General features: G+C 69.5%; 28 protein-coding genes and 2 pseudogenes. 14 read left to right on the top strand and 16 right to left on the bottom strand.

The window, feature by feature from the left end:
* Positions 1–474: 474 nt before the first annotated feature.
* Both ACZ4VL_RS32385 and ACZ4VL_RS32380 read right to left on the bottom strand, forming a co-directional pair.
* On the bottom strand, positions 475–2,616 hold the full coding sequence (locus tag ACZ4VL_RS32385) for a M48 family metallopeptidase (RefSeq protein ID WP_468207166.1): 2,142 nt from the start codon (positions 2,614–2,616) through the stop codon (positions 475–477).
* Positions 2,617–2,640: 24 nt separating this feature from the next.
* Positions 2,641–3,138: a hypothetical protein gene (locus ACZ4VL_RS32380; RefSeq protein ID WP_468207164.1), complete on the bottom strand. Its 498-nt coding sequence runs from the start codon at positions 3,136–3,138 to the stop codon at positions 2,641–2,643.
* 445 nt (positions 3,139–3,583) lie between these two features.
* Between ACZ4VL_RS32380 and ACZ4VL_RS32375 the strand changes: the two genes are divergently transcribed.
* On the top strand, positions 3,584–4,012 hold the full coding sequence (locus tag ACZ4VL_RS32375; protein ID WP_468207161.1) for a hypothetical protein: 429 nt from the start codon (positions 3,584–3,586) through the stop codon (positions 4,010–4,012).
* 396 nt (positions 4,013–4,408) lie between these two features.
* Here the strand turns inward: ACZ4VL_RS32375 and ACZ4VL_RS32370 are convergent.
* A protein-coding gene (locus ACZ4VL_RS32370) for an IS5 family transposase (RefSeq protein WP_468207158.1) occupies positions 4,409–5,226 on the bottom strand; the annotation gives its coding sequence in 2 pieces (ribosomal slippage) (positions 4,409–4,869 and positions 4,869–5,226; 819 coding nt in all).
* A gap of 86 nt (positions 5,227–5,312) precedes the next feature.
* On the opposite strand from ACZ4VL_RS32370, the gene ACZ4VL_RS32365 reads away from it, so the two are divergent.
* Positions 5,313–5,693 carry a hypothetical protein gene (locus ACZ4VL_RS32365; RefSeq protein WP_468207156.1) on the top strand — a complete coding sequence of 127 codons (381 nt, stop codon included), beginning with the start codon at positions 5,313–5,315 and terminating at the stop codon, positions 5,691–5,693.
* Positions 5,694–5,782: 89 nt separating this feature from the next.
* Here the strand turns inward: ACZ4VL_RS32365 and ACZ4VL_RS32360 are convergent, their stop codons facing one another.
* Positions 5,783–6,847 (bottom strand): ATP-dependent DNA ligase, encoded by a 1,065-nt coding sequence (locus ACZ4VL_RS32360; RefSeq protein ID WP_468207153.1) that lies wholly within the window; start codon positions 6,845–6,847, stop codon positions 5,783–5,785.
* A gap of 276 nt (positions 6,848–7,123) precedes the next feature.
* On the opposite strand from ACZ4VL_RS32360, the gene ACZ4VL_RS32355 reads away from it, so the two are divergent.
* Entirely contained in the window at positions 7,124–7,456 is a 333-nt protein-coding gene (locus tag ACZ4VL_RS32355; RefSeq protein WP_468207150.1) for a DUF6233 domain-containing protein, read from the top strand.
* Entirely contained in the window at positions 7,453–7,710 is a 258-nt protein-coding gene (locus tag ACZ4VL_RS32350; RefSeq protein ID WP_468207148.1) for a hypothetical protein, read from the top strand. Before ACZ4VL_RS32355 ends, ACZ4VL_RS32350 begins: the two co-directional genes overlap by 4 nt.
* 95 nt (positions 7,711–7,805) lie before the next feature.
* Here the strand turns inward: ACZ4VL_RS32350 and ACZ4VL_RS32345 are convergent, their stop codons facing one another.
* The 3 genes from ACZ4VL_RS32345 to ACZ4VL_RS32335 form a co-directional block, all read right to left on the bottom strand.
* Entirely contained in the window at positions 7,806–8,603 is a 798-nt protein-coding gene (locus ACZ4VL_RS32345) for a phosphotransferase (RefSeq protein ID WP_468207145.1), read from the bottom strand.
* 42 nt (positions 8,604–8,645) lie between these two features.
* Positions 8,646–9,812 (bottom strand): cupin domain-containing protein, encoded by a 1,167-nt coding sequence (locus ACZ4VL_RS32340; protein WP_468207142.1) that lies wholly within the window; start codon positions 9,810–9,812, stop codon positions 8,646–8,648.
* A 280-nt stretch (positions 9,813–10,092) separates the two neighbouring features.
* Positions 10,093–10,467, bottom strand: coding sequence for a DUF6415 family natural product biosynthesis protein (locus ACZ4VL_RS32335; RefSeq protein WP_468207139.1), 375 nt, complete (start codon positions 10,465–10,467; stop codon positions 10,093–10,095).
* A gap of 159 nt (positions 10,468–10,626) precedes the next feature.
* Between ACZ4VL_RS32335 and ACZ4VL_RS32330 the strand changes: the two genes are divergently transcribed.
* From ACZ4VL_RS32330 to ACZ4VL_RS32320, 3 genes and pseudogenes are all read left to right on the top strand, one after another.
* Positions 10,627–12,060: a helix-turn-helix domain-containing protein gene (locus ACZ4VL_RS32330; protein ID WP_468207137.1), complete on the top strand. Its 1,434-nt coding sequence runs from the start codon at positions 10,627–10,629 to the stop codon at positions 12,058–12,060.
* An 836-nt stretch (positions 12,061–12,896) separates the two neighbouring features.
* Entirely contained in the window at positions 12,897–15,419 is a 2,523-nt protein-coding gene (locus tag ACZ4VL_RS32325) for a hypothetical protein (RefSeq protein WP_468207135.1), read from the top strand.
* A 497-nt stretch (positions 15,420–15,916) separates the two neighbouring features.
* Positions 15,917–17,127 (top strand): annotated as a pseudogene (locus ACZ4VL_RS32320) (IS3 family transposase).
* Here the strand turns inward: ACZ4VL_RS32320 and ACZ4VL_RS32315 are convergent.
* The 3 genes from ACZ4VL_RS32315 to ACZ4VL_RS32305 form a co-directional block, all read right to left on the bottom strand.
* The gene (locus tag ACZ4VL_RS32315) at positions 17,096–17,686 is read right to left on the bottom strand and encodes a hypothetical protein (protein ID WP_468207132.1); all 591 of its coding nucleotides are present in this window, start codon (positions 17,684–17,686) and stop codon (positions 17,096–17,098) included. The pseudogene ACZ4VL_RS32320 and the gene ACZ4VL_RS32315 overlap by 32 nt on opposite strands.
* Positions 17,687–17,998: 312 nt before the next feature.
* Positions 17,999–18,514 (bottom strand): hypothetical protein, encoded by a 516-nt coding sequence (locus tag ACZ4VL_RS32310; protein ID WP_468207129.1) that lies wholly within the window; start codon positions 18,512–18,514, stop codon positions 17,999–18,001.
* 437 nt (positions 18,515–18,951) lie between these two features.
* Entirely contained in the window at positions 18,952–19,194 is a 243-nt protein-coding gene (locus tag ACZ4VL_RS32305) for a hypothetical protein (RefSeq protein WP_468207126.1), read from the bottom strand.
* A 238-nt stretch (positions 19,195–19,432) separates the two neighbouring features.
* Between ACZ4VL_RS32305 and ACZ4VL_RS32300 the strand changes: the two are divergent.
* Positions 19,433–19,957, top strand: a pseudogene (locus ACZ4VL_RS32300) (transposase).
* A gap of 209 nt (positions 19,958–20,166) precedes the next feature.
* Here ACZ4VL_RS32300 and ACZ4VL_RS32295 read toward each other — a convergent pair.
* A complete protein-coding gene (locus tag ACZ4VL_RS32295; RefSeq protein WP_468207169.1) occupies positions 20,167–21,603 on the bottom strand; it encodes an IS1380 family transposase in 1,437 nt (478 codons plus the stop codon).
* Positions 21,604–21,819: 216 nt separating this feature from the next.
* Here ACZ4VL_RS32295 and ACZ4VL_RS32290 point away from each other — a divergent pair, with 216 nt between their 5' ends.
* The gene (locus ACZ4VL_RS32290; RefSeq protein ID WP_468207124.1) at positions 21,820–23,220 is read left to right on the top strand and encodes a transposase; all 1,401 of its coding nucleotides are present in this window, start codon (positions 21,820–21,822) and stop codon (positions 23,218–23,220) included.
* A 35-nt stretch (positions 23,221–23,255) separates the two neighbouring features.
* Here ACZ4VL_RS32290 and ACZ4VL_RS32285 read toward each other — a convergent pair whose 3' ends face one another.
* Positions 23,256–23,420 (bottom strand): hypothetical protein, encoded by a 165-nt coding sequence (locus ACZ4VL_RS32285; protein ID WP_468207121.1) that lies wholly within the window; start codon positions 23,418–23,420, stop codon positions 23,256–23,258.
* A gap of 221 nt (positions 23,421–23,641) precedes the next feature.
* On the opposite strand from ACZ4VL_RS32285, the gene ACZ4VL_RS32280 reads away from it, so the two are divergent.
* Entirely contained in the window at positions 23,642–23,980 is a 339-nt protein-coding gene (locus ACZ4VL_RS32280; RefSeq protein ID WP_468207118.1) for a hypothetical protein, read from the top strand.
* Between the two features lie 314 nt (positions 23,981–24,294).
* Here the strand turns inward: ACZ4VL_RS32280 and ACZ4VL_RS32275 are convergent, their stop codons facing one another.
* The 4 genes from ACZ4VL_RS32275 to ACZ4VL_RS32260 all read right to left on the bottom strand — a co-directional run bounded on the left by ACZ4VL_RS32275 (position 24,295) and on the right by ACZ4VL_RS32260 (position 35,636).
* Entirely contained in the window at positions 24,295–24,669 is a 375-nt protein-coding gene (locus tag ACZ4VL_RS32275; RefSeq protein WP_468207115.1) for a MarR family transcriptional regulator, read from the bottom strand.
* Entirely contained in the window at positions 24,666–25,565 is a 900-nt protein-coding gene (locus ACZ4VL_RS32270; RefSeq protein ID WP_468207112.1) for an SDR family NAD(P)-dependent oxidoreductase, read from the bottom strand. The genes ACZ4VL_RS32275 and ACZ4VL_RS32270 overlap by 4 nt, the downstream gene beginning before the upstream one ends.
* A gap of 197 nt (positions 25,566–25,762) precedes the next feature.
* Positions 25,763–28,111, bottom strand: a complete 2,349-nt coding sequence (locus ACZ4VL_RS32265) for an MMPL family transporter (RefSeq protein ID WP_468207110.1) — start codon at positions 28,109–28,111, stop codon at positions 25,763–25,765.
* 49 nt (positions 28,112–28,160) lie between these two features.
* A complete protein-coding gene (locus ACZ4VL_RS32260) occupies positions 28,161–35,636 on the bottom strand; it encodes an SDR family NAD(P)-dependent oxidoreductase (protein WP_468207107.1) in 7,476 nt (2,491 codons plus the stop codon).
* 522 nt (positions 35,637–36,158) lie between these two features.
* Here ACZ4VL_RS32260 and ACZ4VL_RS32255 point away from each other — a divergent pair.
* The 4 genes from ACZ4VL_RS32255 (at position 36,159) to ACZ4VL_RS32240 (ending at position 41,453) form a co-directional block, all read left to right on the top strand.
* On the top strand, positions 36,159–37,559 hold the full coding sequence (locus ACZ4VL_RS32255) for a hypothetical protein (RefSeq protein WP_468207104.1): 1,401 nt from the start codon (positions 36,159–36,161) through the stop codon (positions 37,557–37,559).
* A 37-nt stretch (positions 37,560–37,596) separates the two neighbouring features.
* Positions 37,597–38,415 (top strand): SDR family NAD(P)-dependent oxidoreductase, encoded by an 819-nt coding sequence (locus ACZ4VL_RS32250; protein ID WP_468207101.1) that lies wholly within the window; start codon positions 37,597–37,599, stop codon positions 38,413–38,415.
* Positions 38,412–40,205, top strand: a complete 1,794-nt coding sequence (locus ACZ4VL_RS32245) for an ABC transporter ATP-binding protein (protein ID WP_468207098.1) — start codon at positions 38,412–38,414, stop codon at positions 40,203–40,205. The genes ACZ4VL_RS32250 and ACZ4VL_RS32245 overlap by 4 nt, the downstream gene beginning before the upstream one ends.
* Positions 40,206–41,012: 807 nt before the next feature.
* Positions 41,013–41,453, top strand: a complete 441-nt coding sequence (locus tag ACZ4VL_RS32240; RefSeq protein WP_468207095.1) for a hypothetical protein — start codon at positions 41,013–41,015, stop codon at positions 41,451–41,453.
* Positions 41,454–41,744: the final 291 nt, after the last annotated feature.

The following is a 41,744-nucleotide window of genomic DNA, read 5'->3' as shown; positions in this document are numbered from 1 at the left end:
CGACACCCTCCCCATACGACAACGTCGGCCTTCAAGACCACAACCAGGTCTTGAAGGCCGACGTCACGCAGGCCCCGGATTAACCAACGGCATCCGCAGAGGGTGGGGGCCGCCGCCCTACTCGTCGAAGGCGCCCACAAGGCGGGAAGCACCCCCGGTTGCCCATGTCAGCACGGTGGCGTAGCGGTGCTGGTCGATCTGACGCAGAAGGACGGTTGAGCATGCCCCTCGCACCTCACCCGGTACAGCAGTGCTCACGGAGTGCCAGTGTCGGCGGTCATCCAATTCCCCACTTCTGGCAGCTTGGGCGTCACCCAATTCCCCACCCTCGTGGTCATGTTTCCCCATGGGGGTGGTGACCGTGGTCGGCCGGTGATGGTCCGCGGTACCGGGCCAGCACCCCGATGGTCGGCCAATGCGCCGTGTCACCGGGCAATCCCGAGCGAGGACTCGCCTGGCCACGACCGATGGTCGTCAGAGGGTCACTGTGACATCCGTTTCAGCGGACGGCGGGGCGGTGGCCTCCGCTGAGCGAGTCATTGCCGCGACGGTGAGCGCGGCGAGGAAGGCGCCTTGGACGCCGAAGACGAGGTAGGGGCGACTGGATGTCACAGGCGTGTCCAGGGCCACCGCGAACAGTGTGCCAAGCGCCATGCCGATGAGGGCTGACGCGACGGCTGCCCGCCGCAAGGGGTGAAGGGAGGAGATCGCTGCGACGGCGCCGACCACGGCTGGCACCCCGGCCAGCAGCATCCCGTCGGACAGGGGGCTGAGCGCTGCCTCCCACACCACGTCGAGGTATCCCCGTAATGCCCACCACGAGGCGGCATAGGTCAGACCGCCGACGAGGAAGGCGGCCCCGCAACTGGGCGGCCGGACGGGCAAGGCCTTGCCCGAGAAGACCACCGCCGGACGCCGTGGCCGCCAGAGTCGTCCTGCCATCGGGGCACCGAACAGTAGGGCCGCCATTCCCAAGAACCACGGCATGTGCTTGAAGCAGGCATCTAGGGCGATCGTTTCGGCCACGGCGAACACGAGCAAGGGGCCGGGCAGGTCGCTCAAAGCCGTGCCGTTGTATCGCGTGAGAATGAACTGCGAATGCATTTCGAACACCGGCCGGGCAGTGGTCAGGGCGAGGGCGACGATGGCGACGCAAGGCAGGAAGGCGATGAGCAGCGGCCGGCGGGCCGCCGCAACCGCAGGTGCCCATGCCGCGGCCAGATACTCGCACCAAAGGATCAGCAGTACCAGGAGGGCGCCGCGGAGCAGTAAGTTGCCCACCTCGATGCCGAGAGAGGACGGCATGGTCAGCCAGTTGAGGAGCAGCATGGGTGAGACAGCGGTGCCAGCCACCAGGCCGAGGGGAATGCCCCAGCGTAGTGCGTGCAACCGAGGCAGGCTCTGATGCAGAGCAGCGCGTAGGACCGACAAGCCGAGGAGCACCATCAGTAGTGCGGTTACGGGCTCGGGCCACCACAGCTTCCAGATCGCATCGCTACTCCATAGCGCTGCCGGAGCCGTGCTCGGGTCCCAGATGAGCACCAGGCATGCGCCTAGCACCAGCGCGAAACCGAAGCCGGGCGCCAACAGCGGAGCCGGGTTCTTCACTGCGCTTACCCGCGACGTCATAGTGGGGTGCGTGTCGCTCAGCCGCCGCACTAACGCCCACGCGCCAACAGCGGAGCCCTTCTTCCCATCGGAGCGGAGGAGCCGCGTCAAGGGCTCGGCTCGCTCCTGCCACTCCACGACGCGTGCATCAGCCAGGTACTCCCTGCTGCGTAGCACCTGGGCCCTCGCCACCACGAGCAGTAGCGCCAGTCCCGACATCTGAACAAAGCTCGCAGCGTAGAGGTGTTGATGCACGCCGAATGCCACGTACAGGAGCGACTGGAGGGCGACGGGCGCGAACACGAGTACCGCATAGACCCGGAAGAACCCAAGCGTGATCATCGTCAGGTCTACGTCGCGGTTGCGCAGGTGCGCCAGCTCATGCAAAACCAAGGCCTCGAATGCCTCTTGGTCTCGGTCGAGCAGCGACAACACACCTCGCCCGAGGATCACGTACCGCTGACCGATCCTGCCCAACGCCACGCCGTTCGCCGCTGGGTCGAGCAGGTCGATCAGAAAGTGCACCCGCCGACCGGGGATCACACGATCGGCCAAGCGCAACAGCTCGGCGTCAAGGCGCGGCAAGTTGTCTGCGGTGATGGGCCGCACGCCACGACGGCGGGCCTGCCTGGTCGCGCGAAGCCAGTAGTGCAGCCCTGTGGCGGCGACCAGCAGGCCCGCGTTGTACAAGAACGCCTCGGAGTGCAACGGCTTGGGGGCATCACGAGAGCACTCGGCCACGCCCGGCAGCCGTCGGCCGCTTGCCCACACGTCCATCGCCGCGGCCGGGCCGCCGACGCTCGCGATGCCCTGCCGCACGCACGAGTGGAGCGGATCGCTCGGGAGGTCCCTCCAGCCTCCGGTGAAGAGCAAGTAGTAGGCTGGCTGTCTGATCACGCTGAACGCCAGAACTGCGACGATCAACAAGACGAACGCGGTCAGCGTGGCGGACGGCAGCAGAAACGGCCGCCCCGGCGAGGGCTCCGGATCCGTCGCAGTGATCGGCATCGGGCACCGTTCCTCCACGGCGGTTCAGGCTTCGTCGCCGGTGGGCTGGCGTAGGTACGCCACCACGGCCTCTGCCAGAAGCTCTGCCCGGTCCTGCGGGAGGCCGAGGAGGACAGCACGACGATGCGCAAGTCCCCGGACGCCGGCCAGGGTGTCCTCCGACAGCGGTGCCAGGTCCTCGCCTGTGGCCTCGTCGGCCAGAGCTCCTTGCCGCTGGCCCAGCCTCAGGCGCCGCAGCCAGCCCCGCGTGCGGTCGGCGACCCGCCGCCCGGCGTCCTCGGCAAGGCTCTTGGCTACTTCGCTCGCCACACCGCATGCCACGGTGGTGAAGAGCACTGCGGCAGCATCAGCTACACCGAAGCCGAGCGGGTCGTCGCGACGGCGATGCATCCGCCTCCCCCGGCGCGGAACGGCGGCCGCCGTCTCGTCGAACAACGCCAGCTCGTCGGGTGCCAAGCGCGCAACCACGTAGCGAGCCATACCAAGCTCGTCGCGTTCTCCCCGCCAGCCGCTGTCGCCCATCGCCCTCTCCCCCATACCCCGGTAACAATAACTCCCAGACTAGTCAGTCCAGTTGGATGCTCACTCACCTTGGCCGGGAAGAACAGCAGCAGGCCCACCAGGTCTCCGAAGCACGTCTGGCCGACCTGGAAGGGCAGGCAGGGCCACCTCGCTCACACGCTCGAAGAGGCCCTGGGTCAGCCCGTACCACGGAGGGCGCCCGCGAGGTCCTCCAAGCATGCATCGAGCGGCTGCGCCAGGCCAGCACCTGGGGAATTGCGTAAAGTTGGCCCTGGGGAAATGAGTGACCGTCCACAGCAGCACTGCGGTACCGCACGAGCAGACCGTGAAGCACCAGGGAGCGACCATGTCCGATCCGCAGGCGGAGGGACCGTCCTCAGCCGGACGGCGAGCGGCGCCCCGGCATCACACGCTGCCTTCCGGCCGGCAGCAGGCCAGCGCGGGCATGAGCGCGCAGATCGCCGATCTCGTCACGGAAGCCGAAACACAGCTCCAAAGCGGGCTGTGGGAGCCGACCCCCGCAGATACGGCACTCGCCCGCAAGGCCGCCGCCGGCCTCGCAGAAGCCGTCCGCCCGGCCGCCGAGCAGGAGACACTGCCGACCATCAAACGCCTGGAACACCTGCGTGAAGCCCTCGCCGTCCTCGCCGTCACCCTCGCCCGCACCCACGGCCCACTCGCCTGGTTCCTCGCCCACGCCAGCACCACCCTCTCCCCCATCCTCACCTGGCGCGCCCTCCCCGCCACCAACGAACGGCTGACCTTCGGCGCCACCCTCCCCACCCCAGACGAACTCACCGACGCCGAAAACGCCGTCCGCCACCTCCACACCACCCTCACCCACACCGGCAACCATCCCACCGACCCCCCATAGCCCGAAGCAGCGGGCACCAGGCCGGGCAGCGAGTCTGGCCGACACCGACTACCCCGAGGCGCACCACACAACTCGCGTGTGCGTCGTGAGATTGACCCCTGCGAGGTACATAGGGAGGGGCCGCCACGGTCGTGACGGCCCCTCGAAGTACGCAGGGCCGAGAAGCGGCCCGGGGACGGTTACCGCCGCAGCCGGCTCCAGTCAATGACAGCGAGCGCGAACAACCACGGCCCGGGAGTGAGCCCGGTCTGCGCCGCATCGCCCCACTCCGGCGAGACGTACGCCAACACCACGGGCACCGGGCTGACCAGAGCGACAGCCACGAGTAACCGCGCGGGCCTGGCTCTGTTCACGAGAACGTTCTCGTGAACAGAATCAGACCCCTTAGACGGTGTCTCACGTGGTGATCTTGGTGAGCTTCTTGTAGCAGGTCATGACTGCGGCGAGCCCGAGGAAGGCGAGGAAGTGGCTGCCCTTTCGCTCGTAGCGGATGGTCAGGCGGCGGTACCCGAAGAGCCAGGAGATCGATCTCTCGATCTTCCACCGGTGCCTTCCGAGGCGTTCGGAAGACTCCACGCCCGGCCGGGCGATCCGTGGAGTGATGTTGCGTTCGCGCAGCCACGCCAGGTTGCCGGCCGAGTGGTACGCCTTGTCGGCGCGAACCTTGTCGGGACGTCGCCGCCGAGGGCCGCGGCGCGAGCGGACGGCCGGGATCCCGAGGATGAGCGGGCGAAGCGCTTGGACGTCGTTGACGTTCGCGGCGGACACCCCGACGACCATGGGCAGCCCCTGCGCGTCGGTCAGAACGTGCAGTTTGCTGCCCGCTTTGCCTCGGTCGACCGGATTCGGCCCCGTCAGCGAGCCCCCTTTTTCGCGCGCACCGAGGCCGCGTCGATGATCACAGAGCTCCAGTCGAGGCCGCTGCGGGCTCCGATCTCGTCCAGAATCACGCGGTGCAGGCGACGCCATACACCGGATGCGGTCCAGACGGAGAACCTCCGGTGAGCCGTCGCCGGCGACACTCCGAATGTCGGTGGCAGATACCGCCATGCGCACCCGCTGGTCAGCACGTACACGACGGCCGTGAACACGGCACGTTGGTCGATCGGCGCGGTGCCACCGCCCTGCGGGCGCGAGCGGAAGGACGGCAGCACCGGCTCGACCAATGCCCATAGATCATCCGGCACGAGCCGCTCCGACAGATCCCCACCCATGAACGATCATGATGCCGCTGCCAGTCACCCGGCGACGGCTGGTGGAGTTGTTGGGCTGGTTGCCCTCGCCACCTCAGAATGGGCGCATGGCTCCTCTCCCCATCGACCCGCGCTCGTTGAACGCCGCCGAGCGCACAGTGCTTGAACACATCCTGTCGGCGGAGTTCGATGGCGCGTCGCAACTGCGGAGTCAGCTGGACCGCACCGAGGTGACCGCTGTCTGGGGGCCCGACTCCGTGAGCGTCGATCTGCAGGTCCGGGAACCGTGCGAGCATGCAGCACTGCCGACCGAGCTCGTTCCCGTGGACGCGCACGTCCATGACCCGTCCGGCGCCTACGTCGGCGAGATCCTCGTATGGACGGACCGGGGAGCCACGCTCGCGGCCCTGGAGTTCGCCTGGGTCACCGACGAGATGCCCACGTCTCTCCCGACCGTCATGCACGGCCGGCTCAGCTGGCCGTCCTGACGGCTCCGCCCGCCCTCAGCCCCGCCAGGAACGAGATCGCCACGTGAGACACCGTCTTAGCCCCACAAGCCCATCGAATGCGGCCCTGCTCACCCCTTCGGCCGGGGCCCGCTCAGCCGGCGGCCGCGGCCGGTCTGACCGAACCGCGGCACGTCCGCAACGGTCACGTCCAGGCGCAGCCGCTTGAACCTGAGCGGGTGCCGGAACACCCCGCCGTGGTCTACCGCCCGGTCCGCGCTGATCTCCGCGACCAGTTCGGGGCGGACCAGCACCGCGTCGAGGACGTCGCGACTCCCCCACGCCGCGGCGAACCGCACCCCCGTCCAGGCGTGACCGGGGCCGGCGGCGGCGAGGTGCTCACCAACCTGCCGGGACGCATCCGGGCGCAGGGGGACGGTCCGGCCGACCGCGCGCAGCCGACCGCCGGTGTCGTGGCGGCCGAGGACGAGGAGGTGTGGGCGGGTCAGGGTGCCGGTGATGGCGCCGATGACGGCTTCGGTGGTGTCCCGTCGTCTGATCTTGGTCCAGCCGCGGTATCCGGGGAGGTAGCGGCTGGTGAGGGATTTGATCAGGATGCCTTCGACGCCGGAGATGTCGGTCCAGGCCTGAAGCCATTCCCGCGCTATGGCCAGGTCCGTCGTCATCGGGCACAGCGTCCAGGGGGCGGTCAGGGCGTGGGCGGTGAACAGGTTCTCCAGGCGGGCGCGGCGCTCGGCATACGGCAGGGTCAGGAGTTCCTGGCCGTCCTGCTGCAAGATGTCGAAGGCCACGAAGTAGGCCGGCCACCGCGCGGCCAAAGCCGGAGCCCCACGTGCGCGGGCGGCGGCTCGGCGCTGCAGCCCTTCGAAGGACAGCGCGCCGGCCTCCGGGTCCCAGACGAGCAGCTCGCCGTCCAGGACCAGGCCGCCGGGCAGCTGCTGCTCGGCGGCGGCCACCAGATCCGGGAAACGGTCGTGGATGAGAGAGCCACGGCGGGTCTGCACCAGCACCTGCCCGCCTGGGCCGGTCGGGGTGAACACCAGGGCTCGGTGCCCGTCGAATTTCTGCTCGTACGCGACACCCGCGCGCAACGCGGTCGGGCCCGGCACCGACTCCGCGGCCTGCGCCAGCATCGGCTCCACCGGCGGCCGCAACACCACGATGGCTCCCTTCACCGAGCCCCCTTCCAGAGTCGCCGACCGCCCACCACTGGCACACAAATTCGAACATGCGATCTAATGGAAGTTGATGTCTCCAGCACCACCCCAGGAGGACCCCGTGACCTCCCCCACCGCACCGACCGAACCCGCCAGACCGCAGCCGGTCACCTGGGCGCCCTCGCAGACCGGCAGATGCGCCCGCTGCCACGCCGAATGCTGCCGGTACGGGGTCGGTGGGAACCCCCTCTGCACAGCCTGTAAAGCCCTGCGGGACACACAGCGGAGCTGAGCGTGTCCGTACTGCCGCCCGATCTGCCGCGCCTGCGGACCCTGATCACCTACCTGCGCGGAGAACTCACCCGGGCAGAACAAGCCCTCGCCGCCGCCGAGGAGCGGGAGGCGCTTGCCGCCCGTCGTCGGCCGCTGCCGGAGCCGCCCGCGTGGCTGATCGAGCGCGGTATCGGCGTCGGCCGGCCACCGGTCCAGGTCCATACCGGCGATTGCTGGGCCACCGGCAAGCGCACCACCCCCGTCACCTCCGGCCAGGCACGGCAGGCACTCGCCGAAGGCGTGAGCGCCTGCCCACACTGCCGCCCCGACACAGCCCTGGGAGTCCTGGAATGAACCCCTGCCACCACGCCACAGACATAGCCGGCGACCGGCCGCGGGTAGCCGTCCACCCGCCCGACGCCGGCGGCGGCCGCCTGGTCCGGATCGGCAGTCAGAGCCTCGGCCGCGCCTGCAACCTCGGCGACCTCCTCGAATTCCTCCGCCGGGCCGGCCTCGCCCCCGACGACATCACCCCCACCGAAGCCGATCTGTTCGACTGGCGCGGCGGCGGACCCACGGTCTGGACTTCGGCCGCCGGGCAGGAATGAGTGCAGGTAGTGGGTGCCGCCCACCGGGCGACGGGGCGGCACCCAGTGCCGCGCTTGTCAGGGCACCCGTGGGGGATCGCCTTGTGCACACGGGCTCACGCCAAGGGGTCGTCTCCAAGAGTCTGGAGATGACGCCGGACCGGGTCGGCGAGGGCGGCGTAGAAGGGGGTCCGGTCGGCGGCCTGCAGGACTTCGGCGCATACAAGAAGCTCGGCGACGCGGGCGGCCGGGTCGTCAAGGATGTGTGCCAGGGCTTGGCGGGTGCGGGTGGCGGTGTCGGGGGCGCGGAGTGCGTAGATGTAGAGGGTGGCTGCGTCATACCCGGCAGGGGCGGTGCCCCAGCCCTCCCAGTCGAGGACGAGCGGGTGCGGGCCGGCGGTGAGGTTGGCCCAGTGGAAGTCTCCGTGCGCGGTGGACCAGTGGACCTCGCCGACGGTGTGGCCGGTGAACTGCGGGACGACCCGGCGGAGGAACTCTTCCCGTACGGCCTCCCGGAAGGTGGGCACTGGGGCCAGGGCATCGAGGGCGGGCGGGAGTTCCTGCCACCAGTTCTCGGGGAGGTCGGGCGTGGTCTGCAGTACGGGGCTGTGGGAGACGGCGGGTGCGGTGGCGTACGCGTAGAGCTCGGCGCGGTAGTCGAAGCCGTCGGCCGCCCAGTCGTGCACGGCGTGCAGTGCGGGCCGGGGGACGGCGGTCGGGATGGTGTCCCTGGCGGTGAGCGGGCCGTCCCACAGTTTGCCCTGGCCTTTCCCGGCCGGGGCCGAGATGAGGCGGAGCCAGCCGCGGCCGGCGGGGGCGGAGAGGGTGCGGCCCTGGTATCCCCACACCTGCCGTCCACCGTCGTGCTGCTTGAGGCCGAGGTGCGCGCAGGCGTGGGCGTGCGCGGCGGTCATGCGGTCTCGGGTGGGCGGTTCAGGTGTGGGGAACACCAGGTGTTACCTCCGGGTGAGGGCTGCGGCGTCGCAGGAGACGAGTTCCTGGGCGAGCCCGGCGGCCTGGTCGAGGGTGAGGCCGGAGCTGGTGGCCAGCTCGCCGAGGGTCACCCCTTGCCCCTCGATGAGCGGGGCGAGGAAGGCCGCGGTCTGTGCGTGCAGGGTCCACTCCTGGCCGGCGGCGCGGAAGACGATGCCGCCGTCGGCCACATGGTAGGAGGCCCGAGCCGTCGTCAGGCGCAGCTTCAGGGTTTCGTCGGCGGGCACGGTGTCGAGGTGAGGCAGGGAGGGCAGCGGGCGGCCGGGGTCGCAGGCGTCGAGGGATTCGACGTACTCGGCGAGCACGGCGGGGTGCAGGGCCTCGGTGATCTCCTTCCGCAGGGTCTCGGCGTAGGCGGCTTGGTCGGCCGGGGAGGCGTGGACGGGAAGGCAGGCCCGTACCGTCGGCGAGGCGGTGAGCTGGCGGGCCAGCCACTGCAGGAGTTGCTGGCCGGTGGCTGGGGTCAGGCCGCACGTCAGGTGCAGGGACCGGCCTTCGGTGGCGGCGACCGCGTGCCACCAGCCGCGGGGCACGTACAGCATGTCCCCGGCGCGCAGCATGATTTCGGCGACCGGCCCGCCGTCGGGCGGGGCGGGTGCTTCGACGTCCTCGCGCAGCGGGTCCGGGCGGGTGGGCCCGTACAGCCGCCACCGCTTGGACCCTTCGAGCTGGAAGACGACGGTGTCGTGGTCGTCCCAGTGGATGCCGAATCCCTCGGTCGGCGTCCACGACGCATACGCGTTGACCTGGACATCGGTGTGGAAATGCCGCTCCAACGCCTCGGCAAGTTCACCGACGGGCGCGTGCAGGTCATCGACGGCGTCCAGGACCAGGGAGGCGCCTGCCGCTATCTGCCGGTGCAGCGCGCCGGGCAGGATCCGCTGGCGGACCTCCATGCGCTTGGTGACCTTGCTGTGGGTGTACTCGAAGGGCGGGACCTGGACGCCGGCGCGGAACAGACGCAGCCTGGGCGCGTCCAGGCGGTGACGGCCGATGATGGCGTTGAGGTCGTCCCAGGTGAGCAGGCCGGCGAGGTCGGCGGCCTGTGACCAGTGCTGATAGGTGCGGCCGAAGGCCTCGGCGAGAAACGTCTCGCCGAGGCCCCCAACCGCCGCGTCAAGGGCGGTCATCAGCGACGGTCAGTCGTTTCCGTCGCCCTTGCCGGTGCCCCCGCCGTCGGCGGGGGTCTGCGGGCTGGCACCCTTCACGACGCGCTTGGAGATGATCAGGTCCATTACGGTCTCCTCTCTCAGGTGGTGCGGTTTCCCCCCGCCGGGGCTCCGGCGGGAAGCGTGGTGTGGTGCGGCCGGCGGAACCAGGGCCGGACGCAGCAGGTGATGAGAGGCTGCGCACCCGGGGCCCAGGTATCTCACCCGGGTACGCGGCAGTTCACAGGGCCCGGACCGGCGGCTAAGCCTCCGCGAGACGGTCGAGACGCTCGTACAGGGCGCGGACGAGCCGGGCCCGTCCCTGCATGCAGCGCACCGTGCCGTCCGGCGGGATAGACAACCGATAGTCGGCTTCGGCCAAGACACCGGTGACGAGGGTGCGGGCCGGGTGATCGGAGGGCAGCCGGTTGGCTGCGCGACGGACGTCGGCGGCGACTGCGCGGGCCGCACCGGTCAGCTGCAGCGCGATCTGGTGAAGGTCCCCGGCCGCCATCGCCCGCGATCCGGTGCAGGCCAGTGCGCCTTCGGCCAGCGCTTGGTGCGCGGCACGGTCCAAAGGCAGCGCGGATTCGATCCGTCCTTCGGGGTCGTGCAGGAGGGTGTGCTGGCTGCTCATCAGGTCCTCGCTGGCATGTGTGCGGTCGGGTGCGGTGACCAGTGAACCTGCCGCGACGTTTGACCGGATGAGCCAGGCGGCATGGCCATTTCGGGGACATGGCCGGGATTTATGGCCAGGCTGGCACCGAGGGTTTCGAGGACAGCCGAGGGACGGCAAATGATGACCGAACTGCACGACGCCCCAGAACCGATCGGGCCTCTCCTGAAGCGGTTACGGACGGCGAGCGGGCGCACCCAAGAGCAGCTGGCGGCGGATCTTACGGCGCGACGGGGCTATCCCTTGGAGCAGGCGGCGGTGTCGCGGTGGGAGACCCACGAGCGGCTACCGGACCCTTCCTCGCGCGCTTTGCTGGCGGCAGAGTTCGGAGTACCGGAGGAGGTGGTGCGGCACGCTGTCGCCCTCGCGCGACGGCTTCGCCGCTCGGAGCAGTACGCGAAGGATCAGGAGAGCGATGTGGACCGCCGCGGATTTCTCACGACCTCGGCAGGGGCCGGGATCGCCGTCATACAACCGTCCTTCCTTCTCACCGCCGGCCGGCGCATTGGGGCGGATGTGCCACGGCAGCTCAGGGAGCGGACGGCCCGGCTGCGCAGGCTCGATGACCTGCTGGGGGGCGGTGACACGTATCCGGTGTATGTCCGCGAACTGCAGGCCACGATCCGGATTGCCGACGAAGGCGCGTACAGCGAGGCGACCGGCCGCGCGCTGCGGGCCGTGATCGCCGAACAGGCGCAGATGGCCGGGTGGGCCGCCTTTGACGCCGGGCACCACGAGGACGCCCGCGGGCACTACATGACCGCTCTGGCCGCCGCCCGCGCCGCGCAGGACACCGCCCTGGAAGGGAACTCGCTCTGCTTCCTCGCCTACCTGGAATGGGCAACCGGCGGCAGCCTCGGAATCCAGCTCGCCACCGCCGCCGTCGAAGCGCCGGCCGCGGGGACGCCCGCGCGGGTGCGGGCGCTGCTGGCCGACCGGCTGGCCTGGCAGCACGCCACCGCCGGCCAGTCCCGCGAAACCGACTACGCCCTGGGCCTCGCCTCCGAGGCCATCCACGAACAAGACGACGAGCCGGCCCCGGACTGGGCGTACTGGGTCGATGCCGACGAGATCGCCATCATGACCGGCCGGTGCTGGGCCGAACTCCGCCGGCCCCTGCGGGCCATCCCCGCTCTGGAAGACGCTCTATCCCGGTATGACGACACCCACGCCCGGGACAAAGCCCTGTACCTGTCATGGCTGGCGTCGGCCTACCTCGATGCCGGCGAGGTGGAGCACGCTCGATCACCCGTACCTGGCCCAGCACCGCCAACGGGCCCGTTCCCGGCGCCGTCAGCCGGGCCACCGTCGCCCCGAACGCCCCCGCCGTCAGGGCAGCCAACTCGTCGGCGTCCGCATCGGTGGACCAGCCGGACAACCGGTCCTCGCCCTCGGCATCGTCGGCGAGGAGCAGGTGCGGGTCATCGAGCCGGAACCGGAACGCACGGCACTCGGCGCCGGCAACAACCAGCGAGGCCGCCGGCATGGCCACGGGCACCTTGTTCCAGGTCAAAGCAGTTGTCCGAGCACCACGGGTTGGGCCTGAGGGGCTGATAGATCCGTTTGCATCGTAGGCAGGCTGGCTGTGCCGGCTCTGGCCAGCACTCGCCGGAGTTGATCATTTGTGCTCGGGCCCGAAGTTCTGAGTTCCAGCGGGTGGCTCTCTGGCGACATGTGCTCGAGCACCAGATGCGGCCGGTGCCCGGCTTGCGGTGGGCCATCGAGAGGCCGCATGCCCCGCATTCCTGCAGTTCAGCACGTTTTACGAGCTCTTGTTGCAGGCATTGGCGAGAGCACCAGGGGTTGAGGCGGAGAGGCTGGAAGCGGCGCTCGCAGCCCCGACAGCTCTGACCGCCGGAGGTGGCAGCGGCCTCCGGCGTCTCCGAGGCCCACCGAGCCAGGGGGCCCGCGCAGGTCGGAGTTGCTTACCACCGACGGCTCGCCGGGAGGACCGCATAGTCCGGTTTGCCAGCTGTCAGCGCTCCCTTGCCATCGTGCATTACCTCAAATCAGCCTGTGGGTGGACCGGTTAATTGCTTGTTCACCTGATCTAATGAACTCCGCCGTCCTAGTTCGGCATTGCTCGGGAGCGTTTGACAGATTCCGTGGTGCACGTCGGTGGCTCATCACCGGCGTCCGCCTCATGCCGCCGCCGGCGGAGCAGGAGCAAGCGGCGAGACGTCCAGACGCCACCAAGGCGTTGTTGGGGCTGATCGTTCTTCGGGCGTTGCCAGGTGGGCCGTACGGGGCGAGGACCGCCGCACTCCCTTCGACAGAGTGTTGGCCCGTTCCTCGTCGGCACGAGGCTTCGGCGCTCGGGCGCGTGACACGCTCCCGAGAGACGGGAGCCTCTGTGTTCGCCCGGCACGGCCGGGTGGAAGGACGACACCATGGCCACGAAACGGCCTGACGGCGACTACCCCTACATCGGCAGCACCATCTGGGGTGAGCGCCTCGCGGACGCCATCGAGAACACCTGCGCGGACCTGGAGGTAGTACCGCCTCCCCGGCAGGCGATCACCGAGGGTCTCGCCACCGCTCTCCCGGACACCGAGATCAAGAACCTGATCTCCACCCAGCGGGGCAAGAGGGTTCTCAAGCCGACTGCCCACCGGCTCGTAAAGGCCGGCACCGACCAGGTGCTGCTACTGATGTGCGACATCCACGGCGCCGCGGCTGCCCCGTGGCACCTCAACGATCGCACTGTCCCGGCCTGGTCCCCGCCCCTCCCGGAGGCCAACCAGCGCGTCGAGGACCTCGTCGCCGCCGAGGCGGCGCTGGAGGAAGCCACGAAGGCCGCGAAGTCCGCCGAGAAGGAGGCAGAGGCTTGCCGTCGCGCGCCGGGCGACGAGTCGTACGCCGCGCAGGCCCTGGCGGCGGCCACGCAGAAGCACCAGGACGCCCTTCGCCGCGTGACCGAGCTTGAGGACAGGCGTCAGGTCCTCCTCGCTGCCCTAGGTAACCGGAGGCCGCGCCCCGTGGTCCGCTCCGCGGAGGAGGAGGGGAAGCCGAAGGCAGCGCTCGTCCTGGCGGAACAGCCGTACGCAGTGGCCTTCCACCTGCAGCGCTACGCCGCCGAGAGCCTGGAGCGTGCCGGCAGGACCCGCGGGTACGACCTGGTGGAGTCCCTGGTGGACGCGGGCCAGCTCTCCAAGGGCATGAACGTCCTTCAGCAGTGGCAGATCACCAGCTCCGACGGCACGGTGTCGAAGCCGTGGCGGCTGGCCGCCGTGACCGGCAACAACCGGGCGCTGGCCCGGCTGGACGTCTTCCGCGTGCGCCCGGAGCACCTGGTGACGGGAATGCCCCAGTCCCTGGTGTCCCTGCCGAAGGAGAAGACCGACCCCGGGCTGCTGCTGCTGAGTCTGCGGGAGATCCTGAACCGGATTTCCACCCGGCTCAACCAGGACGCTGCCAATCCGGAAGCGGAGCTGACCGGCCCGTCGCTGCGGGCTGGGAAGATCGCCACGGTGTCCGCGGAGATCGTGATCGGCTGCAGCAGGCCGGAGGCACTGGAACACGTCCTGCGGACACTGAACGTCAACGACCACCTGCGCGGCATCCAGCCCTACGACGAGGACGCGCGCCTGATCGCCCTATTCGCGACGCTCGTCGACTCCTATGCCAGGGAGTCGCTCCTGGCCACGGCCCTTGCCGAGGCGTTCCCCAACGCCCGCGGTGCGGACCTCCTCGACCTGGCCGGCGTGCGCGACGCGCTGACCGCCAACGGGCCGCTCGACCCGCTCGAACCGCTCGTCCCAGCCGGCGAAGAGGTCTCGCCCGTCGTGCTGCGCGACATCGCGGTGTGGGCCATCACCGCGCTCGTGTTTCCTGCGATCCCGCCCGAGACCACGCCGAAGTCGAGCAGGCGGACCGTTCGTGACACGGGACGGTTCTGGCCGATCGTGCGGGGCGCACTGCAGGAGCCGGCGTGGAGCCAGATCCGGGCGAAGACGGCCGAGGCGCGTACGCGGCTGTGGTCCGCTGCTGTCGCGCAGCTATTCCTGCACCGGGGCAACATCCTCTCCGCGCTGGGCTTCTTCGGTACGACGGAGACCAAGGAGGGCGCCAGGCAGGACCCGCGGCCGCTGAAGGAACTGTTCCTCGGGGCGGAGGCCGGTGACGCTGGTGCCTGGACCGCCCTGGTCCAGCGGATGGCGCCTGCGCTGATCCACGCGCCCCAGCCGTTCATCACGCCCGGCCAGGGCAGTGAGGCGAACGAAGGGCGCAAGGGCGTGCGCCGCACCCCCAGCAGTGCCCTCGCCGCTCTCACCCTGGCGTACACGCAGAGCAACGTCCCGAACATCAGCCGGGCCCGTCTCCTGGCTTTCGCGAAGGCCGTGCTGGAGCACCCGGACGCGACGCAGCCGCCTGAGGCGCAGGACGGCACGCTTCTGGTCTGCTACGGCGAGCAGCACTGGAGCGAGAAGGACCGGACGCCGATCACCGCGGGCATGGTGATCGCCCCGGACATCGAGGGTCGGCCCACCGGCTACGTCGCCGACAAGGCGTGGTTCGACGAGATGTTCCCCGTGGAGCTCGGCCGCCCGGCCCCGGCCGGAGGAGACGCCAGCACCTCCATGGGCACCGGGAACAGTGCGGGTGCTGGCGACGGCGGCACCTCCCGCGAGGAGGTGCGAGTCGACCCCCGCGAGCAGCTGGACGCGCTGCGGCAGCAGCTGCCCGCCCGTGTCGAGCTCGTCGAGGGGAGTTACCAGCGGGCAGTGGACTCCGCCCACACGCTGATGACGGACTTTGAGGAGGCACGCCGTCTGCGGGCCCAGCTCGGAGAGGATCCACTGCCGGCCGATCAGCGGATCGAGTGGATGGAGAAGCTGACGAAGGCCCGGGCCGCGGCTCAGGCCAGTGTGACGACGCTCGAACAGGTGGAAGCGCTGATCCTGCAGGTCTGACCGGCACGACCCGGGCCCTCGTGTACCGGCGGGCTTCTCAAGACAGCCGAGGAGTCCGCCTCTCGTCCTTACTGCAGTGGTGCCCCGGCGGGTCACGACTGGTTCAGCCACGTGCCGAGAGCGGGCAGACCCGGCCGCGGCGGTCAAAAGTATAACCAGCGTGCCAGGAGGCGTCTCGGCTGCGGTGGCCCGTCTTCACTGTCACAACCGCGCCGTCGGTCCACCTTCGGTGGCACACGGTCCAGGTTCGCTGGCACAGGACCCCCGGGGCGTCAGCCCGAGCTCGGGAGCGGCGGCCAGACGTGCGGGCCGGTGCACTGCCCGCAGGCGGCGCAGCCGGCGCACTCGTCGCAGAACTGGCGCGGCCACTGGCCGGGGCAGTGGCAGATCGGGTTGTGGTCGGGGTCGTCGTCGCCGGGGTAGAGCGTCTCTGAGGCTGCTCCTTTGGAGTGGACACCCTGACAATGGATCTTGATGGTCCAAGGAGGGATGTCCAAGTGGGGCGGAAGTCTCCGTATTCGGAGGAGTTCAGGAAGGACGCGGTTGCGCTCTACCGCGCCACGGCCGGGAAGCGGACGTACGCGGCGGTGGCCGCGGATCTCGGCATCACCGCGGAGTCGCTGCGGACATGAATGCGCAGGGACGAGGCCCAGTCCGTGCCCCAGGCTCGCGACGGCAGCGGGAGCGCGGCGGAGGAGCTGGCCCGGCTGCGAGCGGAGAACGCCCGGCTGCTGAAGGCCGAGCAGGAGTGGCGGCTGGAGCGCGAGATCCTGCGCCGGGCAGCCGCCTATTTCGCCCGGGAGGTGAAGTGAGCGCCCGCCGCTGGGCCTTCATCTCCGACCACCGCGCCGACTTCGGCGTCAAGCGGATCTGCCGGGTGCTCGGGGCGTCCCGCGCCGGCTACTACCGACACCTGGGCACCGAGCAGGTCCGCACCGAGCGGCAGGCCGAGGAGGCTCGGACCGTGAGTGAGATCCGCGCCATCCACGCCGAACACCTGGGTGCCTGTGGTGCCCCGCGTGTTCATGCCGAGCTGCGGGCCAGAGGGCGCAGGATCAACCGCAAGCGGGTCACCCGGCTGATGCGGACCAACCATATCGTCGGCCGGCACCTGCGGAAGGGGAAGCGGACCACGATCGCGGACAGGACCGCGGCGCCCGCGCCGGACCTGGTCATGCGCGACTTCACCGCGGACGCCCTGAACACCAGGTGGTGCGGCGGCATCACCTACATACGCGTCGGCACGGCCTGGTTCTACCTCGCCACGGTGATCGACATTTGCTCGAGGAAGGTGGTCGGCTGGTCGATCGCGGACCATATGCGCACCTCGCTGGTCACCGGCGCGATCGAGATGGCCGTGGCCGCCCGCGGCGGCCGGGTGAACGGCGTCGTTTTCCACACCGACAGGGGCGCCCAATACAGCGCGGCCGCCTTCGCCGACGTCTGCCGCCGCCACGGCATCCGCCGAAGCATGGGACGGGTCGGCTCGAGCTACGACAACGCGCTCGCCGAATCGTTCTTCCAGGGCCTCAAGCGCGAGTGGCTCCACGGACGTCGCTGGACCTCGAAGGCACAGGCCCGGCTCGAGCTGTTCCGCTGGCTTTCGTACTACAACAGGCGCCGTCGCCACTCCGCGCTCGGCTACCTCACGCCAGCAGAGTTCGAACAACAACTGATCACGACACGTACTCTGTCACTCGTTGCATGAAACCCGGTGTCCACTCCCAGGGATCAACCTCACCCGCGATCACATACCCAGACACGCGCAGAGCCTGTTTCATCCGGCGTGCTTCGACGATCGGCCACAGCTCCGTCAGTGCCAGATCCGTGGCGGACAGTGTGCGTTGCTCTATCGTGCGGCCGCTTTGGTTGGCCTGGAGAAACCCGGCAAGGATTGCCAGCCACCTCCAGGCTGTCTCGACCGGGACAGCTGTTGTTCTGTGTCTGGCGAGTGTGGCGGGAAGGAAGTGGTGCAGTAGATATCGATGCAGGGTGCCGGTTCGGGCGAGGTCGACGAGATCCGACGGGTGGCGCCGGTAGGAGCCGTCCGGGGTCCTTTCCTGGTAGACGGTGACTGCGAGGAACAGGCGCCAGGGAGTTGTCAGGAGCGCTCCCAGACGCGTTCCGGGCGGGGACACCAGTCCCCCGTCGCCGCCTGTCGCATCCGACGGTTCCAGAGCGTCCATCACCTGCTGCCACCGGTGCCGCCCCGCTTCGGTGTCGGCGACCCGCCACCGCAGGAAGTCTCGTGCCTGGCGACCGTCCACCGGCCCAAGGCACACCACTGCAGCGGTGCGCAGGTGCGCTTCAGCCTCCGCCAACGCGTCATAGGCCGGCCGCCGGCAGGTCACAACCACCGGGGCCGCTTCGGTTCCGTGCTGCCATGAGTTGAGCTGCCGCGTAAGGGCGGCGGCGGGTCAGCCAGGTCCAGCGCCGCCGTGAGGGTCCAGTTCATCGAGGCCGTCGACCACGGGCAGCACCATGCGCGCTTCCACCAGGGCCCGAGCCGTGCCCGAACGCAATCCGAAGGATCTCACCAATCGCTGCCGTAACCACTCCTCGATATCCTGCCCGCGCCATTAGGCGGCCGCCATCCGCAGCGGAACCGCCTCATCAGGCCGCCGGTCCCGGGCGAGTTCAAGTGCCAAGGACAGGGCCGCAAGAGACTTCCCGGTGCCTGCGTCGTCGGAAGGATCACCGCCGGTGATCACCATGCGGCGGGGGCGCAGGGAGCGATACAACGTCGCGAGTTCACCCAGTGTGCCCTCCGTCGGCACCCCGTCAACCCTGCCCTGCGCATGTGCGATGAAGCCCAAGTCGATCCTGCCTCCGGTGTCTCCATCCAGCGAGCGCACGTACTCCCGCTGTTCGGCCCGTACGACTGCACGCGCGAGCTGAGCGGCCAACTGCTCCGCGCCCGGAGGTGCCGTCGCTGCGTAGGCAAGGGCCAGCACACCGGCGGTGGCGCCCACGGCACTGGCCACCGGGTCCGCCGTGTCCCACCCCCGGAAGACCGCGAGCACGAGCAGCCACACGACCAGGGCGGCGCCACCGCCCCACACCAGACGGCGCTTGACAGCTTGTCGTAATCCCATGCAACCGATCTTTCCGACGAAAGCAGTCGTACGCCAGGCTCTTGCCAATCCTCAAATGGGCGGGGCTGACGGTCTCATGGCTCCAGGCCGGACGGCCGGCGAGGTGGGCGCCGAGCATCATGCGGGCGACGGTTGCGGCGAGAGTGCTGTCGGTGCCGATGACGGTCTCGATCCACCGCATCGGAGAGGAGGTGGTGCAGAGGGCGGCGCCAGCCGGTGCACCCCGGAGCTGGCAGGCGCCGGGGTCGCCGGCACATCGCCCACCAGCGGGCAGGGTCTACGCTATGGCCTGCGGCCACCGCACGATCTTCAGGAGTCCACACCACCCCAGATGATCACGCGGTGGCCGTACCCGTTCCCAGCCGGGCCCGCCGCAAGATCGCGAAACCAGCTGGAGTATCAGGCGGTCAGCCCGTCCAGAGGTCCGAGTCGCACGCTTACGAATCCAGGTTCACCCAGAGGTGCCAGTTAGAGGTGGTGGTGCTCTTCCGACAGAACCAATCGGAATAGATGCCCGCCCGCCCGAATGACTGGCACGCGGATAAGGACGGGAAGGTACCGATGTCGGTATACCCCATCGCATCGGAGGACGCGGATGCCGCCTGCGCGGTGACAACGGTACCGCCGGTCAGCAGTGCGGCTCCCAGCGCAGCGCTGGTGAGCCAGACTCGTGCACGCATAGATTCTCCTTTTCCATAGCCCTCTTTCGCCGTGTGGACGCGGCCGGGCGGTAGCGACTACGACAGAACACCAGGGAGGAATTCCGGTGCCTTTTGTTTATACTATCGGAACGGTGGATTCCGTGAGGTGCGATTGCGCCACCCAGAAGAATCTTGAGTGTGGCTTCTTTTAAATAACCCCTACTTCTTCTCTAAAGGTTGTCCCGTATCTGCTGGTCATGGGTGAGATGATCTTGGTGTGGCTGGTGTGATCACGGCGTCGGAGCGGTCCTGGATAGCCCCGTTCACGGGGCTGAATCCGCGCGCCTTCGGGAAGCTGGTGACGGTTCTGCGGCGCGAGGGTGCGGACGCCGTCCGCAAGGAGCGGCCGTGGAGCCTGCCGCTGGAGGACCGGGCTCTACTGGTCGCCGCGTACTGGCGCACGAACCTGACGATGCTACTGCCGGGCAACCGCCACGACTCCCGCGGCTGGGAGGAATCCGGCGCCAAGGCCGCCGTCGGCAACACCACCACGATCGCCGACGGCGGCTACCAGGGCACCGGCCTGGTCATCCCACACCGCAAGGCAAAGGGACAGGCCGAACTCAGCGACTGGAAAGAAGAGCACAACCGATCCCACAAGCAGGTCCGGGCCCGCGTCGAGCACGTCTTCGCCCGCATGAAGACGTAAAAGATCCTGCGTGACTGCCGTCTCAAGGGCGACGGCGTCCACCACGCCATGGCCGGCATCGCACGGATGCACAACCTCACCCTCGCCGGATAGCAAGCAAACGAGCTGGTCAGCGAGCATGCTCTAGATCATTTACGGGACATCGTTTAGCCTCGCCGTTTCGGTTGGGGTGGTGAGACGTCGCTGATCGTCTGCTGCCAGGTGGGTGAGGCGGCTTTCGTTGCTTGGGCATGGCGGAGTCCCGGCGCGGGGGTCGGGTTCTCCAAGGTCTTTCGGGTCGTGGGCGGTCAGGGGTTTGCTGGTCAGCCGGCGGGCCGGGGCAGTGCGGCGAGGCGGTGGAAAGCCGTGGCCAGGTCGTGTCTCCAGGGCCAGGTCTGCGATATCCGCAAGCGCAGTCGCCGACCGCCCCGGGTGAGGCTGGCGGCGACGTGCAGCAGCCGGTAGCGGAACTTCTTCGGCTCGGCTGCCGCCAGCTCCCCGTCCAGCAGCAGGACGCGCATCCAGGCCAGCAGGTCGATCGCTGCGAGGCTGAGTTCGAGCCAGGCTGCGTTGATCGCGAACTGGCGGGAGGGGAAGCGGCCGAATCCGGTGGTCTTGCCGCACCGGATGTGGTCTTCGACGGTGGCGTGCCCGCGGTGGCGGACCTCCAGGAACTGGGCGGAACCGCCACCGGAGTAGGGAGTGTCGGTGAGAAACACCTGGTGCCGCAGGCCCTCGTCCTGGTCGAACAGAGAGAGTTGGGCGCCGGGGTGTGGTCGCTCGCGCCGCACGATGATGCGCGTGCCGGCCGGATAGCCGGTCAGCTCGACCATCCCGGTCAGCTCGGCGACCTCGGCGCCGGCACGGAGCGAGCCGTCCTGGTCCAGAGCGGGATGCCAGAGACGGTCGGGCATCGCTCGGATCGCGTGGCGGACAGGCTCGGTGACCGCGTATCCGACGGAGAAGAAGGTACGGATTCCTCGTTTCCGCACGTCGCGGACGTGGGTGAGGAAGGCCTTCGCGGATCCGGCGCTGTCGGTGCGGACAAGGATGTCAGTGCCGTGCCGGTGGGCGTCGGGGATCTGCGCGAGAGCCTGGTCGAGCACCGCGATGTGATCGCTCGCGGTGTTGGCGCCGGCGTTTCCGGGCCGCAGCCGGCCGGACAATCCCTCTCCGGTGTTCGCAAGGAAGCACAGCAGCGGGTGGAATCCGAAGCCATCCTTGTAGGTGGGTGCGGCCTGGTCTTTCTCGGAGTGGCAGGTGATCAGCGTGGCGTCGAGATCCAGGACCAGCCCGGGCAGTGCACGTCCCCCGGCCTGAACTGAAGGTATGCCCTCGCCGCGCTCAGCGGCCTGCAGCCAGGCCACCTCCCGGGCCTGGGCGCGGGCCGAGCGCAGAGTGGTCAGTGTCCTGTCGTCGGTGTCGGCGAGCAGTCGCCAGGCCGTCGGTGTCGAGGCGACGGGGCCGAATACCTCGCCTTGGTCGCGCAGTACTGCCAGGTCCGCGATGGCCTCGCCGCCGTCGGCGAGCATCACCGCCAGGTCGGTGGCGATCCGGCCCGGATCATGCCCGGTCCCGCGCGGCCGGAGCGGCCTGAGCACGGTGGAGTACGCGGCGGTGAGCCCGGTGGCGTCAGGGAGATCCGCCAGCAACCGTGCCCCGGCATGACCGACCACCCCCGAACCATCGGCGCTGACGTGGACCTTGGGACGCAACCCGATAGCCTGCACGCAGAAAGTGCCCTCCGCTTGGACCGACAGAACCCCTCAGCAAGGTTCATCGTTCCAGGTCAGGAAGGCACTTTCGCGTTTCCGCCTCACCAGCTGCCGTTCCCAACCGAAACGGCGAGGTTAGCTACATGAGGTGTCTTTCCCCCGCGATAGCCGGGGGAAGGAGGCTCTGATCTGTAGGCACCGCCGGGGCGGGCGCGAGCGGCGAAGGAGTACCCTTCCGACCTCGTCGCGGCGCCGGGCCCGGTGCGGTACACGCTGCTGGCGGCGCTGTGCCACGTGCGCGAGAGCGAGATCACCGACTCGCTGATCGACCTGTTCATCCAACTGGTGCAGAAGATCAATACGCGGGCCGAGAAGAAGGTAGAGGGCGAGTTTGTCAGGGAGCTGAAGAAGGTCCGCGGCAAGGAGGCGATGATGCTGCGGGTCGCCGAGGCCGCTTTGGCCGAGCCGTCCGGCACGGTTCGCAAGGTGATCTTCCCGGTGGTCGGCGGGGAAAAGACGCTCAAGGCGCTGGCGGCCGAGGCGGCGGCGAACGAGGCCAAGTACAAGGCGCGGATCCGCACTGTGCTGCGACGCTCGTACTCGGCGCACTGGCGGCGGATGCTCTCGCCGCTGTTGTCGGCCTGGGAGCTGAAGAGCAACAACACCGCTTACCGGCCGGTGATGGACGCGATCGACCTGCTCAAGCGCTACCTGGACCAGCCGATCAAGGACGGGGCGTTCTTCGACGCGGAGGAGGGGGTGGTGCCCGAGCAGTGGCGGGCCGCGGTGGTGGACGACAAAGGCCGGGTCGAGCGCATCCCCTACGAGCTGTGCGTGCTGGTCAGCCTGCGGGACGCGCTGCGCAGGCGGGAGGTCTGGGTGGCCGGGGCGAACCGCTGGCGCAATCCGGAGGACGATCTGCCGCCGGACTTCGAGGACAACCGGGACGTGCACTACTCGGCGATCCGTCAGCCGCAGGACCCGCAGGAGTTCATCGCCGCCCTGCAGAGGCGGCTGCGCGACGCGCTCACGGGCTTCGACACCGCGTTGGAGCTGGGGACCACGGGCGGGGTGGAGATCACCAAGCGGCACGGCGAGCCGTGGATCAAGGTGTCCCCGCTGGCCAAGCAGGAGGAGCCGGAGAACCTGGTCGCCCTGAAGGCCGAGATCCAGCGCCGTTGGGGGACGATCGACCTGATCGATATCCTCAAGGAAGCCGAGTTTGCCACCGGATTCACCTCCGAGTTCGCCTCGGTAGCCTCGCGCGAGGCGGTCCCACGTGACGTCCTGCGGCGCCGGCTGCTCCTGGTGCTGTTCGCCCACGTTATCTACGTGATCCTCGACAACCTCTCCGCCCACCTGAACTGGAGAATCCGCAGGTGGGCGGCCCGGAGGAAGGTCGAGCTGTGCTTCACGCCGACCTACGCGTCTTGGGCGAACCCCATCGAGGCCCACTTCGGGCCGCTGCGACAGTTCACCCTGGCCAACTCCCACCATCCGAACCACACCGCCCAGACCCGGGCCCTGCACGCCTACCTGCGCCGGCGCAACCAGAACGCCCGCCATCCCGACGTCCTGACCGCCCAGCGACCCGAACGCGCCCGCGTCCGCAGCGAGAAAGGTGTCCGCCGGGGCGGCAGACCGCTACCGACTGCGGCCTGACCACTCAACCCGGCAAACCTTCCCGGTCACAGCACCTAGCAGTCGGTTCGGGTCGCGTGGTTGACCAGCCAGGGCGACTCGCTGAACGTCGGTGCGGCGAAGACGGTCCCGTCGCCCAGGTGGACCGGAAGCCGCCCGGTCTCGGCGAGGCTGTGGCCGTACTTGCTCCCGTCGCCCTTCTCGACGGGCAGGGCGAGCACAACCCTGCGTACACGCTGCTCAGGATCACGGTGACCTGCGTGCCGCGCTTCTGGCCTTGCTAATCGCCGGGCGAATCACGCTTGTCAAGGCACGAGAGTTCGTGACATGACACGGCGCTGTCGATAGGGCGTAATGGCATGGACGGACGAAGGCAGAGCGCGAGAAAACCGCTCGCTACACCTCCCAAACCCAATCCGTCACCCATTAAGGAGCTGTTGAAATGATTCTCAACATGGCGCGATGCATACCTCATCCATCCCCGGCGCCCGATCCCTCTCCTCCTGGGATCACGCTTCCCCGGGCGCTTCCAAAAGGGGCTGCTCGAAAGGCGAAAATGTCTGCTAGTGAATTCCTCCCGGGCGGTGTCCTCGCCGCTGTATTCGTTTCCTTTTTCTCCTCCCTCGACAAAAGCTCCCACCTGATGCTACTGCTGGTCGTGCTGAAAAACCCCCACAGCACGCGCGGGGTGGCGGCCATGAAACTCCTGGAACTTCACCCCCTTTCCAGGGGAAACATGGATAATCAGGGCGACCAGGAAAGCGACACGAGCGCAGCGTAAGCCCCCTGATCCGTGTTCTATAAGTCTTGGGCGGCTAGCCATTCGGCGAAGTCGCCCCCAATGCTGCCGCTTTCATCACTTGAACCTCCACCCCATAATCAAAAAAATCGCAGCCTCGTGAAAGTAAATTTAAGGGGAGCTCCAGCCCGCCCTTCTTCGCCCCAAATGATTCCCGACCCGACCTGACATCGCTGCTGCGCCAGGGTGCACTCCGGGCGCCGGACGGGCAGATCATTCCGGCTGGACACGCGCGTAGTGCCCAGCAGAATCTGAGCCGGATTCCGCTCCTGTTGAGCCCATGCCTCCGACGCGCTTCATCCCTCAGCTCCGCCCGACGGGCCGATCCGCCCCGCCTGCTCCTCTTGCACCTGCCGCGCCGTCTGCAGGAAGTCCAGGATCACGGCGAGTTCGGTCTCGCTGTAGCCCCTGAGAGCGCGCAACCCGGCCTCGCCAACCGGGCGGTAGACCTCCCGCTCGATGTCCCGCGCGGCGTCGGTGGCAGCCACCAGGACACGTCGCCGGTTGCCCGGATCGCGCTCGCGGAGTGCCAGACCGGCGCGTTCCAGGCGGTCGATGACGGTGGTGGTCGCAGCCGGGCTCAGGTTCAGGCCGACCGCCAGCTCTCCGGCTGCCATCGCTCCGCCGCCGAGGATCAGGTCGAGGCACCGCAGGTCTGAGGAGATCGTCACGTGGGGGCTCCTGACTGGTCGACCGGGCCGGGGATCTGAATGTCGGTGCCGGCCACGCCGGAACCTGTGGGTGAAGCTGCGGCACTGGCTTCGAAGACGGTGCGGTCTGTGAAGCCGATGCGGTCGACGAACGGGCGGAAGACACCAGGAGCTTTTGCGATGAATGCGTGGGCTCGTTGCACGGTGATCGTCTTTGCTCGGAGTTCGATGCCGGACACGATGCTGTGTACGACCTTCTCGATGGGAACCATCCTCCAAAGCCCGCTCTCATTCCCTCCCCATAGGCGCCGGCCTGCAGGATCGGCGTGGACCGCGTCCATCATCGGCGTTCTGAAGAAGGTGGGGTGCACACTGCCGACCTGTACGCCGAGGTGGCGGACCTCAAGTCGGATGCTGTTGCACAGCGCCCAGACGCCGGCCTTGCTGGCCGTGTAGGCGCCGTGGAGCGGGGAGTGCACGAAGGCTGCCATGGAGGAGGTGGCCAGCAGGTAGCCACGCTGCCGTGTGACGTGTGGGATCGCCGCCTTGAAGGTCCGCCAGACCCCGTTCAGGTTGATGTCGATGACGCGGTCGAATTCGTCGGGGTCGAGAGCCGTCATGGGGCTGACGGAACTCACGCCTGCGTTGGCGAGGACGATGTCGATACGGCCGAAGTGGTTTACTGCACGGTTGATCGCTGACTGGACGCTGTCGAGGTCGCGTACGTCTGCGTGACATGCCAGGGCGACGCTGGGACCGCCGAGCGTGTCGGCTTGGGCTGCAGCTGCGGTTTCGTCCAAGTCGAGGACAACGAGGTTCGCGCCCCGTTGCCGCAGGGCATGTGCGACTGCGGAGCCGAGCCCGCCAGTGGATCCGGTAATGACGACAGTTCGTCCGGCGATGTCATAGCGACTCACGGTGGGTCTCTTCTGGGTGGCTGGATCAGTCGAAGGTGGTAAGTGCGGGCGTGGTGCCAACCCGGATCAGGTGATGGCGTGCGCCGTGCAGCAGGTTGCACGGTACCGAGTGCTCGCCACCCGCCTCCCCGTCACAACGCCACACGGTGCCGATTCGGTGTGTCCGGACTGATATCAACAATGCTTGCCTGCGGCCATCACGTGGACACCGGGTTGTCGGCTGCAGTCGTCGAGGCGGTGCGGTGCCTATGTGGCGGCGAGTCCGGGTGAGGTGACAGCCGGCTGCGCAAAGAGTTTGGGAGCCACCAGTTGGCGGTCCCCGCCATCTTCATCACAGCAGGAACGAGAAGGGGACGAACTACTGCGGCGTCCAGCAGGACGGACAGGGTAACGGTGACGGCGATGACTTTCATGGTGGTCACTTCGGTCACGGCGAGAGCCAGGAGGACAACGAGAACCACGGCGGCGGAGGCAGTGAAGAGCGGCGCGGCGGCCTGGAGGCCCTCGGCTGTCGCGCGGGTCGTGTCGCGGGTGCGGTGGTACGCCTCGCTGATTCGCGCGAGGAGCAGGATTTCGTAGTCCATCGACAGGCCGAAGGCGAGGAAGAACGCGATCAACGGCAGCATGAGGTCGGTCGTACCGGTGACGGTGAAATCGCCGACCAGCCAGCGCAGGTGCCCTTCCTGGAAGACGAAGACCATCGCACCGAATGTCGCCGTGAGGCTGAGGAGGTTGATCAGGAGGGCTTTGACGGGCAGGAACAAGCTGCGGGTGAAGACGAACAAGAGGACCAGTGTCGCGACGGCCACGATGGCGAGGGCGCGGGGCAGCCGCTTGAAGACTACGGTGCGGGTGTCGAGGAACTCCGCTGTGGCCCCACCGGTAATGGCGGGTGCCGGAGCCAGCTGGGCGCGGATGCTACGTAGCAGGTCGGTGCCGGCGGCGCTGTAGGGCCGGGGAGCGGAACTGATGGCCAGCCAGGTGCCGGTGTCCAAGGTGAATTGCCGCAATCCTGCACACGGGCTGCCGGCGGCAGCTTCGTAAGGGGGCTTGCAAAGCGGCCCCAGGGGTGTCCCGTTCACGTAGGTGCCGGTTGCGGTGCGCAGTCCTTGCACTCCGGGGAGGGCGGAGAGCCCGCGGGCATAGGCGTCGAGACGGGCGGCACCGTCGTGGCCTGTGGGGTGCCAGTCGGGCAGGAAGACATCAACCTCAGTGCCGACTTGGGGGAAGTCGGTTCGCAGGTCTCGCATTGCCCGAGCCACTGAGGAGTCGGCGGGAAGAGCCCGTTCGTCGCTGAGGCCGAAGGCGACGTCGCGGAAGGGCAGGGCCAGCAGCAGCAGTACTGCGCTGGTGATGGTGAGGACGGTAAGGGGGCGGCGCATGACGGCGACGGCCAGGGTGTGCCACCGGGCTGCGGCCCGGGCGGCCTTCCGCCGACGGGCGAGAATGTCCCGCTTCGCAGCACCTTCGCCAAAGCACGCGAGGGCCGCCGGGACGATCAGAAGGGACGCGGCCGCGGCCAGCAGGACGACGCTGATGCCCGCGACGGCCAGGGAGCGCATGAGGGTGAGCGGGAACACGAGGAGACCCAGCAGTGCGGCGGCGACAATGCCCGCCGAGACGACGACCGTCCGCCCGGCTGTGCCTGTGGCGCGGATCAGGGCCTGATCGTGCGACAGGCCGGAGGCGGTCTCCTCGCGGTATCGGGCGACCATGAACAGGCTGTAGTCGACGGCCAGGGCGAGGCCGACGGCCGTGGTGAGGCTCAGGGCGAAAGCGGACACCGGGGTGACGGTGACGATGACGCGCAGGATCACGGTGGTGCCGGTCACCGCGACGGCGCCGACGGCCAGCGGCAGGAACGCCGCCGGAATGCTGCCGAATACCAGGAGCAGCAGCACGAGGGTGGCGGGCATGGCCAACAGCTCCGTGCGCAGCAAGTCCCGCTCGCTGTGGAGCTGCAGCGCGCGCGTGACGGCGGCCTGACCCGCGGCTTGGGTCTTCAGTGGGCCGTTGTGTCCGGTGGCCCGGGCCAGCACGCGTTCCGAGACGTTGAGCTGGGTGCGCTCGTCCGCCTGGAACCACAGGGCGATGAGGGCCGTACGGCCGTCGGTGGAGCGCAGCAGCGGGTCGGGGGGAGGTGGCGGCTGGGCCCTGGTGGCCGGACCGAGTGGGCCCGTCCAGTACGAGTCCACAGCGGTGACGCCGGGTTCGAGCCGTAGGTCCTCGACGAGCCTTGTGCCAGCGCTGCGCGCTGCGGCGTCGTCGACGGATCCGGTGGTGCGGGCGAGGAGCAGGAGAGGTGGCATGCCGCCGTGGGGCGACTGGCCGAGCATGCTGCGCACACGGGCCGACGGGGTGTCGTCGGCGATCCAGCCACCGGCGCCGAGGTACGCGGAGACGCCGCTGGACAACAGGCCCGCGACGACGACGAACAGCGCGGCAGCGGCCAGGACCAGCCGGTTGCGGCGCACGGCCCAGCGGGCGAGCGCGGCGAGGAGGCCCGGGGTGTGCGAGCGGTCGGGGTGCTGGGACTGCTCGCACATCACGGGTGGCTCCTCCTTGAAGCGGGAACGGGCAGGCACGTCGGCGGGATCAGCGGGTGGGCGGGGTCTGGCCGGGGGCTTCGTAACCGAGGCGGATCAAGGCGCGCCTTGCGAGGTCGGTGATGCCCTGGGCGTTGAGGAACTCCAGCGTCGGCAGCTCGCAGCCCAGTCGGCGGCGGGCGGCGATGACGGCCTCGACGGCCATGAGGGAGTCCAGCCCGAGTTGGTCAAGGCGGCGGTCGCGGTCGAGTCGGGCGGGGTCGGTCTGCAGGATGTCGGCGAGGACCTGGGTGATGGCGTCGGCTGCCAAACTGACGGCCTCGTCGGGGGTGGCGGTGGCAAGACGGTGGCGCAGGTGGTCGGGGCCGTCTTCTTGGGGAGTGTGGGCGGGGATGAGACCGGCCAGCCTGGGGGTCTGCACGGCCGGCATCATGCTGCGGATGCGGGCCCAGTCGATCCGGGCGGCGGCGCTGACGTCGGTGTCCCGGGCGATGGCGTCCTCAAGAGCAGTGCATGCTTCGCGGGGGGTGAGGTTGTCCAGGCCGAGGCGGGCGAGCATGTCGGTGATGCCGTGGCGGGCGGCGTAGCCGGTGTCGCCGATGGCGCCCCAGGCCACGGTCGCGCCGGGCAGCCCGGTGCCGCGGCGGTTGCGGGTGAGCGCTTCCAGGTAGCCGTTGGCGGCGGTGTAGTTGACCTGGTAGGCGTTACCGAACCAGGTGGTGACGGAGGAGCAGGTGGCGAACAGGTGGAGGTCGTGGTCGCGTGTGAGTGCGTCCAGGTGGGCTGCGCCGAGCATCTTGGGCTCCAGGGCGGTGCGGAGGCGCTCGTCGGTGAGTTCGGCGAGTGGCGCGTCGTCCAGGGCCATCGCAGCGTGGATCACTCCGCGCAGCGGGCGGGACGAGGCGTCGATGGCGTCCAGTACCCGGCGAAGGTCTGCTTCGCGGGTGACGTCGGCCGTGTGGGCGGTTGCTTGGGCGCCGCGGTCGGCCAGGGCCTGGATGAGGTCCTCAGCGCCGGGTGTGTCGGCGCCCCTGCGGCCCAGGAGGACGAGGTGGCGGGCGCCGTGGTCGACGAGGCGGTGTGCGAGGGCGGCTCCGAGGCCGCTGAGTCCGCCGGTGATCAGGTAGGTGGAGTCTGGGGACAGCCGCAGGGTCGGGTGGGTCCTGTCGAGGGGCGGGGTCTCCTCGAAGGTGATGACGACCTTGCCGAGGTGGCGGGAGCGTTGCAGGGCGCGTAGGGCCTCGCCGATCCGGGCGGCGGGATAGGCCAGGTGCAACAGTGGTCCGTAGGTGCCTTCAGTGATCCGTTGTGCCATCTCGTCGAAACAGGTGCCGGCCTGGGGCAGGCGGCTGGAGATGAGCTGGTGCGCGTCGACGCCGAAGAAGGCGATGTTGTTGCCGAAGGGCCGTAGGGCCAGGGGGGTGGACGCGTAGATGTCGCGCTTTCCGAGCTCCACGAAGCGCCCGCCGGGTCGCAGCAGTTCCAGGCTGCGGCTGATGGCCTCGCCGGCGAGGGAGTTGAGGACGACGTCGACGCCCTGGCCTCCGGTGAGGTCACGGACCTGTTCGGCGAAGTCCAGGGTGCGTGAATCGAGGACGTGGGGGACGCCGAGCATGCGCAGCAGGTCGCGTTTGGCGGGGGTGCCGGCGGTGGCGATGACCGTGGCGCCTCGTGCTCGGGCGAATTGGAGGGCTGCGAGCCCGATGCCGCCGGCGGCTCCGTGGATGAGGACGGTCTCGTCTGCCTGGAGGTGGGCGAGGCGTTCGAGAGCGTGGTGGACGGTGAAGTAGACCACGGGCAGGGTGGCGGCTTCGGTGAACGTCATGCCGGCGGGGATGGGGCCGACGAGGCGGGCGTTGACGGTCACCTGGGAACTCAGGCTGCGGGGTGCGAGCGCGTAAACACGGTCGCCCGGTGCGAGATGGGTGACGGTACGACCGACGGAGATGACCGTGCCGGCGCATTCGAGGCCCAGGGCAGGGCCGTCCGGCAGCGGTGTCTCTGCTCCCGGCGGCAGCAGGCCTACGGCGAGCATGACGTCGCGGTAGTTGAGCGCGGCCGCTTCGACGGCGATGGTGACCTCGTCGTCGGCGGGCTGCTGCGGATGGTCGGGTGTCCAGGTAAGCCGGGGGTGCAGTCCGGCGTCGTGCAGGCGCAGGGTGAAGGGCACCGGGGCGGGGGCGTCGTGGGTGTCGGTGGCAGCACGCAGGGCGACGGTGCGGGGGACGAAGCGTCCGCCGCGGGTGAGGACGACCTCGTCCTCGTCGGTGGGGTGGAGCAGTTCGGCAGCCAGGCGCCGGGCGTCGTCCGTGGGGCGGGGTCCGGCGTCCATGGAGATGCGCCGGATGGTGAGGTGGGGGATCTCGTTGGCCAGGGAGCGGGTGGCGCCCCACAGCACTGCGTCCTGGGGGACCTGGGGCTGTTCGGGGGCGGAGTGGATGCCGCTGGGGCGGGTGATGATCCACAGGTTGGTGGTGGATCCAGCCGACAGGTGCGAGGCGGGGCCGGCGAGGGCCCGTAGCACGCCGAGACGGGTGACGGCCTGTTCGGATGCCTGGGAGGGGCTGGCGGCGGACTGCGCGGCGTCGAAGACCAGGACGGTGTTCGGCGGTTGCTGGTCGCCCGCGAGCCGGTCCCAGTGCTGGGGGACGTCGTCCAGACCTGCGAGATGGACGTCGGCGCCCGTGCAGGTGAGGGCGTCGGCGAGGGTGCGGATCAGGTCGCTGTCCGGGCTCTCGCCAGCGAGCAGCCAGCGGGTGTCCTGGACGGCCGACAGCACCACGGGGGCGGGGCTGACGGTGGCGGCCCGTTCGGTTCGGCGGGCACAGAGGACTGAGTACTCGAGATCGGGCAGGGGCTCGTCGTGTCCGAGCTGGGCGACCTCGTCGAAACCGCACTCCCGCAGCAGCGGTTGCCAGGCGTCTGCGGGCAGCAGAGGGGAGTCCTGACGGAGCGACGTGTCGGTGAAGTCCCAGAAGCCGTCGAGGGTTCCGAAGCAGGGTGCCAGCAGGCCGGGTTCGTGGGTCTCGTGGGCGAGGAGCTGCCCGCCGTCCGCGAGAAGGTGGGTGATGCGCCCGAGGGTCGCACGCAGGTCTCGGGTGGCGTGCAGGACGTTGGTCGCGATCACTACGTCGAAGGAAGCCTCGGTAAAGCCCTGCTCGGTGGGGTCCTGGTTGAGGTCGAGGGTCCGGTAGTCCACGAAGTCGAAGTCGCCGAAGCGGGCCTTGGCGTGGGGGAAGAACCCGGCGGACAGGTCGGTGAAGGTGTAGGCGGTTCGTTCGGCCGGGAGGTGGGGCAGCAGCAGGGCCGTACTGCTGCCGGTACCGGCGCCGACCTCCAGGATCCGCAGCGGCCGGTCGGACGGCCAGGTGCGGACCTGCTCCCGCACCAGTGCACGAAGCAGTTGGTTGTGGAAGCGGGGCTGGACCGCGTCGCTGTAGAAGTACTCGATCAGGTGGCGGTCGGGTTCGTCGAAGAGCAGCGTCAACGGATCACGCTTGCCGCGCAGCACGTCGACCAGGTGCAGACAGCACCGGCCGAACAGAGAGAGCTCCACCGCTTGGTGGGGGAAGTCCCGTACGAGCTGCTGGAACAGCTCCAGCGGCGGGGGGCCGTCCGTGTCGAGGAGGTGCCAGCGGGCAGGGCGGTCGCCCTGGGACGGTCGGGTCTGGCGAATCAGGCCGCGGGTGGCATGTGCGAGCAGTTCGGCCAGCCGGGCGTGCTGGGGCCGCATGCCGCCCGCCACCAGATCACCGGTTTCGAACTCGGTCTGACCCGGCGGCAAGAGCTGGGCAAACGCATCGGCGGTGAGACGGGCGCAGCACTCACGAAGGCGTTGCAGTCCGACCCCGTGGCCCTCTGCGCGCCAGGCGTCCTCAAGCCGCCTCTGGCGGGGCAGGCACGCCTGGGCCAAGTCCGTGGGCGAGGGCAGCGGTGCGGGCTGTACGGGGATGGTGGTGCTGGGGGCAGCGCGCAGCACGTTGACGAGGTGCTGCACGGGTTCGTTGGGCGTGTTGCCCATGCGGCGCAGCCGGCAGCCGGTGAGTTCGAGGCATACCCGGCCTTCGGTGTCGCAGAGGGTGATGTCCCAGCACAGTTCCTGAGGGCCGCTTTCACGCAGGCGTACGTGGACCAGTCCGCTCTGCGGTGGGGTGTTCCACTGGCGGAGCGCTTCGGCTGCGACCGGCAGGAACGGCAGGTACTCGCCCTCGACGGTGGTCAGGCAGCCACCCGCCTGCAGTGCTCCGTCGAGCAGCGCGGGGTGGACGTGGTAGCCGTCGGCGGACTCGGTCAGGGTGTAGGAGGCGAGGACTTCGCCGTCCCCGAGGTGGATGTCGGTGAGGACCTTGAAGGCGGGGCCGTAGGCGAGGCCGGCGCGGCCGGCGCGGGCGTAGTGCTCGGTCGCGTCCAGCCGGGTGTGCAGACGCTGGCGAAGGGTGGTGGGGTCGAGGGACGCCGGTGCGGTGGCCAGCAGGCGCCGTACGCGGGCGCGGGCGTACGGCTGCCAGGGAAGGTCGTCGCCAGTACGGGCGGCGATCTCCAGGGCCTGGTCGGGCTCGTGGAGGGAGACCTGCACGCGGACGTCGGTGGTGTCGTCGTCCCAGGGCAGGTCGAGGGCGCGGGTGATGAGGAGGTGGTTGACCTCGGCGGGGGCGTCGTAAACGAGCCGGCCGGCAGCGAGCGCCATCTCCAGGTAGGCGGTGGCGGGCATGACGACGGCGCCCGCGACCTGGTGGTCGGTCAGCCAGGGTAGCCGGGTGGGCTCCACCAGGGTGGACCAGGCAGGGTGCTGAACGGAGACGCGCGCCCCCAGCAAGGGGTGCTGGACGGGAGTGGTCTCGCCGGTGACGCGCAGCCACCACTGGGGGTCGCCGCGCCAGTGCCGTTCACGCTGCCAGGGGTAGGCGGGCAGGTCCGCTGTCCGGCCCGCCCGGGGGAAGAAGGCGTCCCAGTGGGCGCGGGCGCCGGCGGCCAGCAGCTGGGCGGCCGCGGTGTCGACAGCGGCGGGCCCGGGCACCGCGCGGGCGCAGGTCCCCGTGGTCAGGGCCGGCCGCTCCAGGTCCTTGGTGGCTTTGCGGAGGTAGGGCCGCAGGACGGGGTGGGGGCCGATGTCGACGACGGTGTCGTAGCCGTCGTCCAGCAGGGTGCGCAGCGCCGGTCCGAAGAGGACGGGTTCGCGGACGTTGCGCCACCAGTACCGGGCTCCGAGGTTCTCGCCCGGGCAGGTGGCCCCGGTGACCGTCGAGACAAAGGGGATGCCGGTGGCGGCGGGGCTCAGCCCGTCCAAGGAGGCGAGCAGGTCGTCCTGGATGGGGTCCATGGCGCGGCTGTGGAAGGCGTAGTCCAGCTCCAGCATGCGGAAGAACACCGCACGTAGGTCCAGGTCACGGCCCAGGGCGCGGAGGTCTTCTTCGGGGCCGCAGACGGTGACGTCCTGGTTGCCGTTGACGGCGGCGATCTCCAGGGTACCGGCGTAGGGAGCGAGTTCCTTGGCCGCTTCCTCCGCGGAAAGGCCGATGGCGGCCATGCGTCCCTGGCTGCGGGTGGCTGCCTGTGCGCGGCTGCGTTCGGCGACCACGCGAGCGGCGGTGGGCAGGTCGAGGGCGCCTGCGACGTGGGCGGCGGCGATCTCGCCGACGCTGTGGCCCAGGACGGCTGCCGGGCGGATGCCGCGGGCCTTGAGCAGTTCCACCAGGCCGACTTGGAAGGCGAACAGCAGCGGCTGGGCGATCTCGGTGGCTTGGATGCGGGTGGTGTCGGCTGCGATCATCTCCTCGCGCACCGACCAGTCGAGGTGGGGTGCGAGGGCGTCGTCGACCCGGGTGATCGCGGCGCGGAAGACGGGCTCCTCGCGCAGGAGGTCCGCGCCCATGCCGGCCCATTGGGAGCCGTTGCCGGCGAAGGCGAACACCACCCGGCCGTCCGTCACCGCCTGTCCGGTGGCGGTGGCGGCGGGCAGCGGGAGCGCGCCCTGCCCGACGGCCTCCAGCGCTTCGGCCGCCTGCTGGGCGTCGGAGGCGAGGACGACGGCCCGGTGCGGGTGGAGGGTGCGGCGGCGTGCGGCTGTCCACGCGGCGTCGTAGAAGCCCTCCGGGCCTTCCTTTCGCAGCCGCTCGGCCATGCCGGCGGCAGCGGCTTCCAGCGCCTCGGGGGTACGGGCCGAGACCATCACCGGAAGCGGGCCGCCGTGTTGCGCGGGTGAGCCGATGACGGGGACCGCCGGTGCGGCGGCGAGGACGGCGTGTGCGTTGGAGCCGCCGAAGCCGAAGGAGTTGACCCCGACCACCGGCCGCTCCTGGCCCAGGGGCCTGCCCTCGGTGCAGGGGTTGAGTTTCCAGCCGTCGAAGTCGATGTGGGTGCTCAGCGGCTGCGCGTGCAGGGTCGGTGGGATGTGGCGGTGGCGCAGGACGAGCAGGGCCTTGAGCAGCCCTGCCATGCCGGAGGCGGCCTCCAGGTGGCCGGCGTTGCTCTTGACCGAACCGATCGGCAGCGGCCCGGTGGTGCGGCGGGTGCCCAGGGCGCGCCCGATGGCGTCGCACTCGATCGGGTCGCCCACCGGGGTGCCGGTGCCGTGGGCTTCGAAGTAGCAGAGGTCGTCGGCCGTCACGCCGGCCTGGGCGTAGACCTGCTCCAGAAGCGCTGCCTGTGCCTGGGCACTGGGAAGGGCCAGTCCGGTGGTACTGCCGTCGCTGTTGACGCCGCTCGCCAGGATCACCCCGTGGATGCGGTCGCCGTCCGCGAGGGCGTCGGTCAGTCGCTTGAGTGCCACCACGCCGCCGCCTTCGGCACGCACGTAGCCGTCGGCGTCGGCCGAGAAGACCCGACAACGGCCGGTGGGCGACAGCATGGAGGCGGCGGAGAACCCGGTGAAACCGAACGGGCTGAGCAGGACACTCACTCCGCCGGCCAGCGCCATGCGAGTCCGGCCCGCCCGCAGGGTCTCGCACGCCTGGTGCAGGGCGGTCAGCGCTGAGGAGCAGGCGGTGTCCACCGTCATGCTCGGCCCGTGCCAGTCGAGCAGGTGGGAGATGCGGTTGGCGGCGTTGGTGGCTGCGAGGCCGGTCATCGTGTACGCGTTGGGGGCGTCCGCGCCGGAGGCCTGCAGGTCGGCGTAGTCGTGGCTCGACATGCCGACGAACACCGCCGTGTCGGAGCCGGCGGTCGCGAGCTGGTCGATGCCGGCGTCGTCCAGGGCCTCGACCGCCATCTCCAGCAGCAACCTGTGCTGCGGGTCCATGCGCGCCGCCTCGCGCGGCGAGATCCGCTGGAAGTAGCCGGTGTCGAAACCGGTCACGTCCTTCAGGAACCCGCCTGCGGCCGTGTAGCTCTTGTTGCTCTTGCGCCGGTTCGTGTCGACGAACCGTTCGGGATCGAAACGGTCGGGCGGTACCTCGCCCACCAGGTCGCGTCCCTCCCGCAGCGCCTCCCACAGGTCCTCCAATCCGGAGATGCCACCCGGCAATCGGCAGGAGAGGCCCACGATCGCCACGGCCTGCCTGTCGGGGTTCGCGGGGGCGACGGTCACAGAGTTCTCCCGGTGCACAAGAGGGGGCAGCAGCGGTGCGCTGAATGCGATGGCGGTCCGGCGGTGCGTGTTTCCGTCGCCGAAGCATCCGCGATCTTAGGGAGCGGTGGCACGGCCCGTTCACGCGTTACTCCGTCCAGGGGAACGCGGCGGGTGATCTTGGCGCGCATCGACGGCCACTTCAGCCAGCCGGCGCCATTGACTGCCCCGGCGTATTCACCACTGGGGGTGAACCTGCGTAGCGGCTCCACCGGCCTCCACCTGCGGACATGTCGAATCGGGAGGTGGAGTGGCGTCAAGCTGCCGCCCGTCGCCCCCCGGAAGGGCGGTGGCAAGCCGCCGGTCCAGCGGCCGCCGGTAGGGTCACCGTCGTCCCGATACGCGCCCCCAGGGCCCGCCTGCCTCCGCATGCGCAGGCAGGCGGATCCGTGTCGCCGTCGCGACTCCCGCGCGGCCGGGCACAACCGTGCCGACGAAGGCCCAACCCGATGGGGCCTCGACGACTTTTCCGGAAGGTACGCCATGAGCAGTTCACCAGTTGCCGCACCCGCCGTCCGCAGCGACCTGACGGCCTGCGGCTGGTGGCGTCCGTGCACGGTGCAGGTGATCGGTGAGGTGCCGGCGGGGCAGCCGGCGCTGCGGGCGTTCCTGGACCGCCTGGTCGCCTCGTTCGAGGTGCAGGGCCACACAGTCTTCGACCGCTCCCATGGCGATGTCGACCTGGTGCTCATGTGCGGGGAGATCCCGGACGGGCCCGAGCCCCTGCGGGAACGGATCCCCGAGGGCTACCCGCCGCTGAGCGCGATGCTGCGCCAGCGCCATGGTCTGCGCCGCAACCCGCGCCACGTCGTCGCCGTGGTCGAAGTGCCGGAACTGATCAGTGCCCTGACCCATGCCGAGGTCGTCGCCACGGCCCGCACGGCCATGGGGCGGTTGGGCGCGGCCAAGGTCCTGTTCGTGTCGCGCAGTGAGACTCCCGGCCGGGTTCGGGAGGTGACCTTGTGCACCATGGAGGGCGGCCACCCCACCGAGGTGGACGATATCGCCGACCGCATGCGCGATCGGCTGGTCACCGCGGCATGCGCCCAGCAGGTCGCCGAGGACTACGACACCGTCCGCGACGCCATCACTGCCGAGGCCTGGCAGGCCAGCACTACTCCCGAGCGACTTGCTGAAGCAGGCCGCCGGATGGGCGCGCTGGGGCTGCTGTCCCCGCCGTTGAAGGTATCCGACTTCGTCTCCGAACAGCTGGCCGACATGTACGAGGTCTACATGGGGGTGCGGGGCTTCAGCGAGGGCATGCTGTTCGCCTTCGATCCGGAGTTGGACTGCCTGGTGGTCAGCGCCTCGGGTTCCTGGGACGTCGACAAGCGAGCTCTGACGCGCGAGCAGGTCGTGGCCGTCGAGCCGCGCCTGGCCGGCGGTCGGCGCCTGCGCGTCCTGGCGCCGAGCGGCGTGCTGCCGATGCAGCCCTCGGTCGAGACGTGGGAAATCTGCGCCCTGATGGAGGCCTGCCCGACCGTCCGCGTCACCAAGGGCGCGGACGGCATGTGGGTGCCGGACCCGAACGGGAAACGCGAGGTCCCCCTCATCAGGGCCGGCATCCACGCCCACGTCGGCGTCACCTCCAGCGACGACGCGGTGATCGAGACCGTGGAAGCGGACCGCGAGGAGTTCCCCTACGGATTCGGCTGCGGCACCGACCTGACCGTCGAGATCGCCCGCAACACCGTCCGCCGCTCGCACGCGATCAACAATGCGGACGACCCGCGGACCTACGTGCGCTGGCCACTGCTGTACCACGGGGAGATGGCCGTCGAGCTGTGGAAGCCCGGCCTGCCCTCCCAACCCTTCCGAGGCCTGCTCGACCTGTACGGCACAACCGTGCGGTTCACGCCCGACGATGTCCCCCAGCCGGTATGAGCGGAAGCTCACCCTCCTTCTGGAGAGAAGAAGCGTCATGCCGACAGCGGTGATCACCGGTGCCACCTCGGGCCTCGGACTGGCCTTCGCCACACACCTGGCCCGGGACGGGTACGACCTGACCCTGGTCGCCCGCACTGGGCGAGACCTGGAGAGCACCGCTGACCAGTTGCGACACCACGGCCAACGGATCACCACCATGGCCGCCGACCTGGCCACCGCCGTCGGCAGCCGCCGCCTCACCGACAGTCTGGCCCGGAGCGTCCCGGACCTGCTGGTCAACAACGCCGGCATCGCCCTTGCGGCGCCCTTCCCTACCGGCGACCCCGGGGCGGAAGAAGCCCTCCTCCAGGTGAACATCGGTTGTGTGCTGCGCACGACCCGGACCGTTCTCCCCGCCATGATGCGCCGCGGCTCCGGCGCCGTCATCAACGTCGCGTCCGTCGCCGCCTACGGGCCGACGTGGCTCGCCAGCACCTACCCCGCCAGCAAGTCCTGGGTACTCGCCTTTACCGAGTCCGTCGCCCGCTCCGCCCTGGTCAGGAGCAGCGGGGTACGCGTCATGGCCCTGCTGCCCGGCTACGTCCGTACGGCGTTCCACCAGCGGGCGGGGCTGGCGGTCGGTCACCTGCCCCCGTGGATGTGGCTGAGTAGCGAGGAGGTGGTCAGCGCCGCCCTGCGGGACCTCGCCAAAGGTCGACTAATCAGCATTCCCAGCCGCCGGTACCGGGCCTGCGCCTGGAGCTTGCGACACCTGCCCCGGAGCCTGACCGCCGCGTTCAGCCTGGACCTCGCTCGCAACCAGCCGATCCCTCCCGCGGAGGGTGCCCGCCACGCCGTGGACCCGGGGACATGACCCTCTCGACGCCTCGCACCGGACCGACCGAGACGTCCCTCTCCCCCACCCGCAGCACACCGCCCGGCCCCGGCCTGCGTATCGGCCAGGATCTCCTTCGCGGCAACCGGGCACTGCTCGCTCTGGCCGCCGTGCTGTCCCTCGCCTCGGCCGCTGCCGGATTGGCGGGGCCGTGGCTGGCCATGGACGTGACGGACGCCCTCACCCGGCAGGAGTCGATCATTCGTCCCGCCGTGGGCATGAGCGCGGCGGTCGTGGGCGCAGCCGGGTTTCAGGCCCTATGCGGATGGCTGCTGGCCGGAGTGGGCGAGCGCGCTGTGCTGCGCTTGCGCCGCCAAGCCGTGGACCACGTCCTGCGGCTGCCACTGCGTACGGTACGCGACGAGGGCACTGGCAGCCTCACTGCCAGGGTCACCTCGGACGCCGTGTTGCTGCGCGCACTCATCGAGACCGGACTCGTTCACCTCCCGGTGGCGCTGCTCGCCACTGCGGCCACGCTGACCGCCATGGCCCTCATCGACCTGTTGCTCACCCTGGTCGCCGCCGGCGCTTTCGGTCTGGCCGGCGCTTGCGTCGCCCTGATGACGGCCCGTATGAAGGATCTCTCGGGTACCCAGCAGCGCGCCCTCGGGCGACTGGCCCAGAGCCTCACCGCTCATCTCACCGCGCTCATCACCGTCAAGGCCTGCCGCTACGAGGCCGTCGCCGGACGGCAACTTAGACGCGCCGCGGCCGACGTACGTTCCGCATGTCTGCCTGCCTCCCGTCTCCACTGCCTCATCGGTCCGGTCGTGAGCCTGGGCCAGCAGGTCGCGGTCCTGGGCGTCTGCCTGGCCGCCGGACAGCGGATCACGCGGGGGGACCTGTCTCTGGCCTCGTTCAGCGGCTTCTTCCTCTACCTGCTGCACCTCACCGCCCCAGTCGCCGTCGCCGCCATCGGGATCGGCCATCTGCAGACCGGTCTGGCCGCCAGAGGCCGCTTCCAGCGCCTCTTCGCCCTCCCGGTGGAGAGTGGCCACATCGCACCATCCGCCATGCGACCGCCTGGCCGGGAAGGGTCGGCCGTGGTCTTCGAGCACGTGTCCTTCACCCATCCCGGAGGCAGCCCGCTTCTGGACCGCGTGACCTTCCACGTCCCCGCTATCGGCCTGACCGCCCTCATCGGTCCCTCGGGTGCCGGCAAATCCACAGTGCTGACCTTGATCAACCGTCTCGTTGAACCCGACCTGGGCGAGATCCGCGTCCTGGGGCGGCACGCAGGCAACTGGCCGCTCAGCGAGTTGCGCCAGCGCACCGCCTACGTCGACCAGCAATCCATCCTGGTGGAGGGGACGGTCCGCGAGAATCTCCGACTCGGCCTCACGCGACCGGTCGATGACGAGGAGCTGTTGGACGTCCTGGAGACGGTCGGCCTGCGCGAGGCCGTCCTGTCCCTCCCCCGGGCCCTCGACACCCACCTCGGCCGGGCCCAGGACCTCTCCGGCGGTCAACGCCAACGTCTGGCCGTGGCCCGCGTGCTCCTCACGGAGAGCGAGATCGTGCTGCTCGACGAGCCGAGCTGCCAGCTCGACAAAGGCAGCGAACGCCGCATCACCCGAGCCATCGATGATCTGGCGCTCACCCGCTGCGTCATCGTCGCCAGCCACCGACTGTCCACCGTTCGAAACGCCCGCCACGTCATTTTGCTCGAAGAGGACGGGACAGCAACCACCGGCAGCCATGCAGACCTGCTCGCCACCAGCAGCCATTACAGAGCATTCATCGCCGGTGGCGCCATAACCCACCTCTGAGCTGCGGGTCCTGAACTACACCCGTAGATCCGCTGACCGTCACCGGGCGGCCGGATCGTCGCACGGGAAGAGGGACGATCCTGCGGCCGCGGGCCGGGCGGCGAGGCACGGTGCCGCTCGGCGGTGATCATCCCGTGGGCAGGGTCTGTCGTGAGGCCACGGGCGTGGAGTCGGCGGTCGCGGCGCTGATCGAAGAGGCGGAGCAGCAGGGCGGGGGCCAGGCGTGGGATCTCACACCCGGCGATCGAGCTCTGGGGCTCGAGACGGCCAAGGGCCTCGCCGAGGCCCATTTGGGGCAGATCCGGCCAGGCGAGCCTTTCGGACCTGCAACGGCTGGCGCATCTGCGCGAGGCTCTGGCTGCTTTGGCGATCTCCCTGGGCCGCACCCACGGCCGCCTCGCCTGGTTTCTCGCCGCCTGCACAGAAGCACCACCGCAGTCCTCCAGTGGTGATCCCTGCCGGCAGGCGACGGACCGGACGGACCTTCCACACCTCCCACCCGGCTCCGGACCAGTTCGCCGACGCCGAGAACGCCGTCCGACAGCTGGCCGACGTCCTCGCACGGACCGCGGCGTCTGGCACAGCGGCAGAGAGCTGAGGACACGCTGCAGGCACCACCGATCGATACCTCCTTCACATGACTGTCCTTACTTACCTGGAGCGACTTCGAGTCGCACACTGAGCACGATAGGTGGCCCCTGAGCGTGATGGTTGGCCCGCAGTGCCGTGTAAGGAGCCGCGGGACAATCAGGACTCTGACGGGGGGTTCCGTGGTGGGTCCCAGCTCCTGCGTGGTCTACTCGCGGCATGGCCACCTCGAACTTGTACTACTGCGACTCTGGATTCTGGGTTCGCGACGAGCAAGCCGAAGTGTGGCTGTACCTGCTGGCGCAGGAGGCGAAGGCGTTCGCTGACGCCCCGGAGTGGTTGGCGGGTGCCTGCGACGATTGGGAGATGCAGGCCACGACCGGCTTCGTGGGGTTCGTCTCGTCCTGTCTGGACGAGCACCTTGGGACGGAACCCGCTCGGGTCGCGCTCGCGCTGCACCTCTCGGAGTGCGTCCTGCAGCGACTGCTCGCATGGACCCCCGCCATCCCGAAGGATCTCGTCAACTCCTACGGCACAGGCGGCCATGACGAAGGCTTCGACGTGGACCTGCCCGTCGAACCCATGCTGGCGTGCGGTCGCGCGTTCACAAGCCTTCTGCGAAGACAGCTCCCGCCAGGACACGACAGCTGGGCCTGCTGACCTCGGCCGCAGGGCCGTCTCCCGGGGAGCGGCGGCTCTGCCGACGCCGAGCCGAGCACCGAGGTTGTCCATGAGGGCCAGGTATCGCGCTCGGTCACAACATCTGTGACCGAGCACCGTCCTTGGCACCGATGGACGACTTCGATGCACCACGCGGGCGGCATGGCGGAGCAACTCGACTGGTCGCTCGCCACTCAGAAGGCTTCCGCTTTCCGTTGAGCGGGCTTGGCCAGTCGAACAGGGTTCCTGTTCGGGTGATCGTCGCGTGGTCGGTGCATGAAGGAAGGGCCT

It is taken from the genome of Streptomyces sp. NPDC029014, from assembly GCF_055564695.1.
The sequence above is the reverse complement of the archived record's forward strand: the minus strand, read 5'-3'. Positions and strand labels throughout refer to the sequence as shown.

Excerpts from the sequence above, each read along its gene's own strand:
- ACZ4VL_RS32385 (WP_468207166.1), bottom strand. The coding sequence starts at position 2,616 with ATGCCGATCACTGCGACGGATCCGGAGCCCTCGCCGGGGCGGCCGTTT.
- ACZ4VL_RS32380 (WP_468207164.1), bottom strand. The coding sequence starts at position 3,138 with ATGGGCGACAGCGGCTGGCGGGGAGAACGCGACGAGCTTGGTATGGCT.
- ACZ4VL_RS32375 (WP_468207161.1), top strand. The coding sequence starts at position 3,584 with ATGAGCGCGCAGATCGCCGATCTCGTCACGGAAGCCGAAACACAGCTC.
- ACZ4VL_RS32365 (WP_468207156.1), top strand. The coding sequence starts at position 5,313 with ATGGCTCCTCTCCCCATCGACCCGCGCTCGTTGAACGCCGCCGAGCGC.
- ACZ4VL_RS32350 (WP_468207148.1), top strand. The coding sequence starts at position 7,453 with ATGAACCCCTGCCACCACGCCACAGACATAGCCGGCGACCGGCCGCGG.
- ACZ4VL_RS32345 (WP_468207145.1), bottom strand. The coding sequence starts at position 8,603 with ATGACCGCCGCGCACGCCCACGCCTGCGCGCACCTCGGCCTCAAGCAG.
- ACZ4VL_RS32340 (WP_468207142.1), bottom strand. The coding sequence starts at position 9,812 with ATGACCGCCCTTGACGCGGCGGTTGGGGGCCTCGGCGAGACGTTTCTC.
- ACZ4VL_RS32335 (WP_468207139.1), bottom strand. The coding sequence starts at position 10,467 with ATGAGCAGCCAGCACACCCTCCTGCACGACCCCGAAGGACGGATCGAA.
- ACZ4VL_RS32330 (WP_468207137.1), top strand. The coding sequence starts at position 10,627 with ATGATGACCGAACTGCACGACGCCCCAGAACCGATCGGGCCTCTCCTG.
- ACZ4VL_RS32325 (WP_468207135.1), top strand. The coding sequence starts at position 12,897 with ATGGCCACGAAACGGCCTGACGGCGACTACCCCTACATCGGCAGCACC.
- ACZ4VL_RS32310 (WP_468207129.1), bottom strand. The coding sequence starts at position 18,514 with ATGGGATTACGACAAGCTGTCAAGCGCCGTCTGGTGTGGGGCGGTGGC.
- ACZ4VL_RS32305 (WP_468207126.1), bottom strand. The coding sequence starts at position 19,194 with ATGCGTGCACGAGTCTGGCTCACCAGCGCTGCGCTGGGAGCCGCACTG.
- ACZ4VL_RS32280 (WP_468207118.1), top strand. The coding sequence starts at position 23,642 with ATGATTCTCAACATGGCGCGATGCATACCTCATCCATCCCCGGCGCCC.
- ACZ4VL_RS32265 (WP_468207110.1), bottom strand. The coding sequence starts at position 28,111 with ATGTGCGAGCAGTCCCAGCACCCCGACCGCTCGCACACCCCGGGCCTC.
- ACZ4VL_RS32255 (WP_468207104.1), top strand. The coding sequence starts at position 36,159 with ATGAGCAGTTCACCAGTTGCCGCACCCGCCGTCCGCAGCGACCTGACG.
- ACZ4VL_RS32250 (WP_468207101.1), top strand. The coding sequence starts at position 37,597 with ATGCCGACAGCGGTGATCACCGGTGCCACCTCGGGCCTCGGACTGGCC.
- ACZ4VL_RS32245 (WP_468207098.1), top strand. The coding sequence starts at position 38,412 with ATGACCCTCTCGACGCCTCGCACCGGACCGACCGAGACGTCCCTCTCC.
- ACZ4VL_RS32240 (WP_468207095.1), top strand. The coding sequence starts at position 41,013 with ATGGCCACCTCGAACTTGTACTACTGCGACTCTGGATTCTGGGTTCGC.